We start from the raw sequence: 57,201 nt of genomic DNA, 5'->3' as shown, positions 1-57,201 counted from the left end.
TTGAGGCCGGTGACCTTGCCGTCCTCGCCGACGAACTCCTCGGTGCTGACGGAGAAGACGCGCTCGCCGCCCTCCTCGTGGGCCGAGCTGATGCGGTACATGAGCGGGTAGGTCGGCCACGGGGTCGACTCGGCGCGCTCACGCGGCGGGACCGGCATGATCTCGAACTGGTGCACGGTGGTCGCGCCCTGGCGCAGCGAGGTGCCGAGGCAGTCGGCGCCGGTGTCGCCGCCGCCGATGATGACGACCTTCTTGTCCTTGGCGTGCAGCGGCGGCAGGCCGTTCTCGTCGAGGACGTCGTCGCCGACCGCGGCGCGGTTGGCCCAGGGCAGGAACTCCATCGCCTGGTGGATGCCGTCCAGCTCGCGGCCGGGGATCGGCAGGTCGCGCCACACGGTGGCGCCGTTGGCGAGCACGACCGCGTCGAAGTCCTCGCGGAGCTGCTCGACAGTCACGTCGACGCCCACGTTGACGCCCGTCTTGAAGACGGTGCCCTCGGCGTTCATCTGGGCGAGGCGGCGATCGATGTGCCGCTTCTCCATCTTGAACTCGGGGATGCCGTAGCGGAGCAGGCCGCCGATCCGATCGGCGCGCTCGTAGACGGTCACGGTGTGGCCGCCACGCGTCAGCTGCTGCGCCGCCGCGAGGCCCGCCGGACCCGAGCCGACGACGGCGATCTTCTTACCCGTCAGCTTGGTGGGGTGCTGCGGCGAGACCCAGCCCTCGTCGAAGGCCTTGTCGATGAGCTCGACCTCGACCTGCTTGATGGTGACGGGATCCTGGTTGATGCCCAGCACGCACGACGCCTCGCAGGGCGCGGGGCACAGCCGCCCGGTGAACTCCGGGAAGTTGTTCGTGGCGTGCAGCCGCTCGATGCCGTCGTACCAGCGGTCCTTGTACGCCAGCGTGTTCCACTCGGGGATCAGGTTCCCCAGCGGGCAGCCGTTGTGGCAGAACGGGATACCGCAGTCCATGCACCGGGAGGCCTGCTTGCGCAGGGTGGTCCCGTCGAAGGGCTTGTACACCTCGTTCCAGTCCAGGAGCCGGAGCGGGACGGGCCGGCGAACCGGGGTCTCGCGCGAGTTGTTCTTCAGAAAGCCTTGCGGATCAGCCACGAGCGGCCTCCATCACTGCGTCGTCGATGTTGCGGCCGTCGAGTTCGGCGCGCTTGATGGCGGTGAGTACGCGCTTGTAGTCGCGCGGCATCACCTTGGCGAAGAGCTGGCGCTCCCGCGGCCAGTTGGCCAGGATCCGTTCCGCGACGGCGGAATCGGTGTAGCGGTAGTGGTCGGTCACGGCGCCGTGGACGAACTCGATGTCGGCCTCGTCGAGCGACTCCAGCTCCACCAGCTCGGTGTTGAGGTCGCGCTCGAACTGTCCGTCGGCGTTGTAGACGTAGGCCACGCCGCCGGACATGCCGGCGCCGAAGTTTCGTCCCGTGTCGCCGAGGACCACCACGCGGCCGCCGGTCATGTACTCGCAGCCGTGGTCGCCCACGCCCTCGACCACCGCGACGGCGCCCGAGTTGCGCACCGCGAACCGCTCGCCCGCCTTGCCGTTGAGGTAGACCTCACCGGCGGTGGCGCCGAACAGGATCACGTTGCCCGCGATGATGTTGTCCGCGGCGACGAACTCCTCCGGGGCGTTGCGCGCCGGGCGGACCACGATCTTGCCGCCCGAGAGGCCCTTGCCCACGAAGTCGTTGGCGTCGCCCTCGAGGCGCAGCGTGATGCCCTTCGGCACGAAGGCGCCGAAGCTGTTGCCCGCGCTGCCCTTGAACGTGATGTCGATGGTGTCCTCCGGGAGACCGTCGGCGCCGTGCGCCTTGGTCACCTCGTGGCCGAGCATCGTGCCCACGGTGCGGTTGACGTTGGAGATCGGGGTCTCGATGGTGACCGGCGCGCCGGTCTCCACGGCGACCCGCGCCTGCGAGATCAGCTGCTGGTCCAGGGCCTTCTCGAGGCCGTGGTCCTGCGGCTGGCTGCAGAACAGGTCCTGCTTCATGAACGGCGAGTCGACCTGCGCCAGGATCGGCGAGAGGTCCAGCTTGCCGGCCTTGGCGCCGCCCCAGTGGGCCTGCGCCTCCGTGGTGTCGAGGATCTGCGACTGGCCGACGGCCTCCTGCAGGGTGCGGAAGCCCAGCTCGGCGAGCAGCTCGCGCACCTCCTCGGCGATGTAGAGGAAGAAGTTCTCCACGAATTCGGGCTTGCCGGTGAACCGGCGCCGCAGCACCGGGTTCTGGGTCGCCACGCCCACGGGGCAGGTGTCCAGGTGGCACACGCGCATCATGATGCAGCCCGAGACCACCAGCGGGGCGGTCGCGAAGCCGAACTCCTCGCCGCCGAGCAGCGCGGCGACGATGACGTCGCGGCCGGTCTTGAGCTGGCCGTCGACCTGCACGACGATCCGGTCGCGGAGGCCGTTGAGCAGCAGCGTCTGCTGGGTCTCGGCGAGGCCGATCTCCCAGGGCGCGCCCGCGTGCTTGACCGAGGTCAGCGGGGTGGCACCGGTGCCGCCGTCGTGGCCCGAGATGAGCACCACGTCGGCGTGCGCCTTCGAGACGCCCGCGGCGACGGTGCCCACGCCGATCTCCGAGACGAGTTTCACGTGAATCCGCGCCTGCGGGTTCGCGTTCTTCAGGTCGTGGATCAGCTGCGCCAGGTCCTCGATCGAGTAGATGTCGTGGTGCGGCGGGGGCGAGATCAGGCCGACGCCGGGCGTCGAGCCACGGACCTCGGCGACCCACGGGTACACCTTGTGCGGGGGCAGCTGGCCGCCCTCGCCGGGCTTCGCGCCCTGCGCCATCTTGATCTGGATGTCGGTGCAGTTGCTCAGGTAGTGCGAGGTCACGCCGAACCGGCCCGAGGCGACCTGCTTGATCGCCGAGCGGCGGAAGTCGCCGTTCTCGTCGGGCGTGAAGCGCCGCGGATCCTCGCCGCCCTCACCGGAGTTCGAGCGCCCGCCGAGGCGGTTCATAGCGATGGCCAGCGTCTCGTGCGCCTCGGCCGAGATCGAGCCGTAGCTCATGGCGCCGGTCGAGAAGCGCTTGACGATCTCGCTCGCGGGCTCCACCTCGTCGATGGAGATCGACGGGCGGTCGCTCTGGAAGCGGAACAGGCCGCGCAGCGACGCGAGCCGCTCGCTCTGGTCATCGACCAGCTTCGTGTACTCCTTGAACACCTTGTACTGCCCGGTGCGCGTGGCGTGCTGGAGCTTGAAGACGGTGTCCGGGTTGAACAGGTGGTACTCGCCCTCGCGGCGCCACTGGTACTCGCCGCCCACCTCGAGCTCGCGGTGCGCCAGCTCCTCGGGGCGGTCGTTCATGGCGCGCTTGTGCCGCGCGGCGACGTCGGCGGCGATCTCGTCGAGGCCGATGCCGTCGAGCTGGCTCTGCAGGCCGGTGAAGAACTCGTCGACGACCTCCTGCGACAGGCCGATGACCTGGAACAGCTGGGCGCCGGTGTACGAGGCCAGCGTGGAGATGCCCATCTTGGACATCACCTTGAGCACGCCCTTGCCGGCCGCCTTGACGTAGTTGGCGTTCAGCTTCTCCAGCGGGGTGCCGTTGAGCTCGCCGCGGATGTGCATGTCCTCGATGGTCGCGAAGGCCATGTACGGGTTGACCGCCGCGGCGCCGCAGCCGATGAGGGCCGCCATGTGGTGCACCTCGCGGGCGTCGCCCGACTCCACGATGAGGCCGACCTTGGTGCGGCTGCGCTCGCGCACCAGGTGGTGGTGCACGGCGGAGGTCAGCAGCAGCGACGGGATCGGCGCCAGCAGCCGGTCGGAGTTGCGGTCCGACAGGACGATCAGGCGCGCGCCGCCGTCGATGGCCTCGGAGACCTGGGTGCGCACGGTGTCGAGCGCCTCGCGCAGGCCCTTGCCGCCCTCGGCCACGTGGTACAGGCCCGGGATCACCACGGACCGGAACTCGGGCAGGGTGCCGTCGTCGTTGACCTTGACCAGCTTCTGCAGCTCGTCGTTGTTGAGGATCGGCTGCTCGAGGTGGATCTGGCGGCAGCTGATCGCCGCCGGGTTGAGCAGGTCGGACTCGCTGCCGATCGTGCCGCCGAGCGCGGTCACGATCTCCTCGCGGATCGCGTCGAGCGGCGGGTTGGTCACCTGCGCGAACAGCTGCTGGAAGTAGTCGAACAGCAGGCGCGGGCGCAGCGAGAGCACGGCGACGGGGGTGTCGGTGCCCATGGAGCCGATCGCCTCGGCGCCGGTCTTCGCCATCGGCGTGAGCAGGAGGTCCAGCTCCTCCGTGGTGTAGCCGAACATCTGCTGCCGCTGCGTGACCCGGTCGTGCGCCATCACGGTGTGGGGGCGGTCCGGCAGGTCCTTCAGGCGCAGCAGGCCCTCGTCGAGCCACTGCTGGTAGGGCTCAGCGGCGGCGAGCTCGCCCTTGATCTCCTCGTCGGAGACGATGCGGCCCTGCGCGGTGTCCACGAGGAACATGCGGCCCGGCTGCAGGCGGGTCTTGTAGACCACGTCGGAGTGGTCGATGTCGAGCACGCCCACCTCGGAGCCGAGCACGACGAGGCCGTCCTTGGTGACCCAGATGCGCGACGGGCGCAGGCCGTTGCGGTCGAGCACGGCGCCGATCACGGTGCCGTCGGTGAAGCAGACCGAGGCCGGCCCGTCCCACGGCTCCATGAGCGAGGAGTGGTACTCGTAGAACGCCCGGCGGGCCGAGTCCATGTCCTGGTGCCGCTCCCACGCCTCGGGGATCATCATCAGCACGGCGTGCGGCAGGCTGCGGCCGCCGAGGTGCAGCAGCTCGAGCACCTCGTCGAAGCGCGCGGTGTCGGAGCCGCCCTCGGTGCAGATCGGGAAGATCTTGTCCGCGGCGTCCTCGCCGAAGGCCGAGACGTCGAGCAGCGCCTCGCGGGCCCGCATCCAGTTCTCGTTGCCGTTGACGGTGTTGATCTCACCGTTGTGGGCCACGCGCCGGTAGGGGTGCGCGAGCGGCCAGCTCGGGAAGGTGTTGGTGGAGAAGCGCGAGTGCACCAGGCCGAGGGCCGACTCGACGCGCTCGTCCTGCAGGTCCACGAAGAAGCCGCGCAACTGCGGGGTGGTCAGCATGCCCTTGTAGACGAAGGTCTGGCCGGACAGCGACGGGAAGTACACCGACTCCTCGCCCTGCGAGCCCGCGCCCGCACCGTCGGTCCCGAGCTCGCGCTCGACCCGCTTGCGGATCACGAAGCAGCGGCGCTCGAGGTCCATGCCCGAGAGGGGCGCACCGTCGGAATCCGTGCCGGCGATGAAGACCTGCCGCATGGTGGGCATGGCGTCGCGGGCGAGCGCGCCCAGCGAGCCGTCGTCGGTGGGCTGGTCGCGCCAGCCGAGGACCGTCAGGCCCTCCTCGGCGACGATGCGCTCGACGCCCTCGGCGGCCTTGGTCGCCTCGGCGGCGGCCTGCGGGAGGAAGGCGATGCCCGTGGCGTACGCGCCCTGGTGGGGCAGCTCGAAGTCCACGACCTCGCGGAAGAAGCGGTCCGGGACCTGGATCAGGATGCCCGCGCCGTCACCGGTGTTGGGCTCGGCGCCCGCGGCACCGCGGTGCTCGAGGTTGACCAGGGCGGTGATGGCCTTGTCGACGATGTCCCGGGACTTGCGTCCGTGCATGTCCACCACGAAGGCGACGCCACATGCGTCGTGCTCGTTCGCGGGGTGGTACAGGCCCTGGGGGCCCGGGGGGACGAATCGGCTCATCGAATACCTGCCTCTACGCAGCGCCTCACGGCGGAACGGGTTCTTCAAGGTTCGGCGATCCGGGACTGCAGATCACCTCAGGCATCGTTGGCTGTACCGAAAATATTAGTTTCCCCGCCTCGGATCACCAAATGAAAGGTCATCCTTACCGGCCTGGACCTGCGCCGATGCACCTGCGAAGCCGCGCGGGGCGCTCATTTCGACTAGGTTTCCACGACGTGACCGGAAGTGATCCGGGCGAGCTGCTCACGGTGGGCCCGGGCCTCGCCGTCGCGCTCGTCGCCCTCGCCCTGACGGGCGCCGCCGTGGCGTGGCTCGGGCGAACCGGCTACGGCCCCGCGATCCTGAGTTCGACGGTCCGCGCGACGGTGCAGCTCGCGGTGCTCGGGATGGTGCTCAGCCTGATCGTGCGGAGCCTGTGGTTCACGGCGGCGTTCGTGCTGCTCATGGGCGTCACGGCGGGGTGGACGGCGGCCCGCCGCATCGTCGGCGGGCGGCCGCGATGGTCGGAGCTGGCGGCGACGACCGCGGCGGTCGCCGGACCGGCCGCGATCCTGTGCGTGACGCCGATCGCCGTCGTGGCCGTGACCTGGCTGGTGGCGGCCGGCCGGTACGAGACGGGCCCGCGGAACTACTGACCGCGTACGACGGATCGCCGACGGAGCCTCGGTGCATCTCTGCGACCGGGCCCCGGCGCGTCGTCGCCGACACGCACCGAAGGTCAGCGGGTGCCGATCGCGTCCAGCTCGGCGAGCGCGTCGGCCGGGAGCTCCAGCGCGGCGCCGGCGACGTTCTCGCGCAGGTGCACGACCGACGAGGTGCCCGGGATGAGCAGGATGTTCGGCGAACGCTGCAGCAGCCACGCGAGGGCGACCGCCATCGGGGTGGCGCCGAGCCGGGCCGCGACGGCGTTCAGCGCGTCGGACTGCAGCGGGCTGAACCCGCCGAGCGGGAAGTAGGGCACGTACGCGATACCCTGCGCCGCCAGCGAATCCACCAGCTCGTCGTCGACGCGGTGGGCGATGTTGTAGAAGTTCTGCACGCACGCGACCGGCGCGATCGACTGCGCCTCCGCGACCTGCTCGGCGGTCACGGTGCTCACGCCGAGGTGCCGGATCAGGCCCTGCTGCTTCAGCTCGGCGAGCACGGTGAAGGGCTCGGCGATCGAGCCGGCGCTGGGGGTGTCGAAGTCGCCGACGCGCAGGTTCACCACGTCGATCGCGTCGAGCCCGAGGCGTTCGAGGTTCTCGTCGACGGCGCGGCGCAGGTCGTCGGGCTCCAGCGCGGGCGGCCAGCCGCCGGTGTCGTCGCGGCGGGCGCCGACCTTGGTCACGATGTGCAGCGACTCCGGGTAGGGGTGCAGCGCCTCGCGGATGATCTCGTTGGTGACGAACGGGCCGTAGTAGTCGCTGGTGTCGATGTGCGTGATGCCCAGGTCGATCACGTCGTGCAGCACCTCGATCGCCGCCTCGCGGTCGGCGGGCGGGCCGAAGACGTGCGGCCCCGCGAGTTGCATGGCGCCGTAACCGAATCGGGTGACCGTGAGGTCGCCGCCGAGGGCGAACGTGCCGCCGGGCAGGGTGGTTGCAGTCATGCACCCATCATTGCACCGCGACCGCCCGGTGTCAGTGCCCGTGCTTGGCCTCGCGGACCTTCCGCCAGCGCTCCATCATCTCCGGGAGCTCGTCGATCATGAACTCGAAGAAGTCGCGCATCACCGAGAGACGCTCGGCGGCGGGGCCACCCGTGGGCAGCTCCTCGATCCCCTCGATGGCGACGTCGCGCCACCGCTCGAGGATCGGATTGCGAGCGGCGAAGGCCTCGTACCAGATGTCGTCGCCGAGGGTGATCAGGCTGTGCCGGGAGCCGGGCACGTGCGTGCGGCGGATCATGCTCGTCTGCTCGAGGTACCGCACGGCGCCCGACACGGCGCCGGCGGACACCTGTAATCGCTCGGCGATCTGCGAGGGCGTGAGCGCCGCTTCCGGCGACGTCAGCACCGCGGCGAAGACGCGGGATGCCATGCGCTGCATACCCGCGTCCACGAACGCGGCTGCCATGTTCTCCACGAAGTCGGGCGCGTCCATGCAGGTCACGATAGCCACAATTCAGACACTTCACAAATTTGTGAACTGAGCGTAGCGTCGGCGCCATGACAACTGAAGTCGTTCGGGTCGAGGGCCTCACCAAGACCTTCGGCAGCGCACACGCACTCACCGGGCTCGACCTCCACGTGACGCCGGGCGAGGTCCACGCCTTCCTCGGCCCCAACGGGGCGGGCAAGTCCACCACCATCCGCGTCCTCCTCGGGCTGCTGAAGAAGACCTCGGGCACCGTCGAGCTGCTGGGCGGCGATCCGTGGTCCCAGGCCGCCGAGCTGCACCGCCGCCTCGCCTACGTGCCGGGCGACGTGACGCTGTGGCCCAACCTGTCCGGCGGCGAGATCATCGACCTCATGGGGCGCCTGCGCGGAGGCCTCGACGAGGCGCGCCGAGCCGAGCTGATCGAGCGCTTCGCCCTCGACCCCGCGAAGAAGGCCCGCACCTACAGCAAGGGCAACCGGCAGAAGGTCGCGCTCGTCGCCGCCTTCGCCGCGCGCGCCGAGCTGATGATCCTCGACGAACCGACCTCCGGCCTCGACCCGCTCATGGAGGAGGTCTTCACCCAGTGCCTCGCCGAGGCGAAGGCCGACGGCACGTCGATCCTGCTCTCGAGCCACATCCTGTCCGAGGTGGACCGGGTCGCCGACACCGTCACCATCATCAAGGACGGTGCGTCCGTCGAGACCGGCTCGCTGGCCTCGCTCCGCCACCTCTCCCGCACCCGGGTCGAGGCGACGCTGGCGCGCCCCGTCGACCTCGCGAACACCGCGGGCGTGCACGACCTGCAGGCCGACGGTGACCGTGTCTCGTTCAGCGTCGAGGCGGCGGACCTCGGGCGCCTCCTCGGCGAGCTGGCGGCCGCCGGCCCCACGTCGCTGACCAGCCGCCCGCCGACGCTCGAGGAGCTCTTCCTCCGGCACTACGACACCGCCGGGGCCGTGCGATGACGGGCCTGGGTGCCACCCTGCGGCTGGTGGTGCGGCGCGACCGCATCCAGCTGGTGGTGTGGCTCCTGCTCTACGTCGCGATGGCGGCGTCGGCCTATTCGACGGCGAAGACCAACTACGCCGACCAGGCCTCACTCGACTCCGCCGCGCGCGCCGCCAGCGAGAATCCCTCGCTCGTCGCGATGTTCGGCCCCGTCTACTCGGCCACCACCGGCGCGGTGGGCGTGATCAAGATGGTCGTCATGATGGCGGCCGCCCTCGGGCTGCTCACCGGTCTGCTGGTGATCCGCCACACCCGCGCCGACGAGGAGTCCGGCCGCCGGGAGATGCTGGGCGCCTCCGCGATCGATCGCACCGCTCCCCCGCTCACCGCGCTCATCGAGACCACCGCGCTGAGCCTGGCCATCGGCGTGCTCAGCGCGCTGACGCTGATCGGCATGGGCGCGGATGCGCAGGGCAGCATGCTGTTCGGCGCTCTCTGGGCGTTCACCGGCATCGTCTTCGCCGCGTTCGCGCTGCTCTGCGCGCAGCTCACGGAGGGTGCGCGCGCCGCGCGCGGCCTGTTCGCCGTGGGCCTCGGCGGCGCCTACCTGCTCCGGGCCGTCGGCGACGTCTCCGTCATCCGGACCGACGGGACGCTGCCCGCCGAGCCCGGCTGGGAGTCCTGGCTCTCGCCGCTCGGCTGGGCGCAGCAGATCCGCCCGTTCGCCGACGACCGGCCCTGGCCGATCCTGCTGCTGCTCGCGGCGTCGGTGGTGCTCACCGCGGTGGCCCTGCGGATCGCCGCGCAGCGCGACCTGGGTGCAGGCCTGATCCCGGTGGGTCGGGGCCGCGAGCGGGGCAGCGCCCTGCTCGGCTCCGTGGAGGCGCTGACCTGGCGACTGCACCGCGGCCAGTTGATCGGCTGGAGCGTCGGCATGCTGGCCGTGGGCCTCGCCTTCGGCGGCATGGGCAGCGCGGTCGACTCGCTGGTGGGCAACTCCGGGACGCGCGAGATGCTCGAGCGGCTCGGCGGATCCGGCTCCAGCCTGCTGGATGTCTTCTTCGGCGCCGAGTTCTCCATCATGGGCATGGCGGTCGCGGCGCTGGGCATTTCCATCGTCAACACCGCCTGCTCGGAGGAGACCTCGGGCCGCGCGGAGTACCTGCTCTCGGCGCCGGTGGCGCGGCTGCGCTGGTACGCCTCGCACCTGACCGCGGCCGTTATCGCGACGACCGTGGTGAGTCTCGCCCTCGGCGCGGGCGTCTCCCTCACCGCGGGCCGGGAGCTGATCGTCCCCGCCCTGGCCGCGCTGCCGGCGGTGTGGGTGATCACGGCGATCGCCGCCCTCGCGGGCGCGATCTCGGCGCGCTGGGCGTCCGTGGGCTGGGTCGTGCTCGCGCTGTGCGTGACCACGATGATCGCCGACGTGCTGAAGCTCCCCGACTGGGTCGCGAAGGTCTCGCCGTTCAAGCACGTCGCGACGCAGCCCGGCGCCACCGTGCTCACCGGCGCCACGATCACCCTGGTGGTGATCGCCGCGGCGGGCCTGATCGCGGCTGCGCTGTCCGAGTCCCGCCGCGACCTCGCCGCGTAGGCCGCACGCCGGGGCGGCCCGCTGGGCCGGGTAAGTCGATCAGACAGGTGATGCGTCCCACGCATACCCCCGAAAACTGAAGGTCAGGGGCATTTTCGACGGACAGGGCGATGCGCCCGGCGCATACCCTCCCCTGTGAGGCCCGACGGTCCGCCGCCCGCTCCACCCGTGTACGTCCGGGAGGGGTATGCGCCAGACGCATCGCCCGATTCTCGAAAACCGGCTCTAACCTGGAGGTTTGGAGGGTATGCGTGGGACGCATCGCTTCCGTGCAGCAACACGGGCCCAACGCGGGCTCGCCCCCGATTGCGCTCTACGGGGCGTTGGTCACGGACTCGTCACGGGGCGATCTCAGCCTCTGAGACAGTTGACGTTTCACCTGAGAGACCCGGGGCTAACTTGAGAGATCAAAAGCCCTGCAAATGACTACTGACCGCAGCGAGCGAGTCAGCTGCGGTCAGTGCTCTCTCAGGATAACAGGAGAGTTGCGGTCATGCATATATCTCATCGCGATTCTTTTGTCACGGTGTTTTCGCGCTGCGACCGCATCGCTCCAGGAGCAGCCGGCCGGCGGGATAGGCGGCGAGCGAGGCGGGCAGCGCCCCCGGACGCCCGGACTCCAGCACGGCCACCACGGCGCCCAGCTCCGGCGGTCCGCCGGGCTCCACGCCGAGCCGGCGCAGCGTCTGCCGGGCGACAGGTTCCGGCGAGTCGAAGACCGCGACGTCCCGCCCGGTCCGCGCCCGGAGCGCGGACACGATCGGCTCCCTGACCAGCCCGTAGTGCGTGCAGCCCAGAACCACCGACTCGATGTCGTCCGGGGTCGCCGCGGCCGCCGCGGAGATCGCCGCCGCCACCCGCTCGGGGTCGCCGGAGTCGATCGCCTCGGCCAGGCCGTAGCAGGGGATGCGGTGCGCGAGGGCCGGGTCGGCGAAGGCGTCGATGAGCGAGGTCTGGTAGTCGCTCACCGTCGCCGCAGCGGTCGCCCAGACGGCGAAGGGGCGCCCCGTCGACCCCGCGGGGCGGATGGCGGGCACCACCCCGACGACGGGGACGGCGGGCTCGAAGCGGGCGCGGGCCGCCTCCAGTGCGTACATGGAGCCGGTGTTGCAGGCGACGATGATCGCGTCCACGTCGTAGCGGGCCGCGGCGCCGGCCATGGCGACCACGCACTCCGAGATCCGGGCCGGTTCCAGCAGGCCGTAGGGCATGTTGTCGGGGTCGCGGGCCAGCACCAGCTCGGTGTCGGGCCGCACGCGGGAGAGGGCGTCGGCGTAGTTGACCATCCCGAAACCGGAGTCGATCACCGCTACGCGCATGACCCGAATTTACCGGGCGAGCCGCAACCGGAAGACGGTGGTGGCGCCCTCGCGCCGGTAGTCGACGTCGCCGCCCAGCAGCCGCGCGTTGTCCCGGGCGATGGCGAGCCCGAGGCCGGCTCCCCCGCCGGCACCGCGCGAGCGGGCCTCCTGGGCCTTCGCGAACCGGCCGAAGACCCGTTCCTCGTCGCCGGGCGGCACGCCCGGACCGTGATCGCGGACCTCGACGATCGCACCGTCGGCCGACGGAGCGACGGTCACCGTCACGGGCGGCGCGCCGTGCCGGACCGCGTTGCCCACCAGGTTGGTCACCACCGCGACCACGCGGCGGCGGTCGGACTCGACGGTGAGGGGCGCACCGTCGACCTGGACGGCGTGCCAGCCGCGGGCGGAGAGGGCCTCGCGCAGGGCCCCGACCAGCTCGAAGGGCGCGCGCCGCACCTCGGCCGCACCGGCGTCGAGGCGCGTCATCTCCAGCAGGTCGTCGACGAGGCCGGCGAGGGTGTCGACCTCGGAGGCGACGAGCTCGGAGGCGCGGCGCAGGTCGGAGTCGGCGCCGAGGGTCGCGGCCTCCTCGCGCAGCACCTCGGCGGCGGGGACGAGCGCGGCGAGTGGGCTGCGCAGCTCGTGCGAGACGTCGCCGACGAACCGCCGCGACCGCGCGTCCTGGTGGCGCAGCACGTCGATCGACTCGTTCTGCCGGTCGAGCATGGAGTTGAACGTGTCGGTGAGGTCGCGCAGTTCGGTCACGTCGGTCGCGGGGAGGCGGGCCTCGGTGTCGCCGTCCGTGACGCGCGCGGCGACGGACTGGATCCGGCTGAGCGGCCGGGTCACCGTGCGCGCGACGATCAGCGCGACGAGGATGCCGAGCAGAGCGCTGCCGGCCACGGCGACGACGACCAGCAACGTGAGCCGGTTCAACCGGGGCCCGACGTCCTCGAGCGGCTGCACGCCGTAGACCACGACGCTCTCCGCATTGAAGATCGTCGGCCGGGGAACGCTGTGCGCGACCAGCACCTTCCCGTCCGGCAACCGCTGGAAGCGGTACAGCGACGGCACCTTCTCGAGCTCGCGCCGCATCGCCCCGGGGAAGTCCTGCGGGGGCGCGGACCCCTGGCGGACGGTCACGCCGTCGACCTCCACGGTGTAGTCGCCCGGGAGGAACTCCCCGATGCTCGATCGGCCTCCCGGCGAGGCCCCACCGCTGCCCGGCGCGGGCATCCCCTGGCGCTCGAAGGTCTCCATGTCGTGCCGGAACGTGGTGAGCACGGCTTCCTGCGCGTCCTGATACACCCAGTCCCGCACCACCATTGCGACCGCGACGCCGGTGACCCCCGCGGTCAGGCAGGTCACGATCACGATGATCGCGAGGATCCGGGTGCGCAGACCTGCGATCACGGCGTGGGCCGGAACCGGTAGCCGAAGCCGCGCACCGTCTCGATGTGGCTGGTCCCGTCGTGTGGGTCGATCTTGGGGCGCAGCCGCAGGATCGCGTTGTCCACCAGCCGGGAGTCGCCGAGGAAGTCCTGGTTCCAGGCCATCGCGAGCAACTGCTCGCGGCTGAGCACCTGGCCCGGGTGGTCGGCGAAGGCGTACATCAGCCGCTTCTCGGTGGGCGTGAGCGGCAGGGGCGCACCGTCGCGCAGGACCTCCGCGCCGGCCCGGTCGACGGTCAGCGGACCGTCGTTCGACGGTGCCGCCACCTCGCCCGACGGTGCCGGGGCGGGGTCCGCGGACGGCGCGGTGCGGCGCAGGGCGGCCTTGATCCGGGCGTCCAGCACGCGCGGGCTGACGGGCTTGACCACGTAGTCGTCGGCGCCGGCCTCGAGTCCGGCGACGGTGTCGATGTCGTCGGAGCGGGCCGTGAGCATGAGGATCGGGACGGTGCTGGAGCGACGGATGCGGCGGCACACGGCGAAGCCGTCCTCGCCGGGCAGGCCGACGTCGAGGATCACCGCATCGGCGGCGGTCACCCGCTGCTCGAGGTCGTCCGTGGCGGCGGCCAGGTGCTCGACGGTGTGGTCGAGCCGGCCGAGCGAGAGCGTCAGTGCGTCGACGATCGCCGGGTCATCCTCGATGAGCAGCAGTCTGACCACCCGTGAGGCTCCCTTCCACGTCGGAGGTCCAGGCCCAGGCGGCCTGACCGACCCGGACCACCGCGGCGGCGCCGACGGCCACCAACCATGCTCCCAGGACATCGCCGGGGCGGTGCCACTGTTGGGCGACGACGAGGACGGAGACCACGCTCCCGGCGCCGACGGCGACGAGGAGCGCGAGGGCGCGGTAGCGCCGCGCGGCGGAGCCGACCAGGATCACCGCGAGCGCCGCGACCACGGCGACGGTGTTCGACGGGAACGAGTTGAGCTCGGGGCCGATGCCGAAGGAGGGCCGCTCGAGCAGGGCCTTGAGCAGGTACGCGCCCGCCACCGTCGAGCCGAGGACGAGCGCGGCGGAGACGGCGACCGTCTTCGACCGGCGGCTCGCGACGACCGCGGCCACGAGGAGGCCGCCGGCCGCGATCATCGGCAGCTGGTAGCGGCCCAGGGCGCCCTCGACGGGGTTCTCGACCCCGAATGCGGCGGAGATCGTCCGCATGAGCTCGTGGTCGATGACCTGGCCCGATGCGGTGCCGACGACCGCGAGGTAGAGCCCGGCGAAGGCCAGCGCGGCGACGACTGCCGTCGTCGCGGCGGTCCAGGGGCGTGTGGTTGCGAACATGACGTCGAGCATTGTCCCTCATCGTCGTCGGCCCGCCTCCGTTTCGCCCCGCGAATGTCACAGCCGTGTCGCAATCCGCGCCGCCGAGGACCCCGCGCATACAACTCTTCCCTAACGGGAGGGTAGAGTTCGGCCGGTTCGCGCGGTGGACCCGCGCGCCGCAGCTCATTCACCGCAGCCGGGGCACATCGCCGCGTGATGCGACCGATGCACGAAGGATCCGATCGATGACAGTCCACACGCGCACGGCGCGGTTCGTCCGGGACAGCGACGTCGTGGCCGCGCTGCGCAGTCCGAAGCGCCTCAAGACCGAGACGCTCGCGGGTCTCGTGGTGGCGCTGGCGTTGATCCCGGAGGCGATCTCCTTCTCGATCATCGCCGGCGTCGATCCGCGCGTCGGGCTGTTCGCCTCGTTCACCATGGCGGTCACGATCGCGGTCGTCGGCGGCAGGCCCGCGATGATCTCGGCCGCCACCGGCGCGGTCGCGCTGGTCGTCGCCCCCATCGCGCGCGAGCACGGCCTGGACTACCTACTCGCGACCGTGATCCTCGCCGGACTCCTCCAGATCGTACTCAGCGCCCTCGGCGTCGCGAAGCTGATGCGGTTCATCCCGCGATCGGTGATGGTCGGATTCGTCAACGCCCTCGCCATCCTGATCTTCCTCGCCCAGGTGCCGCACATGACCGGCGTGCCGTGGCTCGTGTACCCGATGATCGCCGCCGGCCTGCTCATCATGATCGGCCTGCCGCGGCTCACCACCGCTGTGCCGGCGCCGCTGGTGGCGATCGTCCTCCTGACCGGGGTCACGATGGTCGCCGGCCTCGCCGTCCCGAACGTCGGCGACGAGGGCGAGCTGCCGAGCACCCTTCCGCAGTGGCTGATCCCCGATGTCCCGTACGACCTGGACACGCTGCGGCTGATCGCGCCGTACGCCCTCGCGGTGGCCCTCGTCGGCCTGCTCGAATCGCTCATGACCGCCAAGCTCGTCGACGACATCACCGACACCCACTCCGACAAGACCCGCGAGGGCTGGGGGCAGGGCGTGGCGAACGTGGTGACCGGATTCTTCGGCGGCATGGGCGGCTGCGCGATGATCGGCCAGACGATGATCAACGTCAAGAGCTCCGGCGCCCGGACGCGGATCTCGACCTTCCTCGCCGGGTTGTTCCTCCTGATCCTCGTCGTCGGCCTCGGGGACCTCGTCGCGCGGATCCCGATGGCCGCGCTGGTGGCGGTGATGATCATGGTCGCGGTCGGCACCTTCGACTGGCACAGCATCGCCCCGGCGACCCTGCGCCGCATGCCGCGCAGCGAGACCGCGGTCATGGCCGTCACCGTCGCGATCACCGTCGCCACCCACAACCTGGCGTACGGCGTCGTCGGCGGCGTCATCGTCGCGACCCTCCTGCTCGTCCGGCGGGTCGCGCACTTCACCGAGGTCGTTCCCACTGAGTCGGCCACCTCGGGCACGCGCACCTACCGCGTGCAGGGCGAGCTCTTCTTCGCCTCCAGCAACGATCTGGTGCACCAGTTCGACTACGTGAACGACCCGCGGCACGTGATCGTCGACCTGTCCGCGGCGCACGTGTGGGACGCGTCGACCGTCGCGGCACTCGATGCGATCGAGACCAAGTACCGCGGCAAGGGCAAGACGGTCGAGTTCGTCGGGCTCGACGCGGCGTCCGCGGAGCGGCACGGTCGTCTCAGCGGGCACCTCGGCGGCCACGACTAGGCTCACGCCATGGCAGACGCACCGGCGACCGGCCGCCTCCTGCAGATCGGACAGGTCGCGGAGGCCACGGGGCTGTCCCTCAAGACGATCCGGCACTACGACGAGGTCGGCCTGGTCACGCCATCCGAGCGGAGCCCCGGCGGGTTCCGCCTCTACACCTCCTCCGACGTCGAGCGCCTGCTCGTGATCCGACGCATGAAGCCGCTCGGCTTCACCCTCGAACAGATGCGGGATCTGCTCGCGGCGCTGGACACGCTCGCCGACGACGCGGCGGCGGACGAGGTGCGCGCCGACGCCGCGGTCTTCGTCGACCAGTGCTCCGATGCCGCGCAGCAACGCTGCGCCGAGCTCCGGACGCAGCTCGCGATCGCGGAGGAGTTCGCGAGCACCCTTGCCGGGATCGCCCGCCGGCCCGGACGATCGGGAACGGCGGAACGCGCGACGCCGCGGGGGTGAGGTCCGCGGCGCCGCGCCGGCGTGTCGCTAGGCGTGGGTGAGAGTGTCCGCCTCCACGACCGCCGAGTCCGTCACGCGCAGCACCCGGCCGGACGCGATGTCGAAGAACAGGCCGATGACTTCGACCCGCCCCGCGGCGACCGCGGCCCGCACCAGCGGGTGCTCGGCCACCGCCGCCACCTGCATCGCGACGTTGACCAGCGAGAGCTGGTCGGCCGCCCCGAAGCCCAGATCCGCCGCCGCCCCGCGCACGGGGTGGCCGGTCCGGAAGGCCTCGGTCGACGGTGCCGCGTGCTCGATCCAGCGCCGGATCGTCGGAGGAACGACCGGGGATTCGAGCGCGACGCCCATCGCCCCGCACGCGGAGTGCCCGCAGACGATGATCTGCCGGACCGCGAGCTGGTCGACGGCGTAGGCGAGCGAGGCCTCGATCGACGGGTCCGTGCCCGCGGGCGGGACCAGGTTGCCCACGTTGCGGACGGTGAACAGGTCGCCCGGGCCGCTGCCGGTGATGACGTTCGGCACGACCCGCGAATCGGCGCAGGTGAGGAACAGCGCCTCCGGCTTCTGGCCGCCGCTGAGTTGGTCGAAGTCGTCGCTGAGCAGGGCGGCGTGCCGCCGGTGGTAGCGGGCGATCCCGTCGGCGAGGCCGCCGCGGGCGTGCGCGCGCCAGGGCAGCAGGCCGCGCTCGGCCGGGCGTTCCGTGGTCCGACGGGGCGTGACCGTCGCGGCCGCGTCGAGAGCCGCACCGCCCAGGTCGTCGACGGTGACGGTCCCGCCTGCGGCCCGGTAGCGCCGCGACCACTCCTGGATCTCCTCCGCCGCCGCGTGGTCGAGGAAGTCGACGGTGAGCTCGATCGCGACGTCCTGCCCGGGCGGGACGGTGGCGAGCACCCGCGTCAGGCGCGGCAGGGAGAAGAAGGACAGCGTCCCGTCGACGGTGACGTGCCAGCGGCCGGCACCGTCGACCACGGCCTCGATATGGGCCCGCGCGACTCGCCACAGGACGAGGACCAGCGCGACGACGAGTCCGGCGAGCACGCCCTCGAGCAGGTTGAGGAACAGGACGCCGCCGATGGTGACGGCGTAGACGAGCAGGTCGCCCGTGCGGCGGGCGGTGCGGATGTGGGCGATCTTCACCAGCTGGACGCCGATCACGATGAGCAGGCCGGCGAGGGCGGAGGTGGGGATCTTCTCGACGAGGCCGGAGAGCGCGACGGAGAAGAAGAGTAGCCACACGCCGTGCAGGACCGCGGACCAGCGGGTGCGGGCCCCGGCGGCGACGTTGGTCGCGCTGCGCACGATGACGCCGGTGACGGGGAGGCCGCCGAGCAGCCCGGAGACGGTGTTGGCGGCGCCCTGGCCGACGAGCTCGCGGTCGAGGTTCGTCTTGGCGCCGTCGTGCATGCGGTCGGTGGCCACGGCGGAGAGCAGCGACTCGACGCTGGCGATGAGCGCGACGGTGAGGACGCCGAGGGCGACGGCGCCCCAGTTCCCGGTGGGCATGGCGGGCAGGCCGATCGCGTCGATGATGGAGCCGTTCAGGCGGATCCGCTCGACGTTCATCGGGACGACGAGGGAGAGCACCGTCGCGGCCGTCACCGCGACAAGGGCGCCGGGGACCCGGCGCCACTTCGCGGGCAGCTTCGGCCAGAGCACCATCACCGCGATCACGACGAGGCCGACGGCGAGGTCGGGCCAGTGCAGGGCGCCGATCCGCGAGGGCAGCTCCGTGAGGTTCTGCAGCACCGAGCTGCGCGAGGAGCCGCCGAGCAGGACGTGGGCCTGCTGGATCACGATCGTCACGCCGATGCCGGCGAGCATGGCGTGCACCACGACCGGCGAGATCGCCAGCGCCGCACGGGCGATCCGGCTCAGGCCCAGTCCGATCTGCACGAGGCCCGCGGCGACGGTGATCGCGGTGGTCACCTTCCACCCGAAGGTCGCGATGAGTTCGGCGACGACCACCGTCAGGCCCGCGGCCGGGCCGCTGACGAGCAGCGGCGAGCCGCCCATCAGGCCGCCGACGATGCCGCCGACGACGCCCGCGATGAGGCCCGCCATGAGCGGCGCACCCGACGCCAGCGCGATGCCGAGGGACAGTGGCAGTGCCACGAGGAAGACGACGATCGACGACGGCCCGTCGAAACGCGCTATGTCTCTGAGTTTCTCCTGCATGGACACCACTGTGCGGGCGCGGTGTGGCCGCCCCGCCGCGATGCCGTGAAGGTTCCGTGAAGCCGACCGCCCACCTATCGGTTCTGCTCGGGGCGGGTGAGGAAGATCGGCTTGCCGAAGGTGGTGAGGGTGTCGTCGGTGGCGTCGGTGCTGATGGCGACGGTGGCGTAGGTGCGGACCTGGACGCCGCCGATGCAGTTGTCTACGGCGATACGGATGTCGCGGGTCATGGTCTGGGCGTTAGGACCGACGACGGCCTTCTTGGCGTAGGGGATGTCTTTGGTGGTGCCGGGTTTGAGGATGCCGGAGATGTTTCCGGTCTCGGTGACGGTGTCGGAGAGGGTTCCGGAGAGGCTTCCGGTTCCTGTGCCGGAGACGCTGCCTCCGCCGGAGCCGCCGTTGGAGCCGCCCTGGCCCTGTCCGGTGACGGTGCCGGATGCGGTGACGGTGGGGGTGATCGAGGCGGTGGTGGCGTTGGAGAGTGAGCCTCCGATGGTGAGGCTGTCGGCGGTGACGGCGCAGCCGACCTGGACGCCAGTAGTCAGGGTGGCGGACTTGATTCGGCTGGTGGGCTTGCGTTTCGGGTCGTTCGGGTAGGCGGCTTCGACCTTCGCTTCACCGCCGACGCTCGAGAATCCTTCGAAGCTCTGGGGCGATCGGTTGAGCGGCGGGACGGAATCGAGCTTCTCCCCGAACTTGGAGACCGTGACCTTCCAGCCGTCGCGGGTGACGAGTTCACGACTGGTGTCGGCGAACTCGCCGTCGCGGATCTGTCCGGGAACCGGGACCCGCATCCGCGGTGCCGGCGGCGGGGTGACCGCAGCCTGGGCCGCGGGCTTCGCGGGCTTCGCGGCCGCCGCGGCGGGGACCGGCTTGGGTGCCGGCGCGGGCGCGGCTCCCGCCGGTGCTGCCGTGATGGCGATAGCCGCTGCGGCGGCGCACAGACCGATCAACGTCCGCGGAAGCCGGGACGGGTGGGCGTGAGGCGCGGTCGGCATGTCGTGGACTCCCCAGGTGTAGTCAATCGGCAGTGTCACATCTGTAACAACAGCCCCAATAGCACCACAGCGGACACACGATCCGCAATCCGAGTGGGTAACAGAACGATCACAGTTGCCTGAACCTCGCAGGCCCGACCGGCATCGACGCGACAGGCGCACCGCACCTATCCGGCGAAGGTCGCATGACGAAGAACACGGGATTCGAGGCGTGGAGCGTTCTCCGCCATGGCGTTTCATCCATGATCTTCCCCGCCGCGCACACGGCGTGAGAAGACTCAGCGCTTCACGACACGAGTAGTCGATATCGAATACCTAGTACGCCGACATGGTTACTATCCGCTACGGTCAGATTCGGGCGGACGACGACAATCCCCCAGTAGTGCCGTGATGTCGTAAGCGTAGCGAAAGGGTGACCCATGTCCGCGGACGAGGCCCGACAACTTCCCGTGCAGCAACCAGCGGCGCCTGCGGCCGCTGCGCCCACTTCCGCCTCGGCTGCACGGCCTGCTGCCAGTGACGCTGAGCCGGAAGGGAAGTCGCCTGACCAGGAGCTCCGCACCCTGGCGCGCAAGGCTGCCGGGCTACTTGTCGGGTTGGTGATGTTGATCGGCTGCGGGTTCGCCGTCTCCCACCTGAACGCGTGGGGTGAGCGGTTCACGATACCGCTGGTGTTCGTGATCTTCGTGCTCGTCATGATGCTCGCCAGCAACCTCGTCGTCGGTGGCGCGAGCGCGGTGTGGAACGCCGCCCGCAGTGGCTCCCGCTCATGACTCCTGCCCCTGCGCGACCCGATCAGACCGGCGATGACGCCGCGGTCTTCGCCTCGGCGTTGCGCCGGTTGTTCGCCCTGGCAGGCTCGCCGACGGTACGGGCCGTTGCTGAGGCCGTCGGGGTCAGCGCAGCGACGGTGTCGAACTGGCGCACCGGACGACACCTACCGGCTGAGTTCGAGACCATCGAACCGATGCTGGTGTGGCTGACTGCCCGCGCCGCCACCAACCTCGACGTCATCCGGGACGACGTGGTGACGGTGCGGCAGTGGCAGCACCTGTTCACCACGGCCACCGGCCGCGACCCCGCAATGCCCGTGCTCACCCAGATCGCGACCGCCGCCGAGCAGTGGGCGACCGACGCCGACACCACGGAACCGGCGCGTCTGGAAGACGCTAGGCGTCTCCTTCTGAGCTGCATCGCGGTCTCGTCGACCGGCGACCTCGCACTTCGCACACCCGACGTGCCCGCCGCAGCGGGGCGCGTTGCCGCCGAGCTCGTCGAAGTCGGCCTCCTGGGTCTGACACCCGACCCCAGCAACGACAACCAAGACCTCGTCCGACTGACGGACCTGCGGCTGACCGAGACCTGGCCGCGCCTGTCGACCTGGATACGGCAGGCCCGACCCGTGCTCATCGCACGGAGCGCGCTCGAGCAGGACGCCCACCGCTGGGACACTGCCGGCCGACCTCGCGCCTGGCTCTACGACCACGTCCGCCTGACTCTGACCGCCGACGCCCTCATCTCCCTCGCACCCGCGACCGGCGACCCCGCCGCAGCGCCCGGAGCGCCGTTCCGGTTCGGTGCGGCGACCATCGCGCACACCCCACCCGGTGCGGTCACCGAGTTCTGGACCGCCTCCCAGGCCGCGTCCCTGCACACGCTGCGCGTGCACCAGACGATCGCCGCTCTCGTCATCGCCCTCATCGCGCTAACCCTCGCCCTCGGCCTCGCCCTCGGCGCCGTCACCGCCTAGGCCGCCGATGCGCACCCGACGAACAGCCCGCATCCGGCCTGACTGCGAGTCAGTCGCGGCGGCCTCACAACCACCCAACCGCGGGCGATTTGCGTTGTTCAGCAGGCCGTTGAACACGCCGCGAACCGGGTTGCCGTGTTTAGTCGCCCCACTAAACACCACTAAACAGATCAGCCCTGGCCTCCAGAATCGCTTGTTCAGCACCTCAAGGCGGTTGACAAGCCCGAATCGTGTGGAAGCTTGGCATCCATCACCCGGCACTTCGCCGAATCTCCGATCCAATTCCCTGCACTTTGGAGTGTCCTGATGCCCACACCCACCCCGCGGCGGCAACCGCAGCCCGCGCCGCTACCGTCCGGCAGTCCACGCCACTCACGCGCCGTGACGCCCGCGCGGCCGGATGACAGCGGCGGCACATCCGGAACAGCGTCAAGCTCCAGGGCACCGTCGCAGACGGTGCGGCAGCAGCGCCTGCAGGGCGCATTCCTCACCATCATCGGCCTCGCCGGCCTCATCGGCGGCGTGATGTTCTCCATCGAAGCACCCCGATTCACCCCCGTACCGGTGGTGTTCCTGACCTTCTGGCTCGTCATGGTCATCGTCGGCAAGATCCTCTTCGCCGGCCTCGGCAAGCTCCGCGACACCGGTGTCGGCGCCCCGGCGCCCACGCAGGTCCGTGCCGCCGCTGCGGTCGCCGGGATCGTCGTCGCTGTCGGGATGATGGGCTTCGCCGCCACCACCGCAGGCACCGGCACAGCGATCGCAGCGCCGTGCCCCGGCGGAGGACCCGCCACCTGCGGCCCGACCGGACCCGAGCTGACCTTCACCCCACCCCCAGCCCAGACCGGCACGCCGGGTGGGCAGCAAGGCGGCCAACAGGGCGGGCAGGACAACAACGGCATCGCCACCTCCCCCGCGGGCAGTGGCGGGGACAACGGCCCCGGCATCCAAGCACAGACCCCCCAGTTCGGCACCCCCGGGCAGCAGGCCCCGAACATCCCCGGCAACGAACAACCCGGCCAAGGCAGCGGCCAACAGCCGCAGGGCAACGGGCAGCAGAACCAGAACCCGGCCGTGCAGACCACCGCACCGGGCGGGCCGCAGCAGACCGGACAGCAGCAGCCAGGCCAGCAGACCCAGTCAGGGCAGCCCAGCAGCCCCACCGTCACCGTGACCAAGACCGAATCGCAGTGCGCAGTCCCCGGCGCCGGCAACGGCGCGGGCGCACCCGCCGGCCCTGGTGGCGGCGGCGCGAGCAACAACGGCGGCGGCACCGGGCCCGGCACCGGTGACGGCGAGCAGAAGGACGGCGCTCCGTCGTGGGCGTACCTCGTCGGCGAAGTGTCGGCGTTGATGACGGGGCGCCGCGGCCGCAAGGCTGGTCCGCTCAACTCGGACGGGTCCACCCCGACGAACGACACGATTCCTGGTGACCTCATCGAGGGTGAGAACTACAAGCAATGGACCACTCCCGACGGTGACCGCACGTTCATTCTCAGCGAGAACGAGAACGCTCCGTCGAAGTACCGGTTCAACCTCGACCAGCCCGAAGGCGGTTCCTCCAAGGTCAACGACGACGGCTCCGTCAGCGTCTTCGACCGAGACGGTAACCAGGTCAAACGCTTCGAAGCGCCCTGGGCTTACGACACCAAGACCGGGGAGAAGATCCCCACCCGCTACAGCGTCGACGGCAATGACCTCGTACAGACCATCGACCGCCCCGAAGGCAACACCAACCCGATCCTCGCCGACCCCGACGAAACCAACGTCGGCATCGTCAACACCACCGGCCGCCAGGACGGCGACTCGTGGACCGAGACCCGCCCCAACGGCGAAACCCTGACCCACACAATCGTCCCCGGCAGCGGCGGACAGTCCGTCGATACCCGCGCAACCCGCCCCGACGGAAGCTTCAGCGACATACGCACTGTCAGCGACGGACAAGGCGGATGGCAATCCTGGTCCGACAACAACGACGGCAGCAGCAGTTACGCCGGCCAACAAGGCGCAGGCGGGGACCACTACTCCCAGCGCTACGACGGCTCACCTCTCGACGGCCAGGCGCCACGAGTGACCTCCACCGGCAACGCCGACAACTCCCAAGGAACTATCACCGGCACTAACAACGACGGCACGCAATCAACCGGTGACTACAATCGCGTTGGCGACGGCGAGTATCAACTGACCACGAAGAATCCTGACGGAACCACAAGTTCAGTTCGGTCCGTTACTGACGAGGCAACCGGTGACATCACCACCGCCGTCGCCGACGAGGACGGCGTGAAGGTCGCCGACAGCACCGGCAAGGTCACTGAAGTCGACGTCAGCGATCCAAACGCGATCGATCCGGTAAACCGAGGCAACGCCATCGCTGGTGCTATCAGCAGTCTCGACAAGGCCTTAAACGGAACGCGCCCTAGCAATACGCTCCTACCTGGCGTAGGCAAGACACACCTTCCCCCGTGGGCAGCGCGCATCTCACCTGCATCACGACTCTCGACGCTCGGCATGGGCCAGGCTGACCTGCTCCAGCGGCCGAGCAAACACTCCATTCAGGCAGTGGAGAGCACACTCGCCCGGCGTGGCGCAGCACTCGGGAAATTTGGCAGCAAACTGCCGGGCATCGGAGCGGCATTCACCGCCCTGGGCGCGGCCAACGATATTCGCGGCGGAAAGGATGCGACGCAAGCGGTTGTCGGCGCCGGATCCTCGTTCGCAGGCGGTTGGGCTGGTGCCGCTGCAGGCGCGTCGATCGGCGCAGCTGGTGGCCCGATCGGCATGGCGATCGGCGGTCTTATCGGAGGTGCCATCGGCAGCGGCCTCGGACAGGCCGCCGGTGAGGGTATCGTCAAGGGATTTAAGTCACTCTTCGGATGAACGTGGGTTGATAGGCATGACGTACAAATCGATCGCATACATAGCGGCCGCATCGATATTTCTGCTACAAGTCGTAGGCGCTTCAATTCTGCTGACTGGGCCGCGCATAATAGGATCAACACAGAGGCTGTACACACTTGCCGCGATATTGATCGTCGTACCTCTGGGAGTGGTTGTTGCGTACTGCGTTGCAGCCCCTCCGGAAAGTGTTCAAGAAAAGATCATTCTCGCCTCAGGATTCGTCGCAACCTCCGCCTGGTTCATAGGACGCCAGGTTGCGGCATCAAGTGCACGCTTCCAATCCGAACCGGCAGGCGACGGAGACAGTGGACAGCAATAGGAGGCCGTCTTGTCGGTAGCAAACGCGAGCAGTCTTCCGTTTAGCCAGAACGGTCTGATGTGGATCGGCGTCGTAACAGGTGGAATTATTCTACCGATGCTGTTTACCTCTACCAGCCGTCGGGTTGCCCGAATCGTATGTCGGACGAACTTCACGCTATTCCCTATTCTTCTACTCCTATTAATTGCCACAACGGAAGCGTCGCTTGAGACGTCGATAGCCATAAGCATACTGTGCACGATGTTCGTTCCGATCCTGTTCTGGAAATACACAAGACTTGACCGGAAGCCTCCATGGAACGACATTGACCACCTGACGCGTGTCGCACCCCCTCCCAAGCCGCGGCCTAAACAATACGACTGGTATGCGCCAGGCGTCACTCCTGAAATGCGAATGGTTCCTCGAGACTACAAGAAGTACATCGACACGTACGGTCGGGGAGAATTCTGGGACAATATCGTAATTGAGGAACCGTCGTGGGTGGCAACCAGAGGATTGTCAACTCCAGCGCACCTGGTGAGCTTTCTGCAAAGTTTGAGCGACCATCCGGTTGGCAAGTCTGTGACTCTAACTTGCTACGGAACAGGCGATCAGCAGGAGGCGTTCGGAACCAGTCAAGACACCTACCTTGGAGTCGGCTGGGCTCGAACCGGTCAGTGGATATTGTGGAGATCCAAAGGGGTTGACAAAGACGTATGGCCTGTCCTGGTGGTTGGGGAAAACGGTGTCGACTACGGAGCCAAGGGGCTTACCCACTACCTGTCCGGTCTACTTAGAGGGCACGTAAAGTCATCGGCATTCGACCGAGGTTGGATCAGCGAAATGGAATCAGTTTACGACGGCCGACCGGATGCTATATTCAAGCCTCTCTAACCTCGGTCTTTCATGAGGTGGCCGTCCCGTCCTGATCGGTTTCGGATCGGCGTTTTCGGGCCCGGTTCGGGATTGTGGGCATGGCGTTGCGACCCGGTGTTGCGTCGGGTGGCGTCGGGTTCCACTGTCCCGTGGGGTGTTTCGTGATCGTTCGGTCAAGGACGTCGAGTGGGTCATGTCGGGGCTCGTAATCGGTCCAGGCGGCTCAGTCCGACGAGGAGAACATCGGTGTCGGGGGGGCGGTCGCGGCCAGGTGCAGTCGGGTTCGGCGGGCGTAAGAGTCGGTGGCGCAGCTTCTTCGGTTCCCATCGGCGAGCATCATGACTGGTCAACGCCAGTGTTTGGGTCCAGGTGATCAGGGTCGAGGCCAGTGCGGCGATCGCGGCCCAGATGCGGTTCTGGTCGAATCGGTGCAGCGGGAGGTTCCGCAGGCCGGTGTCTTTGAGGGCGCGGATGCGGTCTTCGCAGCGGGCGCGGCGGCGGTGCCGCAGTTCGAGGCGTTTCGATCTTGCCGCGGCTGTTGGTGACGAACGCTGTGTCAGCCGCATTCCGTCCCGGTCGGTGAACGTCAGTTGGGCGCCGGGGTGGGGGCGTTCAGCACGGATGATGAGCCGTATCCCCGCAGGCCAGGAACTCAAGTCGACGAGGTCGGTGAGTTCGGTGACCCAGGCGCCGTCCCGCACGCGGCCGGTGTCGTCGTCGATCGCCGCAATCCATACCGACTCGGGGACGAGGTCGACGGCGGCGGCGAGCTTGTCGGTCAGGCCGAATCCGATCGAGTAGGACAGGTGCCGAAGGGTGAGATAGTCGAGAAACTGGTGCGTGCCGCCACCGCCATCGGCACGGATCAGGACCTTGCGGCCGACCCGATACCTGCCGACGCTGGTGACCGTGTCGGGCAGCTGCGCCAACGCCTGCTTGACGACGCTGATGTGGTCTGCGGCGGTGTTCGAGCCCGCGTTCCCGGGCCGCAACAGCACCGCCACCGGTTCTCCGGTCCCGGCCGGGCCGTGGTCGACGAACCCCATCAGTGGGTGAAACCCGAAGCCTTTCTTGAAGTTCGGTGCAGCGTCTAGTTTCTCCGAGTGGGCGGTGATGAGGGTGGCGTCGAGGTCGATGACCAACGGAATTTCGGCGGTGACCTGGTGATCGGGGGCATCCTCGCCGGCCAACGACCAGACCCGTGCCCGCGTCTGTGCGGTCGCTGATCCGATCGCTGCGAGAGCCCTATCGGCGTTAGCGGCCAACGCGGTGATCAGCCGGGAGACCGTCGGATCTGAGGCCACCTGCCCCATCACCGCGGTCTGGCTGCGGAGCTGATCGAGGTCGGCCAGGCAGTCCCCGCCCGCGGCGATCGACACCGCCAGATCAACGATGATCTTCCCTGGATCGTGGACCGCGTTCGGCTTGCGCCACGGCATCAATGAGCTGCTCAGAGCCGCAGCTAGGCCGGCGGTCTCAGCCGCGCGAAGCAACAGCACCGTCCCTGCGTGCGAGACCAGATGCTGCCCGGCCGCGTCGACTGCCAGAGCTGGATACAAGGACGTAGACTGGTTCACCAGAAGGGTGCTCCTTCGAGTGAGACGAATAAGGTGTGTGGTAACCCCTATTCTTCCAGCTCAGAGCACCTTTCTTCATGCCAACACGCAGCCTTGATCAACTCGCGGTGAAAGGCCGAGGCTAACCCGGCGCAGGCAGGGTGAAGGCGAAGAGCGCGCCGCGGCCGGGACCGTCGGACTCCACCCACATGTGCCCGTCGTGGGCGGTCACGATCGCGCGGCTGATGGTGAGGCCCACGCCGCTGCCGCCGTGGTCACGATCCCGGGCGACGTCGGTGCGGTAGAAGCGCTCGAAGATCCAGGGCAGGTGCTCGGCGGCGATGCCGTCGCCGTGATCGACGACCGCGATCCGGATCCGGCGGTGCGGATGGCCGTCGGCCTCCAGCTCGACGGTCCCGCCCGGATCGCTGTGCCGCAACGCGTTCGAGAGCAGGTTCGCCAGCACCTGGTCGAGGCGCTGGCGGTCCGCACGGATCGCGCGACGAGCGCCAGCGCCGATCCGCACGTGCAGTCGGACCCCCTTGTCCGCGTACGCCCGCGCCGCCGCGGCGGCCGCGGCCTCGAGCGCCTCCGTCACGTCGACCGCGCTGGGCCGCAGGTTCAGCGCGCCCTCCTCCGCGTGCGAGACGGACAGCACGTCGTCGGTGAGCCGTGCGAGGCGCGTGGTCTGCGTGCGCAGCATGGTGAGGGTGGCGACGTCCGGCTCGACGACCCCGTCGGCGATGCCCTCCAGGTAGCCGTCGAGAACGCTGACCGGCGTGCGGATCTCGTGCGCGAGGTCGGCGAGCAGCCGACGCCGGGACTGGTCGCTGGACTCGAGCTGCACCGCCATCTCGTTGAACGCCGACACCAGCCCGTCCGCCTCCGGCCCCAGCGCGACGGGGGCGACGCGCACCCCCGAACGACCGTCGGCGACCTGCCGCGCGGCGCCCTCCAGCTTCGCCATCGTGCGACCCAGGCGACGCGCGATGAAGACGCTCGCCACGACGGAGAACGCCACCGCGGAACCGAATCCGAAGACCACGGCGACCACGTTCACCGACACGGCGCCGGTGCGCCCCAGAATCAACGGCCACACCACGAAGTCGACGACGGCGGTCATCGCGAGCGTCCCCAGCGACACGGCCATGAGCATGCCGCCCATCCGTCCGCCCATCCCGATGTCGCGCATCCGCCTCATCCGGGGCCCATCCGATAGCCCACGCCGCGCACCGTGCGCACGAAGCGCGGGTCGCCAGCATCGTCGCCCAGCTTGCGGCGCACGCGCCCGACGTGCACGTCGACGAGCCGCTCGTCACCGACCCAGCCCGGGCCCCAGATGGACTCGATGAGCTGCGTGCGCGAGAAGGCGACGTTGGGGCTGCGAGCGAGGGTCGCGAGCACGTCGAACTCGGTGGCGGTGAGCTCGACGACCCGATCCCCCACCCGGACCTCGCGCCCCAGCGGATCGACCGTGAGCTCGCCGAACCGACGGGCGGCGGCGGCACCGTCGGGCAGCGTGCGCGGGCGGCGCAGCATGGCCCGCACCCGCGCCACCACCTCGCGCGGGCTGAAGGGCTTGACGAGGTAGTCGTCGGCGCCGACGGACAGGCCGACGATCTTGTCCAGCTCGTCGCCGCGGGCGGTGAGCATGATGACGTAGGCGTCGCTGAACGACCGCACGGCGCGGCAGACCTCGAGCCCGTCGACGCGCGGCAGGCCGATGTCGAGCAGGATCACCGCCGGCTCGAGCTCGCGCGCCAGGGCCAGCCCGCGCTCGCCGTCGGCGGCGGTGGTGACGTCGAAGCCGTCGCGGGTGAGGTACTCCTGCGCCAGCCTGGCGAGAGCGGGTTCGTCCTCGATCACGAGTACTTTGTGGGTGTTCATTCTTCATATAGTAATATGCGCATGTGCTGATTCCTGAACCTCCGGTGCCGGCACCGTCGATCCTGGGCATGCTCTCCTGGGATCCGCCCGCGCTCCCCGTCCTGCCGCTGGCGGCGGCAGTCGCGGCCGCGCTGTACCTGCTGGGGGTGCGGACGGTGCGCCGGAAGGGCCGACGGTGGCCGGCCGCGCGCGTCGCGAGCTTCCTGCTCGGCTGCGTCGTGCTCGCGGGCGTCACCGGGCTGCGGATCGAGGCCTACTCGTGGCACCTGTTCAGCGCGTTCATGTTCCAGCAGCTCACGCTGTCGATCCTGGTGCCGCCGCTGCTCGTCGGCGGGGCGCCCGGCGTGCTGCTGCTGCGGGCGACGCCGCACCGCGGGCTCGGCCGGGTCGTGCTCGGGGCCGCGCTCGGCCTGCTGCGCAGCCCCGCCCCGCGGATCCTGCTGCACTCGGGCTTCACCATCCCGCTGTTCCTGATGAGCTACTACGGCGTCTACCTCGGCGGTGTGGTCGACGCGATCGGCGGGACGTGGCTCGGGCACACCGCGCTACAGATCTTCTTCCTGGGCGCCGGCCTCCTGTTCATCATCCCGATCCTCTCGATCGGCCCGCTGCCCGGCCGCGACTCCTGGCTCATGCGCTTCTTCGACATCTTCATCGAGATGCCGCTGCACGTCTTCATCGGCGTGATCCTCATGATGGCGACGACGCCCATGGTCGGCCTCTTCGCCGCGCCGCCGGCGGCCTGGGGCATCGATCCGCTGCGCGACCAGTCCATCGCCGGCGCGCTCGCCTGGTCCTACGGCGAGCCGATCGCGATGATCACCACGTGCCTGTTCGCGCTGCGCTGGCGCCGGTCCGAGCGGCGCGACGCCGAGCGGGCGGGGGCGGACCGTCGGGAAGAGGACGAACGCGAGGCGTACAACGCCTACCTGCGCGAACTGCGTCGTCAGTAGTCTGGGGTCATGCGCCGCGCCCGCCTCATCCTGCTCGCGGGCTGCGTCCTCTACTCCGCGTGGATGATCGCACCGCTGCTGGGCTCTGAGCTGAGCCCGCTGTACTCCTACGTCAGCGAGACCGGTTCCGTCGGGCAGCCGAACGCCCAGTTCTTCCGCGCGACGGACCTGCTCGCCGGCACCGCCTTCGTCGTCGCGGCGGCGCTCGCCCACCGCGCCGCGCGGCCGGTGCCGAAGCTCGCCCTCGTCGCGCTCGTGGGCCTGTTCGTCCTGGGCGCCGCGACCATGTGCGACGCCCTCATGCCGCTCTCCTGCACCCCGACCGCCGACGCCGCCTGCGCCGCCCGCGAGGCCGCCGGCCAGGTGCCGCTCACGCACGTGGGGCACGCGGTCTCGTCGGGGATCGCGGGCTTCGGCGGGGTGGTCGCCGTGCTCGCATGGGGGCTGTGGCGGCGGAGTTCCGGGTTCGACGGTGCGCGGCTCCCCCTCGGCATGGGGGTGGCGTACCTGCTGGCGACCGCGTGGACGCTGGCCGCGATGCTGGAACCCGCGCTCTACCTGGGGCTGGCCCAGCGCTCGCAGGTGCTCACGCTCACGCTGTGGCTGGTGCTTCTCGCGACGTCACCGCACGCCCGGCGGCCTCGCGACCGGCAGCTTCACGCTCAGCCGCCCGCAGAACCGCCTCGAGCAGACCGGGGTACGCCGCATTCACCTCGTCGATCAGCAGCAGCTGCCGCGCCGTCGCGCCCAAATCGTCACGACGGGTCAGCCCCGCCTCGCGCAGCACCTTGAAGTGGTGGCTGGCGGTCGCCTTGGTGACACCGTTGTAGAGCTCCGCGCAGACGAGCGGGCGCCGCTCGCGATGCAGCCGCCGCACCATCTCGAGGCGCACCGGATCGGCCAGCGCGCTGAGCACGGTGTGCAGCGGGACGGTGGCGGTCGCGTCGGTCATCATTCTCGTTCCCTGAGATAACGGTTTGATCTTCGTCGAACCGGGTGTAGTGTTGCCAACGGTTCGACGATCGTCGAACCACCACCGTACACCCGGAGGTAGGAATGAGCCTGGCGCAGCAGGTCGCGACACCGTCGACCCACGTCCACCCGCAGCGCTGGTCCTTCGCCCTCCTGCTCACGCTGCTCGCGCTGGCCCTCGGCGTCTCAGGACTCCCCTCACCGCTATACCCGCTCTACCAGCAGCAATGGCACATGTCCGCGCTGTCGACCACCATCGTCTTCGCGGTCTACGCGATCGGGGCACTGGGCGCGGCACTGACCGTCGGGCCGATCTCCGACGCCATCGGCCGCAAGCCGGTACTGCTCGCTGCCGTCGGCACGATCCTCGTGGGCCTGCTGCTGTTCCTGTTCGCCGGCGCCGAGTGGCAGCTGATCCTCGCGCGTTTCCTCCACGGCGCGGCCATCGGCTCGATCACCGTGGTCGCCGGGGCGGCCCTCCTCGACGTCCGGCCCACCGACGGTGCCCGCAACGGCATGCTGTCCGGCGTCGCCCTCAACGTGGGCATCGCTGCCACCGCGCTGGGCGCCGCCGCCGTCGCGCAGTACGCGCCGCACCCGCTGCGCACGCCGTTCGTGACGATGGGCGTCGTGGTGCTAGCGATCCTGCTGGGCGTGATCGCGCTGATCGAGCCGCACGTCGGGCGCACCGGCGAGCGAGTCCGGCTCAGCCGCCCCGGCGTGCCCGGCGAGATCACCGCCGACTTCTGGTTCTCCGGCATCGGGATCATCACCGCGTGGTCGGTACTCGGCGTGTTCCTCAGCCTCTACCCCGCGCTGGTGCAGCACGTGACCGGGCACGGCTCGGTGATCTTCACGGGCGGCCTCGTCGCGGTGATGGCCATCGCCTCCGCGATCTCGCAGTTCATCGGCGGGCGCTACCCGGCCCGGCCGACCGCGATCGTCGGCGACATCGGCCTCGCCGCCTCGCTGGCGCTCGCCGTGGTGGCGGTGCGGTACGGCCACACCTGGCTCATCGTGGTCGACACGATCCTGCTCGGCGCCACCTTCGGCCTCGCCTTCGGCGGCTCGCTGCGACACCTCGGCTCCGTCGCGCCCGCGCACGCCCGCGGCCAGGTGATGAGCGCCTACTACCTGCTCGGCTACCTCGCGATGGGCGTGCCGACGGTGATCGCCGGCTACCTCGCCACGCAGTACAGCACCGCCACGATCTTCCCCTGGTTCGCCGCCGCCGTCGCCCTGGCCTGCCTCGGCGCCGCCTGGATCGGCCTCCAGGGTCGACGGTCCGCCGTCGTCGCGTAGGCGCGGGGCGCGGGCGCGCGCGGCGGACTGCGGCGAGGTCGTCGGCGAGCGAGTCCCAGACCAGTCCGCGATCGAGGCGCCCAGTGGGTCGACGAGGTGATGGCACCGGCCTCGCCACTCTCGGATTCTGTCCGTTTCGGACACGATGTGACTGCCCGTCTCCGACGGGGATACGACTTTCCAGAGGGGAATCGGCTCCGCGCGGGGGACGTGAGTACCCCGCGCGGGCCGCCGAAGGGGAATGGGCTCAGCGTGGGGGATTCGGCGTCGCGCGGGGGACATCCGCTCCCCCACCGAATACCGCGGCTTCCCGTGGGGGATTCGGCGCCGCGCGGGGGACATCCGCTCCCCCAGCGAACACCGCGGCTTCCCATGGGGGAACCGGCGCCGCGCGGGGGACATCCGCTCCCCCACCGAACACCGCGGCTTCCCATGGGGGAGACGGCGCCGCGCGGGGGACGGCCGAACCCCTATGAAACGAGCGGCTTCTCGTGGGGGACCGAACGTCGCACGCTCCTCTCGGCGCGGCGCGGGGGGACGAACACACGCCATTGCCCAACGGTCGCCGATGCAGGTCGCCGATGCAGGTGGCGGATGCCGGGCGGCCGGGCTCGCCTGCGCGGCATCCGCGGCGCGTTGTCCATATCGGACAGAATCCGAGAGTCGCGCGATTCGCACATCATCCTCGCGGCCGCGCACCGCCCCCCCGCACCGAACCGCCCGTCGCCGCGGCGAAATCACCTGCAGCGCCGAGGGATCAGCCTCCGGGCGTACCCGAGGCGGGCGCGTCGGTGGACGGCACCGTCGACGGCGAAGGCGCGGCGGACGTGGTCTCCGAAGCATCACCCTGCGCACCCGGCGGAAGCGCGCTGCCGGCGACCCAGGTGGCCCACGGCACGGACCAGTCGCCGTTCTGCCACTGCTCCAGCGCGGGGCCGCCGGTGTTGCGGACCTCGACCACGTCGCCGGGCTGCGACAGCCCGAAGAACCACTGCGCGTTCGCGGGGCTCAGGTTGAGGCAGCCGTGCGACTCGTTGCGGACGCCCTGCGCGCCGATGTTGTCTAGCGCGTGCAGGTAGATGCCGTCGTTGCTGATCCGGGTGGCCCAGCCGATGGTCTGCTTGTAGCCCAGCCGCGAATTGATCGGCAGCCCGTACGTGGACGAGTCCATGATCACGGGGTTCGCCTTGTCGAGCACCGTGTACACGCCGCGCTGCGTCCAGAAGTGGAACGTCTGCCCGTTGACGACCTCGTTGCCGCCCTGGCCCATCGACGTGGGCATCGACCGCACCATCTGGCCGTTGACGAAGACCTGCACCTGCTTGGTGTTGTCGTCGGCGATGGAGACGTGCGATTCGCCGATCGAGAACGCGATGGAGATGTCCTTCTCGCCCCACAGCCCGGGGCTGACCTCCTTGCCGAAGGCCTTGACCTCGATCGATACCTTCGTGCCCGACGGGTAGTAGTCCTTGGGCCGCCAGGCCACCGTCTTGTCGGTGGTCCACATCCACGCGCCCTCGAGGGCCGGGGTGGTGGTGACCTTGAGCAGCTTCTGGGCCATGCCCCGGTCCTTGATCGCCTCGTCGAAGTGGACGACCGCGACCTGCCCGACGCCGTAGACGGCACCGTCGTTGAGCGACATGCCGCCCGTGTTCTCGAAGTAGGGCAGCGTCTTGTTCGTCTGGTCGACGGCGACCGTCGAGAACGTGGTGCGCTTCTCGCGCTGCTGGCCCAGCGTCTCGTACTTCGCGACCAGCGTGTACTGGCCGTTGTACTCGAGCGGCTTCGACGCCTTCCAGGTCAGCATGTCCGTCGAGAGCGCGCCCTCCACGGCGACACCCTTCGCGTCGGTCAGCGTGACCGAGCCGAGGACGGCCTTGGCGATCGACACCGTGACGGGGGTGATGGGGCTGACGGCCTGGGCACCGTCGGCCGGGGCGACGGTGACCTCGGCCGGGTCGGGCGGCGGCGTGGACGGCCCCGCGCTCGTGCCGCCACCGGTCAGGTCGCCGATCGTGCAGCCGGCGGCCACCAGGGGCACCGCCGCAGCGGCGCCGACCAGGACCGCACGCCGGCCGACGCGCTCGTTGAACATGCTCACTCGTGTTCCCCTCGCTGATTACATGCGAGTCTAACGATGAGTGCCGACATCGCCCTCCGGGTAGCGCTCCCGATGCATCGCCTCGGCCAGCGGGCGACGTTCGCGCCAACCGAATCGCTCCAGGTCGGGGACCGTCTGCAGCGCCGTGACCGGCCCGACGCAGAGCCACGCCACGATGTGGACGTGCTCGGGCACGTCGACCAGTTCGCGCAGGAAGGGCTCGCGATAGAAGGACACCCAGCCCACGCCGATGCCCTCCGCGGTGGCCGCGAGCCACAGGTTCTGGATGGCCAGCGCGACCGAGAGCCGGCCGGTCTCGTCGATCGTGTGCCGGCCGAGGATGTGCGTCCCGCCGCGGGTGGGGTCGTAGGTCACCACGACGCCGGTCCGCGACGACTCGATCCCCTCGATGACGATCGGGTTGAAGGTCTCCTTGCGGTCGTCCGGCAACGACCGGGCGAAGTCCTCGCGGCACTCGCCGACGTGCCCGGCGAAGCGCGCGAGCGTCTCGGGCTCCTGCACCACGACGAAGTCCCAGGGCTGCGTGTTCCCGACGCTGGGCGCGCTGTGCGCGGCGCCGAGGATCCGCACCAAGCGCTCGTCGTCGATCAGCTCGCCGGAGAACTCGTTGCGCACGTCGCGCCGGCGCAGGATCGCCTCGAAGACGTCCATCAGGCCCCGTCGACCGAGACGGCACCGTCGGCCAGGGCGGCGAGGGCCCCGAGGCTCTCGCCCGTGAGGCGCTGCGTGGTCCACTCCTCCATCGGTACGGCGCCGATGGAGCGGTAGAAGCCGATGGCGGGGGCGTTCCAGTCGAGGACTGTCCACTCGAGGCGGGCGTACCCGTTGTCGCGGCACTCCTGAGCCAGGGCGGCGAGCAGCTTCTTGCCGTGGCCGCCGCCGCGCACGCCGGGGCGCACGTAGAGGTCCTCGAGCCAGATGCCGTGCGTGCCGGTCCAGGTGGAGAAGGTGCGGAAGTAGACGGCCATCCCGACGACGGTCTCGGCACCGTCGGACCCCGGCTCGGAGGCGATGCGCGCGAAGACGGCGGGCGCAGGCCCGAACAGCGCGGTGTGCAGCTGCTCGGCCGTGGCGACCGCGGACTCCGGCTCCTTCTCGTAGGCGGCCAGCTCGGCGATCATCGCCAGGATCTCCGGCACATCGGCCGGCGTCGCGGGCCGGATCACTTGCCGCCCCCGGCCGCCGCGGCCTGCGCCGCGATCGCGGGCATGAGGCATTCGCGGACGACGCGACCGGCGGTGTAGGGATCGTCGAAGCTGATCAGGCCGTCGGGCGCGAGCAGCACCGAATGCCCGACGCGGGCGAAGATCTCCGCGATCGGCTTCGGGTCGAACTCCGGCAGCTCGCCGCTCGACTGGAAGCCCGCGATGATGTTCGCGGCGAACTCGCGGCCGATCTCGATGACCATGCCGCCGCCCTGCGCGATCATCGGCAGGCCGACGACGACGTTGCCGTCGCCGATGCCGCGGATCAGGGGCCGGCGGTGCGCCTCGCGGAGGAACGCGACGAAGCCCTCGGTGAGCGCCTCCTCGACGGTGCTCAGGCCCTGGACCTGCTGTTCCACCGTCTTGAGCAGCTGCTCGGCCTCGTACCGGATGGCCTGCTGAACGAGGTTGTCCTTGCGGTTGAAGCGGCGGTAGACGGTGGCCACGCCGATGCCCGCGAGGTTCGCGACGTTCTCCATCGTGGTCCGCGAAATGCCGACGCTGCCGATGCTCGACACCGCTGCAGACAGGATGCTCTGCGCGGTCTGATCGTTTCTGCCGGGACTCACAACGTCCGATTCTAGGCGCAGTGGGACAATGGAGGCATGAACGACGGTCCGAGCAAGCCCAACCCGATGCAGTACGTCCTGTACTCCTACGGTCGGAGCGTGCTGCCGCCGTCGATGCACGAGTGGGTCGCCAACGACCTCGCCGGGCCCCGCGCCGCGCTGCGGACCGTCGTGCGCTTCGCGATCCCGTGTCTGCTGATCCTGATCCCGTTCTGGTTCATCGACACCTCCGTGCTGAACCGCGCGACGATGACGCTGCCGATCTTCATCCCGTTCGTCTACTTCTCCATCGCGCTGAACAAGATCTACCGGCGCGGGCGACTGCGGCACCACGGCCTGGATCCCGAGCTCGTCGACGTGATCGCCCGCGAGAAGGAGGCGGACCTGCACGCCGCCTACATCGCCAAGCACGGCCCGCGCGACGAGTACCCGCGCCACACCTGAGCCTCCCCGCGCGCTGATATGTGACGCACGTCCTACTATCGGTGACATGGCGCTCACCGAACTCGTCCAGAAGCTGGCCCTGAAGATCCCGACGCCGCTCGTCGCGGGCGGCGCGAAGCTGCTCTTCGGGCTGCCCGTGCAGGTCAAGCAGCGGCTCGGCACCCCGCAGACCGTCGAGGGCAACGAGCTGGACCTCGACTCCCAGATCACGCTGCTCATGCTCAAGGCGCAGGGCGTGAACGGGCTCGCCGGCGACCGCGACGTGGAGCACTCGCGCGCGTCGACGCGGATGCTGAGCGCGGCCGTCGGCGCGGGCGCGGCCCCGTCGGTCGGCACGCGCGGACTCATGGTCGACGGTGCCACCGGCCCCCTCCCGGCACGTCTGTACACGCCGGCCGGGCTCGAGGCCGGGTCTCCGCTCGTCGTCTTCTTCCACGGCGGCGGCTTCGTGCTGGGCGACCTCGACAGCCACGACGCGCCCTGCCGGTACATCGCCGACCGGGCCCGGGTGCGGGTGCTGTCCGTCGACTACCGGCTCGCGCCGGAGACGATCTTCCCCGCGGCCGCCGACGACGCCGTCGCCGCCACCGCCTGGGCGATCGAGCACGCCGACCAGCTGGGCGCCGACCCCGCGCGGGTGGCCGTCTCCGGCGACAGCGCGGGCGGCAACCTCGCCGGCGTCGCGGCGCGCGAGCTGGCGCTGGCCGGCGGCGCGCAGCCCGCGTTCTCGCTGCTCTTCTACCCCGTGACCGGCGCCGATCCGGCGAACCGCAGCCGCGACACCTTCGCCGACGGCTACTTCCTGACCAAGGCCGACATCGAGTACTTCCGGCAGCTGTACACGCCGGAGCCGGGCCAGGACACCGACCCGAAGTTCGACCTCCGCCATGCCGACGGCCTCGCCGGCATCGGGCGCACGCACGTCGTGGTGGCCGGGTTCGACCCGCTGCGCGACGAGGGCGCGGCCTACGCGCAGCGGCTGCGGGACGCGGGCGTCGACGCCACGACGCAGCTGGCTCCCGGCGCGCTGCACGGCTTCCTCAACATGGTGGGCGTGAGCGCCGATGCCCGGGTCGACGTGGACGCCGCGCTCGACGTGTTGGCGGAGGTTCTCGTCCGCAGTTAGCGACAACAACTGTTGGCAGTTGCAGCTGCATGAGAACACGCATGTCACGAAAGGTGGCACCTGTACGCGTATACCCCGTATCGTGGGTTCTGCGGCCGCCATATGACGTCTCCCCCCACGTCGGTGGCTGCGTGATTGAGCCTTGATACCGGCTCCCCCTCCTCCCCCCATTCCGGGAGCCGGTATCAAGGCCTTTCGCGTTTTCGGCCCAGGTGGCCCGGGGTGGATACTGGAAGGGTGACGGATCTCGACCAGGCCCCCGCTCCGGCCGCCGCGCAGCCGGAGCAGGCGCAGCGCACTTTCCTCGACGTCGGCGGCATGACGTGCGCCGCGTGCGTCGGGCGAGTCGAGCGCAAGCTCAACAAGCTCGACGGGGTGCGCGCGGTGGTCAACCTGGCCACGCGGACGGCCACCGTCGAGCACGCGCCGACGGTCACCGTCGAACAGCTGACCGGCACCGTCGAGGCCGCGGGGTACACCGCGGCGCCCAAGTCCCCGAACCCGCGCCGCGCGATCCTCGCCGAGGAGCGCGAGCGGCGCGACGTGCTGCGCCGGCTGATCGTCTCGCTGGTGCTGTTCGTGCCGGCCGCGGACCTGTCGATCGTGCTCGCGACCATCCCGTCGACGCGCTTCACCGGCTGGCAGTGGGTGCTGCTCGCGCTGAGCCTGCCCGTCGTGACCTGGGGCGCGTGGCCGCTGCACAAGCGGGCCTTCCTGGGCGCGCGGCACGGCGCGGCCACGATGGACACGCTGGTCTCGGTCGGCATCATCTCCGCCACCGCGTGGTCGGTGGTCACCGTGCTCACGCCCGGCCGCGAGCGCCCGGATCCGCACGGCTTCTGGAACGCGATCATCCAGTCCGATCCGATCTACCTCGAGGTCGCGATGGGCGTCACCGTCTTCGTGCTGGCGGGGCGGTACTTCGAGGCCTCCGCCCGCGCGAAGGCGGCGTCAGCGCTGCGGGAGCTCGCGACGCGCGGCGCCCGCGAGGTGTCGGTGCTGGTCCGCGACGGTTCCGAGCTGCGGATCCCCGTCGGCGAGCTGCGCGAGGAGCAGCTCTTCGTGGTGCGGCCGGGCGAGACGATCGCGACGGACGGCATCGTCGAATCCGGGTCGGCGTTCGTCGACAACTCGGCCATGACCGGCGAGTCCCGCCCCGTGCCGGCCGGCCCGGGCGACAAGGTCGTCGGCGGCACCGTCTGCCAGGACGGCCGCCTGACGGTGCGCGCGACCGCCGTCGGCGCGGACACCACCTTCGCCGCGATGCTCCGCCTCGTCGAGGACGCGCAGGCGACGAAGGCGCGGATGCAGCGCCTCGCCGACCGCGTCTCCGCCGTCTTCGTGCCCTGCGTCTTCGCCATCGCGGCGCTGACCTTCGTGGGCTGGCTTCTGGCCGACGGGGTCGACAGCGCGGTGAAGTCGGCGATCGCCGTGCTCGTGATCGCCTGCCCCTGCGCGCTCGGCCTGGCGACGCCCGTCGCGTTCATGGTGGCCTCGGGCCGGGGTGCACAGCTCGGCGTGTACGTGCGCGGGCACCAGGCGCTGGAGGCCACCGAGACCATCGACACCGTCGTCTTCGACAAGACCGGCACCGTGACCACCGGCGTGCTCTCCGTGGCCGAGGTGAGCGTCGCGCCCGGGTTCACGGAATCCGGCGTGCTGCGGCTCGCGGGGGCCGTCGAGTCGGCGTCCGAGCACGCCGTCGCGCGGGCCGTCGTCGCGCGGGCCGGCTCCGACCTGCCCGCCGTCGAGGACTTCCGGGCGGTCCCGGGCCTCGGCGCCACCGGGGTGGTCGACGGTGCCGTCGTGCGGGTCGGCTCGCCGCGGTTCGTCGAGCCGGGCGTGCTGTCGGGGGCCGTCGAGGCCGCCGCCGAGGCCGGGCGGACCGTCGCCGTCATCGAGGTCGACGGTGCCGTCGCCGCCGTGCTCGAGGTGGCCGACACCATCAAGGCCGACGCGGCGGACGCCGTCGCGCGGCTGCACGAGGCCGGAATCCGGACCGTGCTCCTGACCGGCGACAACGCCGCCGCGGCCACGAAGGTCGCCGCGCTCGTCGGCATCGACGACGTGCGCGCCGACGTGCTGCCCGACGGGAAGGTCGCGGCGGTCCGCGAGCTGCAGGCCTCCGGGCGGCGGGTCGCGATGGTGGGCGACGGCGTGAACGACGGCCCCGCCCTCGCCGCCGCCGACCTCGGCCTCGCGATGGGCACCGGCACCGACGTGGCCCAGAGCGCCGCCGACGTCGTGCTCATGCGCGAGGAGCTGTCCGCGGTCCCCGACGCGCTCGGCCTCGCCCGCGCGACGCTGAAGACCATCAAGACGAACCTGGTCTGGGCGTTCGGCTACAACGTCGCCGCGATTCCCGTCGCCGTGGCCGGCCTGCTGAACCCGCTCATCGGCGCCGCCGCGATGGCCTTCAGCTCGTTCTTCGTCGTGTGGAACAGCCTGCGCCTGCGCAAGTTCGGCACGAAATAGCCGCGCGACCCGAGGTACAGGCATGCTCGCCGAATAGGTCATGCCGGACCTGCATAGCCCTATCTCTGCAGGTCACAACCGTATTCATCGGCGCACGTCATGCGGAATCCGCATAGCCTCCGCGATCCCGTCGGTCCACAGGTCAGCCGGGTATGCCGATTCTGCATGACTCGGTCGCCACGAAACACCGTGGCCTGCAGAAACAAGCGTATGCACAATTGGCATAGCAGTCGCCGCGCACAACCACTTCGATACGTGGCCGCCCAGCACCGTCAGGACGGCTGGCGTGCGGTACAGCTCAGAGCAGCTCGGGCTCGGAGTCCTCGTCACGGTTGCGCCACGCCCAGTGCAGCACCAGGCCCAGGGTGACCAGGGCGATCGCGGCCTCGTCGGTGGCCCAGGCGACGACGCCGCCGACGAACTGGTCGCGGTGCAGGTCCGTCATCCACTCGAAGTCGAGGTAGAGGTACAGGCGCGAGCCGACGAGCCCGTCCATCGTCATGATGATGAGCGCGAAGACCATGGTGATCGGCATCATCGCGAGCAGCATGCCGATGCGGCCGATGAAGGGCAGCTCGCCCGGCACCGGGTCGATCTGGAAGACGCGCCAGTAGAACAGGAAGCCTGTGAACAGCAGCGCGGCATAGATCGCCAGGTGGCCCCAGTGGTAGCGGCCGATGCTGTCGAAGAGCGGCGTGAAGTAGAGGCCGTAGAGCACCGCGGCGAACAGCCCGAGCTGCACGACGGGGCGCATCAGCACGGCGAAGGAACGCGACTCGAGGACCGTCGAGAGCCAGCGCGCGGGCGCCCCGGTCAACGTGTCGCGCATCAGCGTGATCGGCGCGCCGAGCAGCAGGAAGACCGGCACGATCGACGTCATCAGCATGTGCACCACCATGTGCACGCTGAACATCGCGTTGGAGTAGGTGCGCAGCCCGGAGCTGGTCAGCGTGAGCAGGAAGACGCAGCCCAGGATGAAGAACACGGTCCGGTACCAGGGCCAGTTCGTGGTGCGCCGGACCAGCAGCAGGTAGCCGACGGCGAGGGCGATCGCGAAGGGCGCGAGGTTCAGGTCGGGGCGCCAGTTCCCGAGGAAGGCCATCGCGCTGGGCGGGTCCGGCAGGTTGTAGCCGAGGAAGTTCTCCCCCACCGTCGGCCGACTGCGCAGGAAGGGCGGGGGCGTCAGCTCGGACGCGGCGATCGCGGTGCCGAAGGCGGCCGTCAGCAGCGCCGCGGCGACGGGCAGGGCCCGCAGCCAGTGCGCGGCACCCGCTGCGAGCAGCAGCGCGCCGGTGGCCAGGAGCAGCAGGCCGTACCAGGTGACCCACAGGTCGGAGCCCGGCGCCATGACCAAGGCGATCACGAGCCCGTTGAGCAGCGCGACCCCGGCGTACAGCGGGCCGATCCAGCGCCGCTCCGGCCGGGCCGGCAGGCGCACCGCGGACCACAGCCCGCCGAGCCACAGCGCCGCGACCACGCCGAGAGTGGTGAGCGCCGCGGTCGTGTAGTCGTGGTTCCAGTTCTGCGCCTCGTTCGCGGTGACGATCGTGGCGAGCAGGCCGACAACGGCGGGCAGCAGCATCCACAGGTGCGCCATCCACGTCATCGCCGTGCGCAGCGCGACGTACACGATCACGGCGCAGACCAGGGAGACGATCCAGCCCTTGGCGGTGTCCGACGCGGAGATCAGGATGCCGAGGCCGCCCACACGGTAGGTGTCGACGAGGTTCTGGGCGGCGCTCTCCGCGGCCGCCAGGAAGACCATCGGGAGCGAGACGACGGCCCAGACGACGGCGTACCGTCGGGCCTGCAGCTGCGTGAGGTACCCGCGCAGACCGAGCTCACCGGTGTCGAGGGCCTTGGTCCGGAAGACGGCGTAGGCCACCGCGCCGAAGGTCAGGGCGGCGGCGACGGTGCCGATCACGCGGCCGACGGCCGCCCCGTACGCGGTGAGCGCGCCCGGGTAGGCGTTGCCGTTGACGAGGTAGCGCAGCTCACCCTCGCTGCTGACCAGCCAGATCACGACCGCGACGGCGGCGAGGGAGCCGACGGCGAGCGCCGCGATGCCACCCGCGCGCGGTGCGCCCGGGGATTCTTCGGTCATCGCAGCGGCGTCGGACTCCTGCGCCACCGTGGTCAAGTTACTTCGCGTCCTTGATCTTCTTCACGGACTTGTCGAGGAAGCCGTTGAACTCGCCGCGATCCGGGTCGCCGCCGAGCTTGGTGCCCTGCACCGCGACGGTGTAACCGCGCAGCGAGGCCACGCCGACGAGGACCTTCTGGTGGATCGGGAAGGAATCGGCGCCCTTGGTGCGAGTGCCGTCGAGCGCGATCTCGAAGGTGGCCTTCTGCTTGTCCGAGGAGACCTCCTTGGTGATGGCGCGCACCTTGATGGTGCCGCCCCGCGGATCGTTGGTCTCGATGGTCACGTCGGAGCACAGCTTCAGCAGGCCGACCTTGACGGTGTCGACGTCGACGTCCTTGGCGACCAGCGTCTCGCTCAGGCTCTTGCGGTCCTGGTCGTGCACGCCGGCGACGGTGTCGCCGTCGCCCTGGCCGCCCTTGGCGGCGGCGAGGATGTTCTTGCACTCCGGCGGGGTGACCTTCGCGGAGCTCGCGAGGGTCAGGGGGTCGGCGCCCAGCTCGTTGGCCAGCCGCTGCTGCGGCGACGGCACGACGATGTAGCCGCTCGGGAAATCGCTGGAGTTGAGCAGCAGCTCCGCCGCCGGGGCGGTGGGCTTGGTGGTGGTGTCGGGGTCGGCGACGGCGACACCACCGGTCAGGCCGGCGACCAGCGCGGTCGCGGCGGTGAGAGTGGCGGCACGACGCAGGCCCGCTCGCTTGAGGTCAGTGTTCGCGTTCATCGAATCCTCTATCCGTTCTCGTCGGCCCGGCGTTACCGCGCGGCGCGGCCGCGCAGCGCCATCCAGCCGAGGGCGGCCGCGGCCACCACGATCTCCGCCGCGGCGAAGACGATCATCAGGGTCATCCAGGGCTGCATCGCGCTCATCGAGTGGCCCATCGAGCCCATGTCCATCCCGGGCATCGAGTGGTCCATTCCGGCCATGCCGGAGTCCATCGCCGACATGAGCACCGGGTGCAGCGCGATCATGATGGCGCCCATCGCCGCGGTCCGGAGCCAGGCGCTCACCGTCGGGTTGCGGAACAGGCAGACGGAGCAGTGCGCGCAGCCGATCAGCATCGCGGCGACGATGAGCGAGACCACCCAGCTGTTGTCGCCGAGCATCGGCAGGTGCACCAGCGACGTCGCGAGGGCGACGGCCGCGCCGACCCACCCCCAGATCCGGATGGTGCGCGACGTGTCCGTGGTCTCCGCGTGCTTGTGCATCACGCGGGCCATCCTACCTGGCATTTCGCGGTGAGCAGAATCCCCGATCGGCCTGTGCGTGCGGCCGCCTCGGGCAACCCCCGTCGCTTGACCGACTCCACACCTCGTGGTCGACTGGGCCCAGGTAATCGGCGTTACGAAACCAGCGCTTCAGCAGAACCGACCGATCGGAACGGGTCCGTCATGAACGCGCAGCACTTGGGCGCGATGGCCGCCGCCCTCCTCACCGCAGCCACCCTCACGGCGTGCGGGTCGAGCGACGACCAGCAGGACAGCTCCGTCGCCTTCTCCCAGATCACCGGCGAGGACTTCACGTCGAATCCGGGCGCCTTCCAGACCGACGGCGTGCCCGTCCCCGAGAAGGGCGTCACGGTGGTCGGCGATCCCATCGCCTCGCAGGCCGTGGCGAACGCGGGGCTCGAGCAGGGCACCGTCACCGCGAGCTCCGACGACGGTGCCACCGTCTTCTATCCGAAGGCGCCGCCGGTTCCGGGGCTGCCCGTCGCGGAGCAGGACGTCGCGCCGCCACCGCCGCAGCTCACCCGGCCCGTGAACACCCGCCCGTGGAACTACACGCCGCACCAGGTCACCGTGTACCGGCAGATCTGCGAGACCGGCCGGTGGAACGGCTGGGTCGCGGGCGCCGAGGTGCAGTCGCAGACCTGTTGGACCGTGTACGGCCGCCAGCTCGGCGTGCGTCCGTGGTACCCCGGCCAGCCGAAGCCCTGGGAGCGCCCGTCGTGGCCCAAGCCCTGGTACGAGCCGACCTTCCGCGCCGACGTCCCCGTCATGTGGGTCTACCCGCGCGACTGGAACCGCCCGCGCCCGCAGCCGATCGTCTCCGTCTCGATCGGGCTGAACGTGCCGCAGAATCCGCACGCCCGCCCCAACCCGCTCTTCCGCGACGACCCCTATCTCCCGGTGTGGGCGGTCACGCCCGGCCGGCCCGTCGCCGCCCGGGACCAGGCGCGGGTCGTCGCGCCGTGGTTGGCCTACGACGTCACGCCGACGGTCCGCTACACGTCGCCGCCCGTCTACCCGGGCACGGTCCTCGCAGCGCTGCCCACGTCGGGCCGCGCCGAGGTGATCACCGCGCTCCCGGGCGCGGACGGCGAGTGGAACCCGAACCGCGATAAGACGGTGCTCGCCCCCTCCGCCCGGGCCATCGCGGGCGCGAGCGTCTACAACGGCACGCGCGCCGACGTGGTGCGCGCGCTGGGCGAGGACGTCAACGTGACGGTCGCGACGAGCCGCACCCGGCCGTCGACGACCACCACCACGACCACCACTCGGACCTCGAGCGGGAAGAGCGCGGACGCCACCTCGACCGCCCGGACGACGGATTCCGAGGAGACCGGGGCCGCGACGACGACGCGGACCACCGACCGCACGACCACCACGACGACCACCGAGAAGTCATCCACGGCCACGAGTCGCACGACCACTTCGTCAGCGGAGCCGACCACCACGAAGCCGGCGACCACCACGACGACGGCACCGTCGGCGACGAGGACCACGACGACGGCCCCGAGGACGACGACCGAGGTGCCCGTCACCACCACGCAGGCGGAGAAGCCGGCGACCACCACGACCGCGCCCGCGACGCGGACCACGACGAAGCCGGCCACGACGACCACCACCACGACGCCCGCGCGCTGACCGCACCCGGCATCTTTTCGAGATGATGTTGCAGTCTCGAAAACTTGTCGGTGGGTCCTTGTAGCGTGAGTTCATGGACGAAGACGGTGGTGTAGAGGATGATCGGCCGCCTGATGGTGGCATGGCGGAGCGTTTGCGTTCGATGGAGAGGCAGCGGTGCCGGACGGTGTTCGAGCAGTACCGGTTGGCGGCGGAGTTGCTGCGGGAGCGGGTGTGCGAGCGGGTGGCGGCGGGGTTGGCGCAGGACCGGTGGCAGCAGGGCGTGGCGGCGGAGGTCGGGTTGGCGTTGCACATGTCGCCGAACGCGGCCGCGAAGTTCGTGAACCGGGCGGTGGAGCTGGAGAAGACGATGCCGTGCGCTCGCGCCCGGTTACGCGAGGGTGACCTGTCGCCGGAGGCGATCCCGGTGATCGTCGGCGGCTTGGCGCATCTGGACGCCTCCGATCGGCATGTCGCGGATGCGCAGTTGTGCGCTGATCCGGCGACGCTGGCGGGGATGGGCCTCAAGCAACTCAGCGCGCGGGTCGAGCAGGTCGCGTATCGGCTGGACGCGCAGGCGACGGTGGATCGGAACGCGACGGCGGAGAAGGACCGGACCGTGACGATCCGCCCGTTGCCGGAGGGGATGGCCAGGGTCTCGTTGCTGTTGCCGGTGGCGCAGGGCGTCGGGGTGTACGCGGCGCTGCGCAAGCACGCCGCCACGCTGATCGGGATCGGCGCGGACCTGCGCACGCGCGGTCAGATCATGGCCGACACCGCGTTCGCGCGGATCACCGGCCGCGAGGCCGCCGCAGGTCAACCGGTCACGGTGAACCTGACGATGCCCGCCACGGTGTTGCTGGGCGACCGGTCCGGGACGGCGCACCTCGACGGCGGCGGGACGATGCCGGCGGAGATCGCCCGCAATCTCATCGGCCGGGCCACCGCTGCCGGCGTCGCCTGGGTGAAGCGGCTGTACATCGCGCCCGAGTCGGGTGCGGTCGTCGGCATGGACTCACGGGCCCGCTGTTTCCCTGATGAGTTGGCGGAGATGATCCGGGCACGGGACCGGTTCTGCCGGACCCCGTACTGTGACGCGCCGATCGCGCACACCGACCACGTGGTTCCGCACGCGTCCGGTGGTCCCACCGAGTTTCAGAACGGGCAGGGCCTGTGCGCGGCGTGCAACTACGCCAAGGAAGCCACCGGCTGGACCAGCCGGGTGGTGCCGGACGCGAGCGGGCGGCACACCGTCGACACCCGAACACCGAGCGGACACCACCACCGGTCCACCGCCCCGGACCAGGCCGCCTAGCTAGATCCGGCGGGCCAGACCCACGCGGGTCAGCGTGCCGACGAGGCGCAGCGTGCGGCCGAGCTGCCGCGGCGACGCCATGATGGTGCGCTTGTGCCGATGCCCGGCGTCGGTGACGGGCTTGCCGTCGAGCCGGTCGGCCAGCCAGCCCAGCAGCATCGGTGCCGACAGGAAGTGCATCGAGAAGTGGTCGCTCCACTGGTCGGTGAGGTACTCGACGTGCGTGCCGCCGGACGTGTACCGCTCCACGTGGGCCTCGGCGTCGGAGGCCGGCGAGATCTGGTCCTTGGTGGACTGCACCACGAGCATCGGCACGGAGGGCGCGGACTGACCGGGGCGGATGTCGTCGAAGATCTCCAGCAGCTTCGGCAGCCGGGCGATGTCCTCGAACGGGAGGTCGCAGTAGTAGCCGAAGTCCTTGTGCGCCATCTTGCGGATGGCCCGCTCGGGCGACCACTCGAGCGCGTCCTCGTAGAAGACCTTGCGCCCCTTGTCGTCGACGTGCTCGGCGAGCACCTCACGTAGCGTCGGGTACTCGCGGGCCAGCGCCGCGATCACCAGCGTCGGCAGGCCGGTGAACAGGGTGTTGTTGAGGTAGACGAAGACATTGCCCGGATCGGAGACGGGCGCGCCCACGGCCCCGGCGATCAGGTTCAGCTCGGGGGCGTACGACGGTGCGATCTCCGCCGCCCAGGACGTGGCGAGGCCGCCACCCGAGTAACCCCAGACGCCGAGGCGCGTGTCCGCGGCGAGGCCGAGCGGCTCGTGCGAGAGCGCGGCGCGCAGACCGTCGAGCACCATGTAGCCGGGCTCGCGGGGGATGCCCCAGCGGCCGGTCTGGCCGCCGTGGTCGGGCACGGAGACGGTCCAGCCCTTGGCGACGGCAGCCGCGATGAAGAGGTACTCGATCTGCGGGAACGAGGCGTCGTCGCAGCGGACGCCGTGCTGCAGCACGTACGAGGGGAAGGTCTTGGGGTGCAGCGAGTCGATCGCGCACTGGTACGAGACCAGCGGCGCGCCCCGCTTCGCTCCGCGGAGCGGGCTGATCACGGTGGTGACGGTGACCTCGGGGACGCCGTGCATGTTCACGGTGCGGTACAGCAGCTGGGTGGCGCGCACCTTCTGCTTGATCCGGCCGAGGAAGCCGATGCTCACGTCGCGGTACCGCAGCACGGTGCCCTCGGGTGCGTCCTCGAAGCCCGACGGGGCGTCGAAGAACGGGTCGATGCCCACCATCTGCGGCTCCGCGGGTGCGGGCCACAGCTCGGCGAGCTCCGTGCGGTTCTGCACAGCCGTCATGTCGCGTCCTCCTGATCGGGCGTTCGGAGCGACTGTACACACATTTGGGACAGATCTGAATAATCTGTCCCATTGCGGCTCGGTTGCGGAGACCCCGCGGCCGAGACCCCACGCTGCTCGGGCCGCTCGGGCCGGCGCTGTGTGAACATCCGGTGAATCCGTCCGCGACCGGCCCCGCGACGGCTAATCTTCAGTTCGCTTAATGGCGGATTGAGGTGAATGACATGACCCCTGGTGACCGCGTGCAGTTGCGCGACGAGGTGCTCGGATTCGGAACGGTGCTCAGCGCCGACGACGAGGCGGTGTCCGTCAAGCTCGACGACGGCCGCGCCGTGGCAGTGCACCGCGAGGCCCTCGTCCTCCTGTGAACCCGATCGCGGCCTCGGACGCGGGTGGTTCCGCCGCTAAGAACCGGCCGCCGCCAGCATCATCAGCGTGGCCCGCATGGACTCGATGACGGGCTCGGTGGCGATGGTCGGATCGATCGCGCGCTGAATACCCAGCCCGATCCCGGCCGAGAGCAGCAGCTCCGCTGCGGATTCGAGCGTGCTCCGCAGGTGCGGTTCGATCTCCTCGGCGCCGGACTCGCCCCGCACCAGGTCGACGAGCATCTCGACGACGGTGCTGCGCGCCGCGGCGCGGAGCTCCACGATCATGGCGAGCAGGTCCGGGTCGGTGCGGGCGACGGTGATGAACTCGAGTTCGAGCATCGTCCAGCCCACGTCGCCGGCGGTCCGCTGCACCCAGTCGGCGAGCAGATCGATGCGGTCCTGCAACTGCCCCTCACCCGTGACCACGCCGGCGAGCTCGCCGATCTTCTCGTCATGGATGGCCTGCAGCACCTCGCGGCACAGGTTCGGCTTGTCGACGAAGTTGGAGTAGACGGCACCCTTGGAGTACCCGGCCCGGTCGGCGATGTCCTCCAGGCTCGCGGCGGCGTACCCGACCTCCAGGAAGCGATCGCGCGCGGCGATCAGCAGGTCGGCGCGGGTCTGCGCGCGTTGTTCCACCCTGGTCAGCCTGGCCACGGGAGAAGAATACGCGACAGGGTATTCAAAAACTCGCAGTATTCGGATACTGTCGGTCACATGAACCTGTTCTCTTCTCGCGACCACCTCGCCCGGCTCGACGGTGCGCTCGTCGTCATCACCGGCGGCGCCCGCGGCATCGGTGCCGCCACCGCCCGCCTCTTCGCGCAGCACGGCGCCCGCGTCGTGCTGGCCGACGTCGACCTCGACGTCGCGGAGACCACCGCGGCGACGATCCCCGGCGCGCGCGCCGCCCGCCTCGACGTCACCGACCGCGCGTCCTGGGCGGCGCTCGTCGCCGACCTCGACGCCCCGGTCGACGTCCTGATCAACAACGCCGGCGTCATGTCGCTCGGGCACTTCGAAGAGGAGTCGGAGACCACCACCGACCTCATCCTCGACGTCAACGTGCGCGGCATGCTCAACGGCATACGCGCCGTGATCCCCGGGATGGCCGAGGCCGGCGGCGGCCACGTCGTCAACGTCGCGTCGATGGCCGGGATGATCCCGATCCCCGGCATGGTCACCTACAACGCCAGCAAGTTCGCCGCGCTCGGGGCGTCGCTCGCCGCGCGCCGGGAGTACGACGTCGCGGGCGTCGCGGTCTGCGCGATCCTCCCGTCGGCGGTCCGCACCGAACTCTCCTCCGGGGCGCAGCTCGGCGGCGCCCTGCCCACCGTCGACCCCGAGGACGTGGCCGCCGCGGTCCTCGACACCCTGCGCACCCGCGCGGCGCGCACCTCCGTTCCGAAGTGGGTCGCCCCGGGCTGGAGCCTCGTCGAGGCCTTCGTTCCCGAGCCGATCGAACGCCTCGCGCGCAAGCTGCTCGACGACCGGCGCACTCTCGATCTCGACGCGGCCGCCCGCAAGGCCTACACCGACCGCATCGCCCGGCAGGCCACCGACCACGCGGACCACGCCGCCCTGACCGACGGGGAGGCCGCCCGGTGACCCGCGCGCTCGTGATCGGCTGCGGCGGCACCATCGGCGGGGCGTGGACCATCGCCGCGCTGGCTGCGCTCGAGGAGCAGCTGGGCTGGGACGTGCGCGAGGCGGACGTACTCCAGGGCACCTCCGCCGGCTCGGAGATCATCACCGCCCTGCAGGCCTTCTCGGTCCAGGACCTCGTCGCCATGCAGGAAGGGCGCGCGGAATCGCCCGTGCTGCAACGCCACCTCGCCGCCACGCCGGCGCCGCTGCCGCGGATCCCGTTCTCACTGCCCGCCGACCCGTCGACCCTGTGGACCCGCCGCGGCGGGCACGCGCCGCTGACCGGCGTCGCCCCGCGCGGCCGCGGTGATGCGACGTGGCTGCAGGAGCTCGCCGACGCCACCGTCGGGCCGGGTGCGCTCGTGCCGCCGAAGGCCCGCCTCGTGGCCTACGAACCCGCTACCGGCGAGCGCGTCGCCCTCGGCGCGCCCGGGGCCCCGAAAGCCACTGCCGGCGAGGCCCTCCGCGCGTCGTGGGCGATCCCCGCGTGGATGCCGCCCGTCGAGATCGAGGGCCGCACCTACGTCGACGGCGGCGCCGCCTCGACCGCCTCGGTCGACCTCATCACCCCGCAGGACGCGGACGAGATCGTCGCCGTGGTCTCCATGGCCTCGGCGCCCGGCGTCCGCGGCCCCGGCCTCGGCGGCCTCGTCGAGTACGCGGCGCTGCGCCGCCCCATGTCGGCCGTCTTCTGGGGCGAGGTCGAACTGGCGCGGGCCCGGGGGCAGAAGGTCACCGTGATCTCGCCCGACGGTGCCGATCTCGCCGGCCTCGGCGCGAACTTCATGGCCCGGGGCAAGCGCGCCGAGGCCTTCACGGCCGCACAGCGCACCGCTCCGCTCGCCGTCCGCCGCGGACTGGAGGAGGCACGATGACCGAGCCCCGCATCGTGGTCATCGGCGCCGGCGTCGCCGGCATCTCGACCGCGCACGTCCTGCAGGAGCAGGGATTCACCGACTGGGTCGTCCTGGAGAAGGGCGCCGACGTGGGCGGCGTCTGGTTCTGGAACCGCTACCCCGGCCTCACCTGCGACGTGCCCTCGCAGATCTACCAGTTCGCCTTCGCCCCGAAGCCCGACTGGGAGAAGATCTGGGCCACCGGCCCGCAGATCCAGCAGTACCACCGCGACGTGGTCGAACAGCTGGGCCTGCAGGACCGGATCCGTTGCAACACCGAGGTCCTCGCCGCCGAGTTCGACGACGCCTCCGCCACCTGGTCGCTCACCCTGAACACCGGCGAGACGATGACGGCCGACTTCGTCGTCTGCGCCACCGGCGTGCTGCACAATCCCGCGATCCCCGACATCGAGGGCCTCGCCGACTTCGAGGGCGACGTGGTGCACACCGCGCGCTGGGACGACTCCCTGGTGAGCGAGGGCCGCAGGATCGCCGTCATCGGCACGGGATCGACCGGCGTGCAGGTGGTCTCGGCGCTGCAGCCGAAGGCGAAGCACCTCACGCACTTCGTCCGATCCCCGCAGTGGGTGCTGTGGGCGCCGATGCGGCTGCCCCAGATCGGGCTCGTCTCGGAGCTCTTCAGGCGGGCGCCGAAGGTTCTCGACCAGGTGCACCAGGGCCTGCTCTGGGGCTCGGGCATCCTCGCCGACATCGCGACGAAGCCGTCATGGCGGCGCAGCGCGGTGCAGGCGTACGCCCGACTCTCGCTGCGGGCGCAGCTGCCGCCGGCGCTGCGGAAGGACCTCACCCCCGAGGACGAGCCGCTGTGCAAGCGGCAGGTCGTCTCCGGTACGTACTACTCGGCGCTCAAGGCCCGCAACGCCTCCCTGGTGACCGACGGCATCGAGCGGATCGAGCCGACCGGCATCCGGACCGTCGACGGGCAGCTCCACGAGGCGGACCTCCTCGTGCTCGCCACCGGCTTCCGCGCACACGACTACATGCGGCCCATGCGGGTGACGGGCCGCGACGGCGTGAAGCTCGACGACGCCTGGGCCGACGGTCCGCGGGCCTACCGCATGACGGCGATCCCCGGCTTCCCCAACCTGTTCACCGTCCTCGGCCCCAACTCCCCGACGGGCTCCATCTCCCTGCAGTTCTCGGCCGACCTCACGGCGAGGTACATCGCGCAGTGGCTCGATCGGTTCCGACGCGGCGAGGTCCGGACGATGGAGGTCACCGAGGAGGCCACGGAGGGTTTCAACCGGCAGGTGGCGGAGGCCATGGGCCCGACGGTCTGGAACACCGGCTGCAACTCCTGGTACTTCACCGAGGGCGGGTCGATCGACCTGTGGCCCTTCGACCGGAAGACCATGGTGCGCATGCTGTCCGCGCCCGACGACGCGGACTTCCACGTCCGACGGTCCGCCGACCGCACCTGACGATCACGGCGTCCCGAGGCGGGCGCGGAGGACGGAGAGGGCCCGGTGCTGCGTGAGCAGCACCTGGCCCTCCGTCATCGTGAGCACCTCGGCGCACTCGGCGACGCTGCGCCCCTGCACGATCCGCAGCAGCAGCACGATCCGCAGCTCGTCGGGCAGGCGGTCCACCAGGGACGCGCGGGCGCGCGACGGCGCGGCATCGGAGTCGATCATGTCGTGATCCTCCGATCCGCGTGCGGCGAACATTCCTCCGCGCGGTCCCGATTCCGTCCCGATCGTGTCGCAACCCCTTGACAGCGCGCCGGCGACCCACCATTCTGAACAGAGTTCAGCTACTGAACCTCGTTCAGATTGGAGGCCGTCATGGCCGCACCCTCACTCCTCGGGCGCCTGTCCAGCCCCCGCCGGGAGACCGATCCGCACCGCCTCGCGAAGGCCGTCGGCGGCCGCACCGTCCTCGTCACCGGCGCCTCCTTCGGGCTCGGCGCCGCCACGGCGGAGTCGTTCGCCGCCGCCGGTGCCACCGTCCTGCTCGTCGCGCGCACCGCCGACAAGCTCGACGAGGTCGCGGCCCGGATAAGGGCCGACGGCGGTACCGCCCACGTGCTGCCGGCCGACCTCACGGACCCGCGCGCGGTCGAGGACCTCGCCGCCGCCATCCTCGACCGGCACGGCGCGCCCGACATCGTGATCAACAACGCCGGCAAGTCGATCCGCCGCTCGCTCACCCTGCAGCTCGACCGACCGCAGGACTTCGAGCGGACCGTCGACATCAACTACCTGGGCCCCGTCCGGCTCCTGCTGCGCCTCGTCCCCGCGATGACCGAGGCCGGCGGCGGGCGGATCGTCAACATCTCGACGGTCGGCGTCCGCATGCACCCCGGGCCGCGGTGGGGTGCGTACCAGGCGTCCAAGGGTGCCTTCGACACGTGGTTCCGCAGCGTTACACCGGAACTCCGGGCCCGGAACATCAGCACGACGTCGATCTACATGGCGCTGATCCACACCCGGATGAGCGCGCCGACGCCCAGCATGCGCCGGCTCCCCGGCCTCCACCCGGAGCACGCCGCGCAGATCGTGGCCGCCGCCGTGGTCGACGGCCCGCGCTCGCTGGCTCCGTGGTGGTCGTGGCCGCTCGACGTTGCCTCCACGGTCGCGGGCGGCGCCTTCTCCGCCGCGTACACGCTGGCCTTCCGGTTCGGCGAGGACTCGCCCTCGGCCCGTGCGGACGCGGAGGCGCTCCGATGAGCGCCGTCCCCGAGATCGTCCGCGCGGCGCTGGGTTCCGGCCTGCTGGTTCCGCCGCCGCCCCACCGGTGGCCCGCCGTCGCCCGCGGGCTCGGCTCCGGTGCACCCGGATTCGTCACCCTGCTCCGCGTCGCCGCGGCGCGCGCGCCCGGTCGGATCGCGCTCGTCGACGACGAGGGCGCCCTCACCTACGGGGACCTCCTCGCCGAGGTCGGCGCCGCGGCGACCGCTCTGCACCGGAGCCACGGCGTCGCACCCGGGGAGACGGTCGGCGTCCTGTGCCGCAACGGCCGACGCTTCGTCGTCGCCCTCCTCGCGACGGCGTCCCTCGGCGCCGACGTCCTGCTGCTCAACACCGACTTCCGCGGCCGCGCCCTCGCCGCGTCGCTCGAGGGCCACGCCGTGCGGCTCGTGATCGCCGACGAGGAGTTCGTCCCCGCCCTGGACGAGATCCCCGAGACCACGATCGCCTCGTCCGCCCTGCGCGACCGCTGGGGCACCGTCGACCCCGCCCCGCGCGAGGGGCGACTCATCCTGCTCACGTCCGGGACGACAGGCACTCCGCGCGGCGTGCCGCGCGATCCGGCACCGTCGACCCTGCTCGGGATGACCGCGAGCGTGATCGCCCGCACCGGCGCGCACGTCGGCTACCGGACCGCGGTGGCGGTGCCCTTCTTCCACGCCTTCGGCCTCGCCGCGCTCGCCCTCACGCTGGGCCTGGGCGGCACCGTCATCACGCAGTCGCGCTTCGACCCCGCGGTCGCGCTGGACCGGGCGGCGACGCACCGCGCCGACGCCCTGATGGTGGTCCCGGCGATGCTCGCCCGCATCCTGGAAGCCGCACCGCCCGAGAGCGTTCCGCCGGTCGTGCTGAGCGGCGGCTCCGCGCTGCTCCCCGCGCTCGCGGACCGGTTCACCGCCCGCTTCGGGGGCGTCCTGTTCAACGGCTACGGCTCCTCCGAGGTCGCGCTCGCGACCCTCGCCACGCCCGACGACCTGCTGCGCGCCCCGGGCACCGTCGGCCGGCCGGTCGCGGGGGCCACCGTCCGGGTCCTCGACGACGACGGTGCGCCCGTCCCCACCGGGATCACGGGCCGGATCTTCGTCGGCGGCCGCCCGGCCGTCGGCCGGTACACGGGCGGCCCCGACAAGGCCCGCGTGGGCGCGCTGATCGCGACCGGCGATCTCGGCCACCTCGACCGGCACGGATTGCTGCACGTGGCGGGCCGCGACGACGACATGATCGTCAGCGGCGGCGAGAACGTCTACCCGCGCGCCGTCGAGAACGCCCTCGCGGCGCACGCCGGCGTCGCGGACTCCTGCGCCCTGGGCGTCGCCGACGCGCAGTACGGCCAGCGCCTCGTCGCGCTCGTGGAGACGGCGGATCCTGCTCGGCCGACCGGGGATGCGCTCCGCGACTACCTGCGCGGATCCCTGTCCCGGTTCGAGCAGCCCCGCGACATCCACTTCGTCGCGGCGGTCCCCCGCAACGCCGCGGGCAAGGTCGACCGGCGCGCGGCCGCGGCCCTGCTCGCGACCCTGGACCCCGAAGGAGCAGCCCGATGACGGTCCACCTGTTCGACGTGGCGCCGCTGCGCCCCCTGGGCGGCGGGGAGGTGCCGACCCTCGCGCTCGTCGTGGTCGACGGTGACCGCGTGCTCGCCGTCGACGCCGGCTTCCCGGCCTCGGTCTTCGAGGATCCGACGCTGATCGGCTTCGAGCGCTTCTTCCTGCGGCTGCCGCACCGCCCCGAAGCGTCTCTGCTGCACCGCCTGGAGTCGATCGGGCTGCGGCGCGAGGACCTCACCGACATCGTGCTCACGCACCTGCACAGCGAGCACGCCGCCGGGATCGTGGACTTCCCCGAAGCCGCCGTGCACGTCGCCGCGACGGAGCTCGAGCCCTCCCGGTCCGGCTCGCTGCGCGCGCGGATCTCGTACCGCTCCCGGTTCTTCGCGCACGGCCCGCGGTGGCGCCCGCACGCAGGGACGGGCGAGTGGCTCGGCGTCGGCGGCTGCTCGTGGATCACCGACGACGTGGTCCTCGTCCCGCTCCCCGGGCACACCGTCGGGCACTGCGGCGTGGCGGTGCGGCACGGCGACGCCTGGTTGCTGCACACGGGCGACGCCGGGTACGGCGACCCCCGCACCGGCGCGCCCGCCGCGTTCCCGCTCGCCCAGTACGAGAGGATCTCCATGGCCGCACCGGACCTCCAGGCGACCACCCGGGAGACGTTGCGGCTCCTCGCCGCCCGCGACGACGTCCACACCGTCTCGTCGCACCGATACCCGCCCCGCCTCCCGCTCGCCGTCGCGGAGGCCACCGAACGGAGTCCCCGATGAGCGTCACCATCGAGCGCGTCACGATCGACGCCGAACCCGCACCCTTCGAGGCGCTCCTCGCGCGACCGTCCGCGCCGGGCGGCCCGCGCCCCTCCGTGCTCCTCGTGCACGACATCACGGGCGCGGAACCCGACATCGAGCGGAACCTCCGCATCGTGGCCGACGCGGGCTACCTCGCGATGGCGCCGCTGCTGTTCACCGCAGGCCCGAATCGGCTGGGCTGCATCGTCTCCACGATGCGCTCGCTCGGCACGGGCAAGGGACCCGCGTTCGCGGTGCTGGAGACCGCTCGCGGCGCCCTGGCCGCCGACCCGCAGTCGACCGGCGAGGTCGCGATCACCGGCTTCTGCATGGGCGGCGGCTTCGCCCTGCTCGAGGGCGACGACCGGTACGTCGCGGCGGCCCCGTTCTACGGGAGTCTGACCACCTTTCGGGCCGTCACGGCGGACACCTGCCCCGTGGTCGGATCCTTCGGCGCCCGGGACCCGTTCCTCCCGTTCGGCGAGCGGCGCCTGCGGCGCGTCCTCGACCGGCACGGCGTCCTGTCCGACCTCAAGACCTATCCCGGCGTCGGCCACAGCTTCGCCAACCGGATCGACTCGGCGCCCGACGCGGTGCTTCGGGTCATGGGCCTCGGGTACGACGAGGCCGCCTCGGCCGACGCCTGGTCCCGCGTCTTCGCGTTCTTCGCGGCGCGTTTCGCGGACGGGGGCGCCGCGTGATCGACCGGGTGCACCACCTCAACTGCGGCACGCTCAGGCCCGTCGGCGTCCCGCCCATGGTCTGCCACGTCCTGCTCCTGGAGACCGACGCGGGGCTCGTCCTCGTCGACGCCGGGATCGGGCTGGCCGACATCGCGGCGCCCGCGGCCAGGCTGGGCGGCGGCCTCACGCGGGTGATCCGGCCCGACTTCGCCGCCGCCGAGACCGCCGCCGCCCAGGTGGAGGCGCTCGGCTTCGCCCGCGCCGACGTCACACACATCGTCGCCACGCACCTCGACTCCGATCACACGGGCGGGATCGACGATTTCCCCGGCGCGACCGTCCACGCCACCGCGACGGAGCTGCGGTCGGCGCGCGGGGCCCGCGGCATCCCGGCCGCCGTGCGGTACCGGCCCTGGCGGCATTCGCCCGAACCCGCTGTGGCGGCGTACGACGACTTCCGCGAGGACTGGTTCGGGTTCGCGGCGGCGCGGCTGACGCCGTTGGGCGACGATGCGCTCCTGGTACCGCTGCCCGGCCACACGCCGGGCCACGCGGGGATCGCGGTGCGATCCGGCGACGGCTGGATCCTGCACTGCGGCGACGCCTTCTACCACCGCGCAGCCGTTCTCGGCGGGCCCGTGCCCGCCGCGCTGCGCGCGGGTCAGTTCGTCTCCGCCGCCCGACGGCGGGAGGCCCGGGCCACCCGGGACCGGCTCGCGGAGACCTTCGGCGACGGTGCCGGATCCGTCCGACTGCTGTGCGCGCACGATCCGGT

General features: G+C 70.8%; 48 protein-coding genes and 1 pseudogene (2 of these 49 cut by a window edge). 25 read left to right on the top strand and 24 right to left on the bottom strand.

Annotated features, from left to right (window positions below):
• Positions 1-1,115 carry the 5' portion of a glutamate synthase subunit beta gene (locus tag WFK95_RS00505; RefSeq protein WP_224644903.1) on the bottom strand. It extends 352 nt beyond the left edge of the window, so the window shows 1,115 of its 1,467 coding nt (coding positions 1-1,115); the start codon lies at positions 1,113-1,115; the stop codon falls past the left edge of the window.
• A complete protein-coding gene (gene gltB, locus WFK95_RS00500) occupies positions 1,108-5,715 on the bottom strand; it encodes a glutamate synthase large subunit (RefSeq protein ID WP_224644902.1) in 4,608 nt (1,535 codons plus the stop codon). The genes WFK95_RS00505 and gltB overlap by 8 nt, the downstream gene beginning before the upstream one ends.
• Positions 5,716-5,933: 218 nt before the next feature.
• On the opposite strand from gltB, the gene WFK95_RS00495 reads away from it, so the two are divergent.
• On the top strand, positions 5,934-6,353 hold the full coding sequence (locus tag WFK95_RS00495) for an ABC transporter permease (protein ID WP_224644901.1): 420 nt from the start codon (positions 5,934-5,936) through the stop codon (positions 6,351-6,353).
• A gap of 83 nt (positions 6,354-6,436) precedes the next feature.
• Here the strand turns inward: WFK95_RS00495 and WFK95_RS00490 are convergent, their stop codons facing one another.
• Together WFK95_RS00490 and WFK95_RS00485 are read right to left on the bottom strand one after the other, a co-directional pair.
• Positions 6,437-7,309, bottom strand: a complete 873-nt coding sequence (locus WFK95_RS00490) for an aldo/keto reductase family oxidoreductase (RefSeq protein ID WP_304941257.1) — start codon at positions 7,307-7,309, stop codon at positions 6,437-6,439.
• Positions 7,310-7,340: 31 nt separating this feature from the next.
• On the bottom strand, positions 7,341-7,802 hold the full coding sequence (locus WFK95_RS00485) for a GbsR/MarR family transcriptional regulator (protein ID WP_224644900.1): 462 nt from the start codon (positions 7,800-7,802) through the stop codon (positions 7,341-7,343).
• A 65-nt stretch (positions 7,803-7,867) separates the two neighbouring features.
• Here WFK95_RS00485 and WFK95_RS00480 point away from each other — a divergent pair, with 65 nt between their 5' ends.
• Entirely contained in the window at positions 7,868-8,764 is an 897-nt protein-coding gene (locus WFK95_RS00480; RefSeq protein ID WP_224644899.1) for an ABC transporter ATP-binding protein, read from the top strand.
• Entirely contained in the window at positions 8,761-10,341 is a 1,581-nt protein-coding gene (locus WFK95_RS00475) for an ABC transporter permease (RefSeq protein ID WP_224644898.1), read from the top strand. The genes WFK95_RS00480 and WFK95_RS00475 overlap by 4 nt, the downstream gene beginning before the upstream one ends.
• A 521-nt stretch (positions 10,342-10,862) precedes the next feature.
• Here WFK95_RS00475 and WFK95_RS00470 read toward each other — a convergent pair.
• Genes WFK95_RS00470 through WFK95_RS00455 form a run of 4 tightly spaced genes read right to left on the bottom strand, consistent with a single transcriptional unit; the run spans position 10,863 to position 14,378 of the window.
• Positions 10,863-11,660, bottom strand: a complete 798-nt coding sequence (locus tag WFK95_RS00470) for a glutamate racemase (RefSeq protein ID WP_224644897.1) — start codon at positions 11,658-11,660, stop codon at positions 10,863-10,865.
• 9 nt (positions 11,661-11,669) lie between these two features.
• On the bottom strand, positions 11,670-13,058 hold the full coding sequence (locus tag WFK95_RS00465) for a sensor histidine kinase (RefSeq protein ID WP_224644896.1): 1,389 nt from the start codon (positions 13,056-13,058) through the stop codon (positions 11,670-11,672).
• On the bottom strand, positions 13,055-13,756 hold the full coding sequence (locus tag WFK95_RS00460; protein ID WP_224644895.1) for a response regulator transcription factor: 702 nt from the start codon (positions 13,754-13,756) through the stop codon (positions 13,055-13,057). Before WFK95_RS00460 ends, WFK95_RS00465 begins: the two co-directional genes overlap by 4 nt.
• Positions 13,728-14,378 carry a hypothetical protein gene (locus tag WFK95_RS00455; RefSeq protein WP_224644894.1) on the bottom strand — a complete coding sequence of 217 codons (651 nt, stop codon included), beginning with the start codon at positions 14,376-14,378 and terminating at the stop codon, positions 13,728-13,730. The genes WFK95_RS00460 and WFK95_RS00455 overlap by 29 nt, the downstream gene beginning before the upstream one ends.
• A gap of 227 nt (positions 14,379-14,605) precedes the next feature.
• Between WFK95_RS00455 and WFK95_RS00450 the strand changes: the two genes are divergently transcribed.
• Complete coding sequence (locus WFK95_RS00450; protein WP_224644893.1) at positions 14,606-16,111, top strand: SulP family inorganic anion transporter; 1,506 nt, start codon at positions 14,606-14,608, stop codon at positions 16,109-16,111.
• Positions 16,112-16,120: 9 nt separating this feature from the next.
• Positions 16,121-16,567, top strand: coding sequence for a MerR family transcriptional regulator (locus tag WFK95_RS00445; protein ID WP_336669565.1), 447 nt, complete (start codon positions 16,121-16,123; stop codon positions 16,565-16,567).
• A gap of 27 nt (positions 16,568-16,594) precedes the next feature.
• On the opposite strand, the gene WFK95_RS00440 is transcribed toward WFK95_RS00445, so the two are convergent.
• Both WFK95_RS00440 and WFK95_RS00435 read right to left on the bottom strand, forming a co-directional pair.
• A complete protein-coding gene (locus WFK95_RS00440; RefSeq protein ID WP_336669564.1) occupies positions 16,595-18,745 on the bottom strand; it encodes a bifunctional SulP family inorganic anion transporter/carbonic anhydrase in 2,151 nt (716 codons plus the stop codon).
• A gap of 74 nt (positions 18,746-18,819) precedes the next feature.
• Positions 18,820-19,743 carry an MspA family porin gene (locus tag WFK95_RS00435; protein WP_336669563.1) on the bottom strand — a complete coding sequence of 308 codons (924 nt, stop codon included), beginning with the start codon at positions 19,741-19,743 and terminating at the stop codon, positions 18,820-18,822.
• Between the two features lie 419 nt (positions 19,744-20,162).
• Here WFK95_RS00435 and WFK95_RS00430 point away from each other — a divergent pair, with 419 nt between their 5' ends.
• From WFK95_RS00430 to WFK95_RS00420, 3 genes are all read left to right on the top strand, one after another.
• Positions 20,163-20,516 carry a hypothetical protein gene (locus WFK95_RS00430; protein ID WP_336669562.1) on the top strand — a complete coding sequence of 118 codons (354 nt, stop codon included), beginning with the start codon at positions 20,163-20,165 and terminating at the stop codon, positions 20,514-20,516.
• The gene (locus tag WFK95_RS00425; RefSeq protein WP_336669561.1) at positions 20,513-21,493 is read left to right on the top strand and encodes an nSTAND1 domain-containing NTPase; all 981 of its coding nucleotides are present in this window, start codon (positions 20,513-20,515) and stop codon (positions 21,491-21,493) included. Before WFK95_RS00430 ends, WFK95_RS00425 begins: the two co-directional genes overlap by 4 nt.
• A 456-nt stretch (positions 21,494-21,949) precedes the next feature.
• Positions 21,950-24,370, top strand: a complete 2,421-nt coding sequence (locus WFK95_RS00420; protein WP_224644887.1) for a hypothetical protein — start codon at positions 21,950-21,952, stop codon at positions 24,368-24,370.
• A gap of 1,386 nt (positions 24,371-25,756) precedes the next feature.
• Here the strand turns inward: WFK95_RS00420 and WFK95_RS00415 are convergent.
• From WFK95_RS00415 to WFK95_RS00405, 3 genes are all read right to left on the bottom strand, one after another.
• Entirely contained in the window at positions 25,757-27,142 is a 1,386-nt protein-coding gene (locus WFK95_RS00415) for an IS1380 family transposase (protein ID WP_336669560.1), read from the bottom strand.
• Between the two features lie 121 nt (positions 27,143-27,263).
• Positions 27,264-28,313 (bottom strand): sensor histidine kinase, encoded by a 1,050-nt coding sequence (locus WFK95_RS00410; protein WP_336669559.1) that lies wholly within the window; start codon positions 28,311-28,313, stop codon positions 27,264-27,266.
• A 5-nt stretch (positions 28,314-28,318) separates the two neighbouring features.
• Positions 28,319-29,008: a response regulator transcription factor gene (locus WFK95_RS00405; RefSeq protein WP_336669558.1), complete on the bottom strand. Its 690-nt coding sequence runs from the start codon at positions 29,006-29,008 to the stop codon at positions 28,319-28,321.
• Between the two features lie 68 nt (positions 29,009-29,076).
• On the opposite strand from WFK95_RS00405, the gene WFK95_RS00400 reads away from it, so the two are divergent.
• Entirely contained in the window at positions 29,077-29,961 is an 885-nt protein-coding gene (locus WFK95_RS00400) for a cytochrome c oxidase assembly protein (RefSeq protein WP_336670126.1), read from the top strand.
• Between the two features lie 9 nt (positions 29,962-29,970).
• Positions 29,971-30,753, top strand: coding sequence for a DUF998 domain-containing protein (locus WFK95_RS00395; RefSeq protein ID WP_336669557.1), 783 nt, complete (start codon positions 29,971-29,973; stop codon positions 30,751-30,753).
• Between the two features lie 28 nt (positions 30,754-30,781).
• Here the strand turns inward: WFK95_RS00395 and WFK95_RS00390 are convergent.
• Positions 30,782-30,841: pseudogene (locus WFK95_RS00390) on the bottom strand (ArsR family transcriptional regulator); the annotation flags it as partial.
• 176 nt (positions 30,842-31,017) lie between these two features.
• Here WFK95_RS00390 and WFK95_RS00385 point away from each other — a divergent pair.
• On the top strand, positions 31,018-32,235 hold the full coding sequence (locus WFK95_RS00385; protein WP_336669556.1) for an MFS transporter: 1,218 nt from the start codon (positions 31,018-31,020) through the stop codon (positions 32,233-32,235).
• A gap of 757 nt (positions 32,236-32,992) precedes the next feature.
• On the opposite strand, the gene WFK95_RS00380 is transcribed toward WFK95_RS00385, so the two are convergent.
• Genes WFK95_RS00380 through WFK95_RS00365 form a run of 4 tightly spaced genes read right to left on the bottom strand, consistent with a single transcriptional unit; the run spans position 32,993 to position 36,131 of the window.
• Positions 32,993-34,330 carry a L,D-transpeptidase gene (locus WFK95_RS00380; protein WP_336670125.1) on the bottom strand — a complete coding sequence of 446 codons (1,338 nt, stop codon included), beginning with the start codon at positions 34,328-34,330 and terminating at the stop codon, positions 32,993-32,995.
• Between the two features lie 36 nt (positions 34,331-34,366).
• The gene (bluB, locus tag WFK95_RS00375; RefSeq protein ID WP_336669555.1) at positions 34,367-35,008 is read right to left on the bottom strand and encodes a 5,6-dimethylbenzimidazole synthase; all 642 of its coding nucleotides are present in this window, start codon (positions 35,006-35,008) and stop codon (positions 34,367-34,369) included.
• A complete protein-coding gene (locus tag WFK95_RS00370; protein ID WP_336669554.1) occupies positions 35,008-35,523 on the bottom strand; it encodes a GNAT family N-acetyltransferase in 516 nt (171 codons plus the stop codon). The genes bluB and WFK95_RS00370 overlap by 1 nt, the downstream gene beginning before the upstream one ends.
• Positions 35,520-36,131 (bottom strand): TetR/AcrR family transcriptional regulator, encoded by a 612-nt coding sequence (locus WFK95_RS00365; RefSeq protein WP_336669553.1) that lies wholly within the window; start codon positions 36,129-36,131, stop codon positions 35,520-35,522. The genes WFK95_RS00370 and WFK95_RS00365 overlap by 4 nt, the downstream gene beginning before the upstream one ends.
• Before the next feature lie 36 nt (positions 36,132-36,167).
• On the opposite strand from WFK95_RS00365, the gene WFK95_RS00360 reads away from it, so the two are divergent.
• The 3 genes from WFK95_RS00360 (at position 36,168) to WFK95_RS00350 (ending at position 40,176) form a co-directional block, all read left to right on the top strand.
• Entirely contained in the window at positions 36,168-36,575 is a 408-nt protein-coding gene (locus WFK95_RS00360) for a DUF5313 domain-containing protein (RefSeq protein ID WP_224644878.1), read from the top strand.
• Between the two features lie 46 nt (positions 36,576-36,621).
• Complete coding sequence (locus tag WFK95_RS00355; RefSeq protein WP_336669552.1) at positions 36,622-37,701, top strand: alpha/beta hydrolase; 1,080 nt, start codon at positions 36,622-36,624, stop codon at positions 37,699-37,701.
• Between the two features lie 237 nt (positions 37,702-37,938).
• The gene (locus WFK95_RS00350; protein ID WP_336669551.1) at positions 37,939-40,176 is read left to right on the top strand and encodes a heavy metal translocating P-type ATPase; all 2,238 of its coding nucleotides are present in this window, start codon (positions 37,939-37,941) and stop codon (positions 40,174-40,176) included.
• 298 nt (positions 40,177-40,474) lie between these two features.
• On the opposite strand, the gene WFK95_RS00345 is transcribed toward WFK95_RS00350, so the two are convergent.
• From WFK95_RS00345 to WFK95_RS00335, 3 genes are read right to left on the bottom strand one after another with little or no spacing between them, the layout of a single operon-like run.
• Positions 40,475-42,307 carry a cytochrome c oxidase assembly protein gene (locus WFK95_RS00345; protein WP_336669550.1) on the bottom strand — a complete coding sequence of 611 codons (1,833 nt, stop codon included), beginning with the start codon at positions 42,305-42,307 and terminating at the stop codon, positions 40,475-40,477.
• A gap of 10 nt (positions 42,308-42,317) precedes the next feature.
• The gene (locus WFK95_RS00340) at positions 42,318-43,040 is read right to left on the bottom strand and encodes a hypothetical protein (protein WP_224644875.1); all 723 of its coding nucleotides are present in this window, start codon (positions 43,038-43,040) and stop codon (positions 42,318-42,320) included.
• Between the two features lie 32 nt (positions 43,041-43,072).
• Positions 43,073-43,528, bottom strand: coding sequence for a hypothetical protein (locus WFK95_RS00335; protein ID WP_224644874.1), 456 nt, complete (start codon positions 43,526-43,528; stop codon positions 43,073-43,075).
• 180 nt (positions 43,529-43,708) lie between these two features.
• Here WFK95_RS00335 and WFK95_RS00330 point away from each other — a divergent pair, with 180 nt between their 5' ends.
• Complete coding sequence (locus WFK95_RS00330; protein ID WP_336669549.1) at positions 43,709-45,184, top strand: hypothetical protein; 1,476 nt, start codon at positions 43,709-43,711, stop codon at positions 45,182-45,184.
• Positions 45,185-45,257: 73 nt separating this feature from the next.
• Entirely contained in the window at positions 45,258-46,478 is a 1,221-nt protein-coding gene (locus WFK95_RS00325; protein WP_336669548.1) for an HNH endonuclease, read from the top strand.
• On the opposite strand, the gene WFK95_RS00320 is transcribed toward WFK95_RS00325, so the two are convergent.
• Positions 46,479-47,777 (bottom strand): lipase family protein, encoded by a 1,299-nt coding sequence (locus WFK95_RS00320; RefSeq protein ID WP_336669547.1) that lies wholly within the window; start codon positions 47,775-47,777, stop codon positions 46,479-46,481.
• 224 nt (positions 47,778-48,001) lie between these two features.
• Here WFK95_RS00320 and WFK95_RS00315 point away from each other — a divergent pair, with 224 nt between their 5' ends.
• Complete coding sequence (locus WFK95_RS00315) at positions 48,002-48,145, top strand: hypothetical protein (protein ID WP_224644871.1); 144 nt, start codon at positions 48,002-48,004, stop codon at positions 48,143-48,145.
• Between the two features lie 36 nt (positions 48,146-48,181).
• Here the strand turns inward: WFK95_RS00315 and WFK95_RS00310 are convergent, their stop codons facing one another.
• Entirely contained in the window at positions 48,182-48,805 is a 624-nt protein-coding gene (locus WFK95_RS00310) for a TetR/AcrR family transcriptional regulator (RefSeq protein WP_336669546.1), read from the bottom strand.
• 60 nt (positions 48,806-48,865) lie between these two features.
• Here WFK95_RS00310 and WFK95_RS00305 point away from each other — a divergent pair, with 60 nt between their 5' ends.
• Genes WFK95_RS00305 through WFK95_RS00295 form a run of 3 tightly spaced genes read left to right on the top strand, consistent with a single transcriptional unit; the run spans position 48,866 to position 52,133 of the window.
• On the top strand, positions 48,866-49,756 hold the full coding sequence (locus WFK95_RS00305) for an SDR family oxidoreductase (protein WP_336669545.1): 891 nt from the start codon (positions 48,866-48,868) through the stop codon (positions 49,754-49,756).
• Positions 49,753-50,670, top strand: coding sequence for a patatin-like phospholipase family protein (locus WFK95_RS00300; protein ID WP_336669544.1), 918 nt, complete (start codon positions 49,753-49,755; stop codon positions 50,668-50,670). Before WFK95_RS00305 ends, WFK95_RS00300 begins: the two co-directional genes overlap by 4 nt.
• Positions 50,667-52,133 carry a flavin-containing monooxygenase gene (locus tag WFK95_RS00295; RefSeq protein ID WP_336669543.1) on the top strand — a complete coding sequence of 489 codons (1,467 nt, stop codon included), beginning with the start codon at positions 50,667-50,669 and terminating at the stop codon, positions 52,131-52,133. Before WFK95_RS00300 ends, WFK95_RS00295 begins: the two co-directional genes overlap by 4 nt.
• A gap of 3 nt (positions 52,134-52,136) precedes the next feature.
• Here the strand turns inward: WFK95_RS00295 and WFK95_RS00290 are convergent, their stop codons facing one another.
• Positions 52,137-52,346, bottom strand: coding sequence for a sigma factor-like helix-turn-helix DNA-binding protein (locus WFK95_RS00290; RefSeq protein ID WP_224644866.1), 210 nt, complete (start codon positions 52,344-52,346; stop codon positions 52,137-52,139).
• Between the two features lie 150 nt (positions 52,347-52,496).
• Between WFK95_RS00290 and WFK95_RS00285 the strand changes: the two genes are divergently transcribed.
• The 5 genes in view from WFK95_RS00285 to WFK95_RS00265 are tightly spaced (each overlapping or abutting the next) and all read left to right on the top strand, a layout consistent with a single transcriptional unit that may run on beyond the window.
• Entirely contained in the window at positions 52,497-53,381 is an 885-nt protein-coding gene (locus WFK95_RS00285; protein ID WP_336669542.1) for an SDR family NAD(P)-dependent oxidoreductase, read from the top strand.
• On the top strand, positions 53,378-54,946 hold the full coding sequence (locus tag WFK95_RS00280) for an AMP-binding protein (protein ID WP_336669541.1): 1,569 nt from the start codon (positions 53,378-53,380) through the stop codon (positions 54,944-54,946). Before WFK95_RS00285 ends, WFK95_RS00280 begins: the two co-directional genes overlap by 4 nt.
• On the top strand, positions 54,943-55,722 hold the full coding sequence (locus WFK95_RS00275) for an MBL fold metallo-hydrolase (RefSeq protein WP_336669540.1): 780 nt from the start codon (positions 54,943-54,945) through the stop codon (positions 55,720-55,722). Before WFK95_RS00280 ends, WFK95_RS00275 begins: the two co-directional genes overlap by 4 nt.
• On the top strand, positions 55,719-56,444 hold the full coding sequence (locus WFK95_RS00270) for a dienelactone hydrolase family protein (protein WP_336669539.1): 726 nt from the start codon (positions 55,719-55,721) through the stop codon (positions 56,442-56,444). The genes WFK95_RS00275 and WFK95_RS00270 overlap by 4 nt, the downstream gene beginning before the upstream one ends.
• Positions 56,441-57,201 carry the 5' portion of an MBL fold metallo-hydrolase gene (locus tag WFK95_RS00265; protein WP_336669538.1) on the top strand. It continues 40 nt past the right edge of the window, so 761 of the gene's 801 nt are visible here — the first part of the coding sequence; the start codon lies at positions 56,441-56,443; its stop codon lies beyond the right edge, outside the window. Before WFK95_RS00270 ends, WFK95_RS00265 begins: the two co-directional genes overlap by 4 nt.

The sequence above is a fragment of the Tsukamurella sp. USMM236 genome (genome assembly GCF_037148755.1).
Classification (GTDB): Bacteria; Actinomycetota; Actinomycetes; order Mycobacteriales; family Mycobacteriaceae; genus Tsukamurella.
The sequence above is the reverse complement of the archived record's forward strand: the minus strand, read 5'-3'. Positions and strand labels throughout refer to the sequence as shown.

What these genes read in the sequence shown, in the direction of transcription:
- gltB (WP_224644902.1), bottom strand. Translation starts at nt 5,715, where the DNA reads ATGAGCCGATTCGTCCCCCCGGGCCCCCAGGGCCTGTACCACCCCGCG.
- WFK95_RS00490 (WP_304941257.1), bottom strand. Translation starts at nt 7,309, where the DNA reads ATGACTGCAACCACCCTGCCCGGCGGCACGTTCGCCCTCGGCGGCGAC.
- WFK95_RS00485 (WP_224644900.1), bottom strand. Translation starts at nt 7,802, where the DNA reads ATGGACGCGCCCGACTTCGTGGAGAACATGGCAGCCGCGTTCGTGGAC.
- WFK95_RS00480 (WP_224644899.1), top strand. Translation starts at nt 7,868, where the DNA reads ATGACAACTGAAGTCGTTCGGGTCGAGGGCCTCACCAAGACCTTCGGC.
- WFK95_RS00475 (WP_224644898.1), top strand. Translation starts at nt 8,761, where the DNA reads ATGACGGGCCTGGGTGCCACCCTGCGGCTGGTGGTGCGGCGCGACCGC.
- WFK95_RS00470 (WP_224644897.1), bottom strand. Translation starts at nt 11,660, where the DNA reads ATGCGCGTAGCGGTGATCGACTCCGGTTTCGGGATGGTCAACTACGCC.
- WFK95_RS00455 (WP_224644894.1), bottom strand. Translation starts at nt 14,378, where the DNA reads ATGTTCGCAACCACACGCCCCTGGACCGCCGCGACGACGGCAGTCGTC.
- WFK95_RS00450 (WP_224644893.1), top strand. Translation starts at nt 14,606, where the DNA reads ATGACAGTCCACACGCGCACGGCGCGGTTCGTCCGGGACAGCGACGTC.
- WFK95_RS00445 (WP_336669565.1), top strand. Translation starts at nt 16,121, where the DNA reads ATGGCAGACGCACCGGCGACCGGCCGCCTCCTGCAGATCGGACAGGTC.
- WFK95_RS00440 (WP_336669564.1), bottom strand. Translation starts at nt 18,745, where the DNA reads ATGCAGGAGAAACTCAGAGACATAGCGCGTTTCGACGGGCCGTCGTCG.
- WFK95_RS00435 (WP_336669563.1), bottom strand. Translation starts at nt 19,743, where the DNA reads ATGCCGACCGCGCCTCACGCCCACCCGTCCCGGCTTCCGCGGACGTTG.
- WFK95_RS00430 (WP_336669562.1), top strand. Translation starts at nt 20,163, where the DNA reads ATGTCCGCGGACGAGGCCCGACAACTTCCCGTGCAGCAACCAGCGGCG.
- WFK95_RS00425 (WP_336669561.1), top strand. Translation starts at nt 20,513, where the DNA reads ATGACTCCTGCCCCTGCGCGACCCGATCAGACCGGCGATGACGCCGCG.
- WFK95_RS00410 (WP_336669559.1), bottom strand. Translation starts at nt 28,313, where the DNA reads ATGCGCGACATCGGGATGGGCGGACGGATGGGCGGCATGCTCATGGCC.
- WFK95_RS00405 (WP_336669558.1), bottom strand. Translation starts at nt 29,008, where the DNA reads ATGAACACCCACAAAGTACTCGTGATCGAGGACGAACCCGCTCTCGCC.
- WFK95_RS00400 (WP_336670126.1), top strand. Translation starts at nt 29,077, where the DNA reads ATGCTCTCCTGGGATCCGCCCGCGCTCCCCGTCCTGCCGCTGGCGGCG.
- WFK95_RS00395 (WP_336669557.1), top strand. Translation starts at nt 29,971, where the DNA reads ATGCGCCGCGCCCGCCTCATCCTGCTCGCGGGCTGCGTCCTCTACTCC.
- WFK95_RS00385 (WP_336669556.1), top strand. Translation starts at nt 31,018, where the DNA reads ATGAGCCTGGCGCAGCAGGTCGCGACACCGTCGACCCACGTCCACCCG.
- WFK95_RS00380 (WP_336670125.1), bottom strand. Translation starts at nt 34,330, where the DNA reads ATGTTCAACGAGCGCGTCGGCCGGCGTGCGGTCCTGGTCGGCGCCGCT.
- bluB (WP_336669555.1), bottom strand. Translation starts at nt 35,008, where the DNA reads ATGGACGTCTTCGAGGCGATCCTGCGCCGGCGCGACGTGCGCAACGAG.
- WFK95_RS00360 (WP_224644878.1), top strand. Translation starts at nt 36,168, where the DNA reads ATGAACGACGGTCCGAGCAAGCCCAACCCGATGCAGTACGTCCTGTAC.
- WFK95_RS00355 (WP_336669552.1), top strand. Translation starts at nt 36,622, where the DNA reads ATGGCGCTCACCGAACTCGTCCAGAAGCTGGCCCTGAAGATCCCGACG.
- WFK95_RS00340 (WP_224644875.1), bottom strand. Translation starts at nt 43,040, where the DNA reads ATGAACGCGAACACTGACCTCAAGCGAGCGGGCCTGCGTCGTGCCGCC.
- WFK95_RS00330 (WP_336669549.1), top strand. Translation starts at nt 43,709, where the DNA reads ATGAACGCGCAGCACTTGGGCGCGATGGCCGCCGCCCTCCTCACCGCA.
- WFK95_RS00325 (WP_336669548.1), top strand. Translation starts at nt 45,258, where the DNA reads ATGGACGAAGACGGTGGTGTAGAGGATGATCGGCCGCCTGATGGTGGC.
- WFK95_RS00320 (WP_336669547.1), bottom strand. Translation starts at nt 47,777, where the DNA reads ATGACGGCTGTGCAGAACCGCACGGAGCTCGCCGAGCTGTGGCCCGCA.
- WFK95_RS00315 (WP_224644871.1), top strand. Translation starts at nt 48,002, where the DNA reads ATGACCCCTGGTGACCGCGTGCAGTTGCGCGACGAGGTGCTCGGATTC.
- WFK95_RS00305 (WP_336669545.1), top strand. Translation starts at nt 48,866, where the DNA reads ATGAACCTGTTCTCTTCTCGCGACCACCTCGCCCGGCTCGACGGTGCG.
- WFK95_RS00295 (WP_336669543.1), top strand. Translation starts at nt 50,667, where the DNA reads ATGACCGAGCCCCGCATCGTGGTCATCGGCGCCGGCGTCGCCGGCATC.
- WFK95_RS00290 (WP_224644866.1), bottom strand. Translation starts at nt 52,346, where the DNA reads ATGATCGACTCCGATGCCGCGCCGTCGCGCGCCCGCGCGTCCCTGGTG.
- WFK95_RS00285 (WP_336669542.1), top strand. Translation starts at nt 52,497, where the DNA reads ATGGCCGCACCCTCACTCCTCGGGCGCCTGTCCAGCCCCCGCCGGGAG.
- WFK95_RS00280 (WP_336669541.1), top strand. Translation starts at nt 53,378, where the DNA reads ATGAGCGCCGTCCCCGAGATCGTCCGCGCGGCGCTGGGTTCCGGCCTG.
- WFK95_RS00275 (WP_336669540.1), top strand. Translation starts at nt 54,943, where the DNA reads ATGACGGTCCACCTGTTCGACGTGGCGCCGCTGCGCCCCCTGGGCGGC.
- WFK95_RS00270 (WP_336669539.1), top strand. Translation starts at nt 55,719, where the DNA reads ATGAGCGTCACCATCGAGCGCGTCACGATCGACGCCGAACCCGCACCC.